General features: G+C 72.3%; 54 protein-coding genes and 2 pseudogenes (1 of these 56 running past the window's edge). 38 read left to right on the top strand and 18 right to left on the bottom strand.

Annotation, left to right across the window (positions count from 1 at the left end; genetic code table 11):
- Positions 1-355 precede the first annotated feature (355 nt).
- The 5 genes and pseudogenes from ACIRJT_RS16850 (at position 356) to ACIRJT_RS16830 (ending at position 5,478) form a co-directional block, all read left to right on the top strand.
- Positions 356-727 carry a DUF6193 family natural product biosynthesis protein gene (locus ACIRJT_RS16850; RefSeq protein WP_403909682.1) on the top strand — a complete coding sequence of 124 codons (372 nt, stop codon included), beginning with the start codon at positions 356-358 and terminating at the stop codon, positions 725-727.
- Positions 728-1,083: 356 nt separating this feature from the next.
- Positions 1,084-3,678, top strand: coding sequence for a DUF262 domain-containing protein (locus ACIRJT_RS16845; protein ID WP_403909679.1), 2,595 nt, complete (start codon positions 1,084-1,086; stop codon positions 3,676-3,678).
- Positions 3,679-3,907: 229 nt separating this feature from the next.
- Positions 3,908-4,500, top strand: a pseudogene (locus ACIRJT_RS16840) (hypothetical protein); the annotation flags it as partial.
- A gap of 230 nt (positions 4,501-4,730) precedes the next feature.
- Positions 4,731-5,270 carry a hypothetical protein gene (locus ACIRJT_RS16835; protein ID WP_403909676.1) on the top strand — a complete coding sequence of 180 codons (540 nt, stop codon included), beginning with the start codon at positions 4,731-4,733 and terminating at the stop codon, positions 5,268-5,270.
- Positions 5,254-5,478, top strand: coding sequence for a hypothetical protein (locus ACIRJT_RS16830; RefSeq protein WP_403909674.1), 225 nt, complete (start codon positions 5,254-5,256; stop codon positions 5,476-5,478). The genes ACIRJT_RS16835 and ACIRJT_RS16830 overlap by 17 nt, the downstream gene beginning before the upstream one ends.
- 64 nt (positions 5,479-5,542) lie before the next feature.
- On the opposite strand, the gene ACIRJT_RS16825 is transcribed toward ACIRJT_RS16830, so the two are convergent.
- On the bottom strand, positions 5,543-6,442 hold the full coding sequence (locus ACIRJT_RS16825) for an aldo/keto reductase (protein ID WP_403909671.1): 900 nt from the start codon (positions 6,440-6,442) through the stop codon (positions 5,543-5,545).
- A 57-nt stretch (positions 6,443-6,499) separates the two neighbouring features.
- Here ACIRJT_RS16825 and ACIRJT_RS16820 point away from each other — a divergent pair, with 57 nt between their 5' ends.
- The 9 genes from ACIRJT_RS16820 to ACIRJT_RS16780 all read left to right on the top strand — a co-directional run bounded on the left by ACIRJT_RS16820 (position 6,500) and on the right by ACIRJT_RS16780 (position 12,810).
- Positions 6,500-7,156, top strand: a complete 657-nt coding sequence (locus tag ACIRJT_RS16820; RefSeq protein ID WP_403909668.1) for a DNA-binding response regulator — start codon at positions 6,500-6,502, stop codon at positions 7,154-7,156.
- 149 nt (positions 7,157-7,305) lie between these two features.
- On the top strand, positions 7,306-7,725 hold the full coding sequence (locus tag ACIRJT_RS16815; protein ID WP_403909665.1) for a hypothetical protein: 420 nt from the start codon (positions 7,306-7,308) through the stop codon (positions 7,723-7,725).
- Between the two features lie 58 nt (positions 7,726-7,783).
- Positions 7,784-8,161, top strand: coding sequence for a DUF6193 family natural product biosynthesis protein (locus tag ACIRJT_RS16810; protein ID WP_403909662.1), 378 nt, complete (start codon positions 7,784-7,786; stop codon positions 8,159-8,161).
- A gap of 117 nt (positions 8,162-8,278) precedes the next feature.
- Entirely contained in the window at positions 8,279-8,878 is a 600-nt protein-coding gene (locus ACIRJT_RS16805) for a hypothetical protein (protein WP_403909659.1), read from the top strand.
- A 6-nt stretch (positions 8,879-8,884) separates the two neighbouring features.
- The gene (locus ACIRJT_RS16800; RefSeq protein WP_403909656.1) at positions 8,885-9,064 is read left to right on the top strand and encodes a hypothetical protein; all 180 of its coding nucleotides are present in this window, start codon (positions 8,885-8,887) and stop codon (positions 9,062-9,064) included.
- 52 nt (positions 9,065-9,116) lie between these two features.
- A complete protein-coding gene (locus ACIRJT_RS16795; RefSeq protein ID WP_403909653.1) occupies positions 9,117-9,680 on the top strand; it encodes a hypothetical protein in 564 nt (187 codons plus the stop codon).
- 87 nt (positions 9,681-9,767) lie between these two features.
- A complete protein-coding gene (locus ACIRJT_RS16790) occupies positions 9,768-10,352 on the top strand; it encodes a TetR/AcrR family transcriptional regulator (protein ID WP_403909651.1) in 585 nt (194 codons plus the stop codon).
- Between the two features lie 113 nt (positions 10,353-10,465).
- Positions 10,466-11,899 (top strand): MFS transporter, encoded by a 1,434-nt coding sequence (locus ACIRJT_RS16785; RefSeq protein ID WP_403909647.1) that lies wholly within the window; start codon positions 10,466-10,468, stop codon positions 11,897-11,899.
- 146 nt (positions 11,900-12,045) lie between these two features.
- The gene (locus ACIRJT_RS16780; protein WP_403909644.1) at positions 12,046-12,810 is read left to right on the top strand and encodes an SDR family NAD(P)-dependent oxidoreductase; all 765 of its coding nucleotides are present in this window, start codon (positions 12,046-12,048) and stop codon (positions 12,808-12,810) included.
- A 119-nt stretch (positions 12,811-12,929) separates the two neighbouring features.
- On the opposite strand, the gene ACIRJT_RS16775 is transcribed toward ACIRJT_RS16780, so the two are convergent.
- Positions 12,930-13,412: a hypothetical protein gene (locus ACIRJT_RS16775; protein WP_403909641.1), complete on the bottom strand. Its 483-nt coding sequence runs from the start codon at positions 13,410-13,412 to the stop codon at positions 12,930-12,932.
- A 156-nt stretch (positions 13,413-13,568) separates the two neighbouring features.
- Between ACIRJT_RS16775 and ACIRJT_RS16770 the strand changes: the two are divergent.
- Positions 13,569-13,910: pseudogene (locus ACIRJT_RS16770) on the top strand (hypothetical protein); the annotation flags it as partial.
- Between the two features lie 89 nt (positions 13,911-13,999).
- Here ACIRJT_RS16770 and ACIRJT_RS16765 read toward each other — a convergent pair.
- Both ACIRJT_RS16765 and ACIRJT_RS16760 read right to left on the bottom strand, forming a co-directional pair.
- Entirely contained in the window at positions 14,000-14,773 is a 774-nt protein-coding gene (locus ACIRJT_RS16765; protein WP_403909638.1) for a polysaccharide deacetylase family protein, read from the bottom strand.
- A 141-nt stretch (positions 14,774-14,914) separates the two neighbouring features.
- A complete protein-coding gene (locus ACIRJT_RS16760) occupies positions 14,915-15,160 on the bottom strand; it encodes a DUF4287 domain-containing protein (protein WP_403909635.1) in 246 nt (81 codons plus the stop codon).
- A gap of 308 nt (positions 15,161-15,468) precedes the next feature.
- On the opposite strand from ACIRJT_RS16760, the gene ACIRJT_RS16755 reads away from it, so the two are divergent.
- Positions 15,469-16,635 carry an NADH:flavin oxidoreductase gene (locus ACIRJT_RS16755; protein WP_403909915.1) on the top strand — a complete coding sequence of 389 codons (1,167 nt, stop codon included), beginning with the start codon at positions 15,469-15,471 and terminating at the stop codon, positions 16,633-16,635.
- 99 nt (positions 16,636-16,734) lie between these two features.
- Here the strand turns inward: ACIRJT_RS16755 and ACIRJT_RS16750 are convergent, their stop codons facing one another.
- The 5 genes from ACIRJT_RS16750 to ACIRJT_RS16730 all read right to left on the bottom strand — a co-directional run bounded on the left by ACIRJT_RS16750 (position 16,735) and on the right by ACIRJT_RS16730 (position 25,012).
- Positions 16,735-17,652 (bottom strand): D-alanyl-D-alanine carboxypeptidase family protein, encoded by a 918-nt coding sequence (locus ACIRJT_RS16750; protein WP_403909912.1) that lies wholly within the window; start codon positions 17,650-17,652, stop codon positions 16,735-16,737.
- 263 nt (positions 17,653-17,915) lie between these two features.
- Positions 17,916-19,172, bottom strand: a complete 1,257-nt coding sequence (locus tag ACIRJT_RS16745; protein ID WP_403909633.1) for a sensor histidine kinase — start codon at positions 19,170-19,172, stop codon at positions 17,916-17,918.
- 17 nt (positions 19,173-19,189) lie between these two features.
- Positions 19,190-19,963: a two-component system response regulator CseB gene (cseB, locus tag ACIRJT_RS16740; protein WP_403909630.1), complete on the bottom strand. Its 774-nt coding sequence runs from the start codon at positions 19,961-19,963 to the stop codon at positions 19,190-19,192.
- 117 nt (positions 19,964-20,080) lie between these two features.
- Entirely contained in the window at positions 20,081-21,079 is a 999-nt protein-coding gene (locus ACIRJT_RS16735; protein ID WP_403909627.1) for an endonuclease/exonuclease/phosphatase family protein, read from the bottom strand.
- 201 nt (positions 21,080-21,280) lie between these two features.
- Entirely contained in the window at positions 21,281-25,012 is a 3,732-nt protein-coding gene (locus ACIRJT_RS16730; protein WP_403909624.1) for an AfsR/SARP family transcriptional regulator, read from the bottom strand.
- A 146-nt stretch (positions 25,013-25,158) separates the two neighbouring features.
- On the opposite strand from ACIRJT_RS16730, the gene ACIRJT_RS16725 reads away from it, so the two are divergent.
- Genes ACIRJT_RS16725 through ACIRJT_RS16715 form a run of 3 tightly spaced genes read left to right on the top strand, consistent with a single transcriptional unit; the run spans position 25,159 to position 28,993 of the window.
- Positions 25,159-26,427: an MFS transporter gene (locus tag ACIRJT_RS16725; protein WP_403909621.1), complete on the top strand. Its 1,269-nt coding sequence runs from the start codon at positions 25,159-25,161 to the stop codon at positions 26,425-26,427.
- Positions 26,424-27,785 (top strand): NtaA/DmoA family FMN-dependent monooxygenase, encoded by a 1,362-nt coding sequence (locus ACIRJT_RS16720; RefSeq protein ID WP_403909618.1) that lies wholly within the window; start codon positions 26,424-26,426, stop codon positions 27,783-27,785. Before ACIRJT_RS16725 ends, ACIRJT_RS16720 begins: the two co-directional genes overlap by 4 nt.
- Positions 27,782-28,993 carry an LLM class flavin-dependent oxidoreductase gene (locus tag ACIRJT_RS16715; protein ID WP_403909614.1) on the top strand — a complete coding sequence of 404 codons (1,212 nt, stop codon included), beginning with the start codon at positions 27,782-27,784 and terminating at the stop codon, positions 28,991-28,993. Before ACIRJT_RS16720 ends, ACIRJT_RS16715 begins: the two co-directional genes overlap by 4 nt.
- Positions 28,994-29,044: 51 nt before the next feature.
- Here ACIRJT_RS16715 and ACIRJT_RS16710 read toward each other — a convergent pair whose 3' ends face one another.
- Positions 29,045-29,989 carry a carbon-nitrogen hydrolase gene (locus ACIRJT_RS16710; RefSeq protein ID WP_403909611.1) on the bottom strand — a complete coding sequence of 315 codons (945 nt, stop codon included), beginning with the start codon at positions 29,987-29,989 and terminating at the stop codon, positions 29,045-29,047.
- A 206-nt stretch (positions 29,990-30,195) separates the two neighbouring features.
- Between ACIRJT_RS16710 and ACIRJT_RS16705 the strand changes: the two genes are divergently transcribed.
- The 15 genes from ACIRJT_RS16705 (at position 30,196) to ACIRJT_RS16635 (ending at position 44,116) form a co-directional block, all read left to right on the top strand.
- Positions 30,196-31,287 carry a LacI family DNA-binding transcriptional regulator gene (locus ACIRJT_RS16705; protein ID WP_403909608.1) on the top strand — a complete coding sequence of 364 codons (1,092 nt, stop codon included), beginning with the start codon at positions 30,196-30,198 and terminating at the stop codon, positions 31,285-31,287.
- Positions 31,288-31,587: 300 nt separating this feature from the next.
- A complete protein-coding gene (locus ACIRJT_RS16700; protein WP_403909605.1) occupies positions 31,588-32,844 on the top strand; it encodes an ATP-binding protein in 1,257 nt (418 codons plus the stop codon).
- Positions 32,841-33,245: a roadblock/LC7 domain-containing protein gene (locus ACIRJT_RS16695; RefSeq protein WP_007452160.1), complete on the top strand. Its 405-nt coding sequence runs from the start codon at positions 32,841-32,843 to the stop codon at positions 33,243-33,245. Before ACIRJT_RS16700 ends, ACIRJT_RS16695 begins: the two co-directional genes overlap by 4 nt.
- Positions 33,242-33,616 carry a DUF742 domain-containing protein gene (locus tag ACIRJT_RS16690; RefSeq protein WP_030578906.1) on the top strand — a complete coding sequence of 125 codons (375 nt, stop codon included), beginning with the start codon at positions 33,242-33,244 and terminating at the stop codon, positions 33,614-33,616. The genes ACIRJT_RS16695 and ACIRJT_RS16690 overlap by 4 nt, the downstream gene beginning before the upstream one ends.
- The gene (locus ACIRJT_RS16685) at positions 33,591-34,181 is read left to right on the top strand and encodes an ATP/GTP-binding protein (protein ID WP_018960846.1); all 591 of its coding nucleotides are present in this window, start codon (positions 33,591-33,593) and stop codon (positions 34,179-34,181) included. The genes ACIRJT_RS16690 and ACIRJT_RS16685 overlap by 26 nt, the downstream gene beginning before the upstream one ends.
- 65 nt (positions 34,182-34,246) lie before the next feature.
- Positions 34,247-35,656: a cytochrome P450 gene (locus ACIRJT_RS16680; protein ID WP_403909601.1), complete on the top strand. Its 1,410-nt coding sequence runs from the start codon at positions 34,247-34,249 to the stop codon at positions 35,654-35,656.
- 270 nt (positions 35,657-35,926) lie between these two features.
- Positions 35,927-37,054 carry a cytochrome P450 gene (locus tag ACIRJT_RS16675; protein ID WP_403909909.1) on the top strand — a complete coding sequence of 376 codons (1,128 nt, stop codon included), beginning with the start codon at positions 35,927-35,929 and terminating at the stop codon, positions 37,052-37,054.
- Entirely contained in the window at positions 37,051-37,878 is an 828-nt protein-coding gene (locus tag ACIRJT_RS16670; RefSeq protein ID WP_403909598.1) for an enoyl-CoA hydratase/isomerase family protein, read from the top strand. The genes ACIRJT_RS16675 and ACIRJT_RS16670 overlap by 4 nt, the downstream gene beginning before the upstream one ends.
- A 24-nt stretch (positions 37,879-37,902) precedes the next feature.
- Positions 37,903-38,886, top strand: a complete 984-nt coding sequence (locus tag ACIRJT_RS16665; RefSeq protein WP_403909595.1) for a TerC family protein — start codon at positions 37,903-37,905, stop codon at positions 38,884-38,886.
- 81 nt (positions 38,887-38,967) lie between these two features.
- Positions 38,968-39,171: a hypothetical protein gene (locus ACIRJT_RS16660; protein WP_403909593.1), complete on the top strand. Its 204-nt coding sequence runs from the start codon at positions 38,968-38,970 to the stop codon at positions 39,169-39,171.
- Positions 39,172-39,303: 132 nt separating this feature from the next.
- Positions 39,304-40,104, top strand: a complete 801-nt coding sequence (locus ACIRJT_RS16655) for a VOC family protein (protein ID WP_403909590.1) — start codon at positions 39,304-39,306, stop codon at positions 40,102-40,104.
- Between the two features lie 197 nt (positions 40,105-40,301).
- Positions 40,302-40,697, top strand: coding sequence for a molybdopterin-binding protein (locus tag ACIRJT_RS16650; protein ID WP_403909587.1), 396 nt, complete (start codon positions 40,302-40,304; stop codon positions 40,695-40,697).
- A 39-nt stretch (positions 40,698-40,736) separates the two neighbouring features.
- Positions 40,737-41,561, top strand: coding sequence for a molybdate ABC transporter substrate-binding protein (gene modA, locus ACIRJT_RS16645; RefSeq protein WP_403909584.1), 825 nt, complete (start codon positions 40,737-40,739; stop codon positions 41,559-41,561).
- A gap of 122 nt (positions 41,562-41,683) precedes the next feature.
- Positions 41,684-43,639 (top strand): ABC transporter permease, encoded by a 1,956-nt coding sequence (locus tag ACIRJT_RS16640; protein ID WP_403909581.1) that lies wholly within the window; start codon positions 41,684-41,686, stop codon positions 43,637-43,639.
- A 111-nt stretch (positions 43,640-43,750) separates the two neighbouring features.
- Positions 43,751-44,116: a PH domain-containing protein gene (locus ACIRJT_RS16635; RefSeq protein WP_007447979.1), complete on the top strand. Its 366-nt coding sequence runs from the start codon at positions 43,751-43,753 to the stop codon at positions 44,114-44,116.
- 18 nt (positions 44,117-44,134) lie between these two features.
- Here ACIRJT_RS16635 and ACIRJT_RS16630 read toward each other — a convergent pair whose 3' ends face one another.
- On the bottom strand, positions 44,135-44,905 hold the full coding sequence (locus ACIRJT_RS16630) for a peptidoglycan recognition protein (RefSeq protein ID WP_403909578.1): 771 nt from the start codon (positions 44,903-44,905) through the stop codon (positions 44,135-44,137).
- 170 nt (positions 44,906-45,075) lie between these two features.
- Here ACIRJT_RS16630 and ACIRJT_RS16625 point away from each other — a divergent pair, with 170 nt between their 5' ends.
- Positions 45,076-46,578, top strand: coding sequence for an APC family permease (locus ACIRJT_RS16625; RefSeq protein ID WP_403909575.1), 1,503 nt, complete (start codon positions 45,076-45,078; stop codon positions 46,576-46,578).
- A 1-nt stretch (position 46,579) separates the two neighbouring features.
- Entirely contained in the window at positions 46,580-47,005 is a 426-nt protein-coding gene (locus ACIRJT_RS16620) for a universal stress protein (protein ID WP_403909572.1), read from the top strand.
- Positions 47,006-47,031: 26 nt separating this feature from the next.
- Here the strand turns inward: ACIRJT_RS16620 and ACIRJT_RS16615 are convergent, their stop codons facing one another.
- Positions 47,032-48,258: a cation:proton antiporter gene (locus ACIRJT_RS16615; protein ID WP_403909569.1), complete on the bottom strand. Its 1,227-nt coding sequence runs from the start codon at positions 48,256-48,258 to the stop codon at positions 47,032-47,034.
- Between the two features lie 37 nt (positions 48,259-48,295).
- On the bottom strand, positions 48,296-49,840 hold the full coding sequence (locus ACIRJT_RS16610) for an alpha/beta hydrolase (RefSeq protein ID WP_403909566.1): 1,545 nt from the start codon (positions 49,838-49,840) through the stop codon (positions 48,296-48,298).
- 246 nt (positions 49,841-50,086) lie between these two features.
- Here ACIRJT_RS16610 and ACIRJT_RS16605 point away from each other — a divergent pair, with 246 nt between their 5' ends.
- Entirely contained in the window at positions 50,087-51,172 is a 1,086-nt protein-coding gene (locus ACIRJT_RS16605; RefSeq protein WP_403909563.1) for an acyltransferase family protein, read from the top strand.
- Positions 51,173-51,217: 45 nt separating this feature from the next.
- On the opposite strand, the gene ACIRJT_RS16600 is transcribed toward ACIRJT_RS16605, so the two are convergent.
- The 5 genes from ACIRJT_RS16600 to ACIRJT_RS16580 form a co-directional block, all read right to left on the bottom strand.
- Positions 51,218-51,430 carry a hypothetical protein gene (locus ACIRJT_RS16600; RefSeq protein WP_403909560.1) on the bottom strand — a complete coding sequence of 71 codons (213 nt, stop codon included), beginning with the start codon at positions 51,428-51,430 and terminating at the stop codon, positions 51,218-51,220.
- Positions 51,431-51,481: 51 nt separating this feature from the next.
- Positions 51,482-51,844 carry an SCO5918 family protein gene (locus tag ACIRJT_RS16595; protein ID WP_056702005.1) on the bottom strand — a complete coding sequence of 121 codons (363 nt, stop codon included), beginning with the start codon at positions 51,842-51,844 and terminating at the stop codon, positions 51,482-51,484.
- A 148-nt stretch (positions 51,845-51,992) separates the two neighbouring features.
- A complete protein-coding gene (locus ACIRJT_RS16590) occupies positions 51,993-53,573 on the bottom strand; it encodes a DEAD/DEAH box helicase (protein ID WP_403909557.1) in 1,581 nt (526 codons plus the stop codon).
- Between the two features lie 245 nt (positions 53,574-53,818).
- Positions 53,819-54,022: a cold-shock protein gene (locus ACIRJT_RS16585; RefSeq protein WP_403909554.1), complete on the bottom strand. Its 204-nt coding sequence runs from the start codon at positions 54,020-54,022 to the stop codon at positions 53,819-53,821.
- A gap of 358 nt (positions 54,023-54,380) precedes the next feature.
- On the bottom strand, positions 54,381-54,728 hold the full coding sequence (locus ACIRJT_RS16580; RefSeq protein WP_359626828.1) for a MerR family transcriptional regulator: 348 nt from the start codon (positions 54,726-54,728) through the stop codon (positions 54,381-54,383).
- 393 nt (positions 54,729-55,121) lie between these two features.
- On the opposite strand from ACIRJT_RS16580, the gene ACIRJT_RS16575 reads away from it, so the two are divergent.
- Positions 55,122-55,609, top strand: the 5' portion of a protein-coding gene (locus tag ACIRJT_RS16575; RefSeq protein ID WP_403909550.1) for a hypothetical protein. 88 nt of this gene lie beyond the right edge of the window; only the first 488 of its 576 coding nucleotides appear in the window; its start codon is at positions 55,122-55,124; its stop codon lies beyond the right edge, outside the window.

Raw genomic sequence — 55,609 nt, 5'->3', positions numbered from 1 at the left:
CGGCCCGTTGGGCCCGGACAGCTCTCCGCGACGGCAAGAGGCCGCGCACATCGAGGGCCGCGTAGCCAAGCCTTTCGCGTGGCTGTCGCGGTCCTCTCGTTGCCCATGAAGGACACTCCGCACCCCACCCCGGCACTGGCCGAGTGACGGGTTGGGGAGGCGGCCTGGGAGTGAGCGTCCTCGCACGCAACACGCGCCTGTACGAGTCGAGCTTGGTGTTCGACGATGACGAACCGATCGGCCGCCCGTGGGAGGAAACGCGGTGGTACTCAGGAGATGGGGAGATCGAGGAAGTCCCGAAGCCGGGCATCCCCGAGATGCAACCACCAGAGCCCCGAAAGTGATGGACTGCCGAATGGCGAACGATGAAGCTCTCACGCGGGCTGCTGGGATCGTCGCGACTGAGTGGAAGTCCGTTCTCGAATCCGAGGACGGACTGATCGATCCCGCCATGCCCCGGGCCGCCTACGCAGACCCTCGCCTGCGGGAACTGTTTCCGACGGTCAGCCACGGCGCCCTGTACCTCAGCCGATGCATTCGCCACCCGCGGCCGCACGACGTGGGCAGCCTGTTCCCGCGCGCCGGGGGCGGGTTCATGGTCGTCCGCCAGTCCGACGGTACGGTTCTCGGGGAGTCCGAGACGGTGGAGGAGGCAGTGGCGTTGATCGCCGCGAACCTTCCCGAAGGCTGCGGCCCAGCCCTCGACGGGTCGGCCGACGATCTGTGACCACGGCAGCAGCCACCCTGGGGGCCCTGCCGTGAGACCTCTGGGTTGGCGCAGCCCGCAGCAGCCCGGGTTCATCGGCGGTGCGTGGAAGCCTGGTTCGCCCGGGACCGCCACCCCGGCTATGCCGGATTCCTCGACTTCCCCGCTTGCCGCTGCTGGAGAACTGCGCGAGCCGCACAGGGACATGGGGACGGTGAATCCTCAGTGCCATGCGCGTTCACCGACCGGACCTCAGTGCCATGCGCGTTCACGACCGGACTACGCGCGGCGAAGCCGCGCACTACGCTCTTGGTGGGGAGACGTCACAGGTCGCGAGGCCGCCGAGCAAGACGTTCACAATCGAGGGGGGCCGCTCCTTGCGTGCGCAAGAGATCACCTTTTTGAAGCTCGTTCAGGGGGAGAAGCAGTTCCAGGTACCTCTCTACCAACGGACCTACAGTTGGACGCGGAAGCAGTTGGAGCGGCTGTGGGACGACCTGATCGACTTGGTCGAGCAGCAGCTCGAAGGAGGCAGTCCCCCCTCGCACTTCCTCGGCTCCGTCGTTCTGGCCCCGGGCCAGTTGCAGGCCGGAGGAGTGCAACGCTGGCTCGTCGTGGACGGGCAGCAGCGGATCACCACCATCATGCTGGCGTTCACCGCGTTGCGCGACCACATCCGGGATTCCGTGGCTGAGGGTTCCGCGCGGACGGCCGACCGTATCCACCGCCAGTACCTCGTCAACGAGTTCCTCGAAGGCGATGAGTACTTCCGGCTGCTTCCCACCCAGGCCGACCGGGCGTCCTACGGAGCCTGCGTCTCCAACAGTCCTCGTTCAGGCGGCGCCGACAACATCGGGGCCTCCTACCGCTTCTTCCGCGGCGTGCTGGCGAGCGGACAGGAGCAACACGGTGCGGAGTGGACGACCGCGGTGGAGATAGCCCTACGGGATCTGCTCTCCATCGTGGAGATCACCGCCGAGCGCGGTGACAACGTGTACCGGATCTTCGAGTCGATCAACAACACCGGCGTAGGCCTGAGCCAGAGCGACCTGCTCAGGAACTATGTGTTCATGCTGCTCCCTGGCCGGGGGGAGCGTGTGTACGAGCAGCTGTGGCTGCCCATGCAGCAGCAATTGGGGCCCAAGAATCTGGAACTCCTCGTCTGGCTCGACCTGGTCGTACGCGGCGAGAGCAAGACGAAGCAGACCGACATCTACCGCGTCCAGCAACAGCGGCTCGAGCCGCTGGCAGGGAACGAGGAGGCGCTGGAGAAGGAGATCGGCGAGCTCGCCCGGCGGGCCGAGCTGCTGCGGCGGATCCTCGATCCCGCTCTGGAGCCGCATGACGAGCTGCGCCAGCAGCTTCGCCACCTCGCCCGCTGGGGCGGACGCATCCACTATCCGATCGCGCTCCATCTGCTCGATCTCGTGGACGCCGGGCGCGCCCAGGCCGACGAGGCGGCGAGGGCCCTCGGATACGTCGAAGGATTCCTCGTCCGCCGCATGCTGTGCCAGGTCAGCACCCAGAGCCTGAACCGGCTCTTCATGTCGATGCCGGGTGACATGGAGACCGACCGGCCGGCCGCGGAGGCGGTGCAACGCTACCTCTCGGGCCGACGCCGCGGCTGGCCCACTGACGCCGAGGTAGCCGACGGAATCCGCAGCAAGCCGTTCTACTGGAACGGGCAGGGACCGCAACGCGCGTACGTCCTGGAGCGGCTGGAGGAGAGTTACGGATCGGCGGAGCCCGTGGACTTCAAGCGGGCCAAGCTCACGGTGGAGCACGTGCTGCCACAGCGGCCGGCCCAGGCATGGATCGACGTCCTCGCCGAGGATTCGGATGACGGCCAGACCCCTCAGGAACTGCACGACCTGTTGGTCCACACCTTGGGAAACCTGACGCTCTCGGCCGAGAACACCAAACTCTCCAACCACCCCTTCGAGCGGAAACAACAGATTCTGGAGGCGAGTTCGCTCCGGATGAACCAGGAGATCGCGGCGACGCGCCGGTGGGGCCGCAAAGAGATCCTGGACCGTGCCGACAACCTGGCCGCGCGTGCCGTCTCCCTGTGGCCCGGCCCCGAGGGGGAGCAACGCGCGGACAGCGAGGAGCGGACGGGGTGGGCCGATCTGCGCGCCGCGCTGATCGCCATGCCCACCGGCACCTGGACCACTTACGGGGACATCGCCGAACTGATCGGCAGCCATCCTGTCCCGGTCGGCAACTTTCTCGCCACGAAGGCCGGCGTGCACGGGGCTTACCGGGTGCTGACCGCCGCCGGACGGGTCTCCGCGTCGTTCCGCTGGTCGAACGACGAATACGGCGGCAACCCCCTCACGCTCCTGCACGCGGAAGGGGTGCCGTTCGACGCCAGCGGGAAGGCGCGCAGTTCCCATCGCCTGACCGCGGAGGACCTCGCTTCGCTCCTGGGCAAGGAGGTGCCCGAGATCGGATCGTCGAGCGGCTCCTCCGACTCGGCGGCCACGGGCAGATCGTTCGATGCTCGTGCCGCGCGCTTCACCGAACTGCTGCGGGCCAATCGGCCGGACGCCGCCGACGCGATCCTCACCGTCCTCCAGTCATGGGAAGGGATCGCTCCTGGCTGCCATCTCGACTACGGCAGGGCGACCGAAACCAGCTGCTTCCTGATGCTGCGCAAGGAGTCCGCGCCCCGCGCCGCCGCCATCTGGCCTTTCACCCTCTACCCCGTATTCGGCACAGTCGAGGTCGTCTTCCAGTACATGCGCTCCCGGCCGCCCTTCGACGACAGCGGACTGCGTCAGGAACTCATGTCCCGTCTGAACGCCGTCCCGGGTATCGAACTGGCGGAGGCAAAGCTCGAATTGCGCCCGTCGTTCCCTCTTGAGGTGTTGGCTAACCGTTCCGAGGAGATCGTCGGGATCATGTCCTGGTTCGTCCAGCAGGTCGTGGCGCACGAACCATCGGACGAGCAGGGGCAAGTCTCCCTCTGACCTCGCACGATCGACCGACGTGTGACGACCGGTAGCGGGGCTGCGCCATCACCTCGGTGCAACGCGGCCCGCATGGCCGCCCCGGTGCCGGCGGCCCTCGCCCACTCGCGTCACCCGTCACGCTCCCCAGCGAACAGGTCGCGAATCTCCGCAAGCTCACGGACAACGTCTCCGGCTACATGGCGGAAGCCGTGGCCCACCGGATCCGGTGCCAGCGCTCCACCGGATCCGGTACCAGCGCTCCACCGGCCCCGCCAAGGGCGCGGACGCCCCCGGCATCGGCTACTTCGTCAGGCTCTGACCGCTGGGCACGGCGCTGGTGGCGGACGGGCTTCGCCGCGTGCTGCTCGTGGACGCGCTCGACAAGGGGGACGTCGACCTGCCCAACGACCTTCTGACGGTCTTCGAGGAGGGTGAGTTCGAGATCCCCGAACTCACCCGGCTGCCGCCCGGCGAGGACGACATCGAGGTCCACAGGGCGCGGGGCGGCGACACCGTGACCGTCCACAGGGGGTAGTGCGCTGCCAGGAGTTCCCGGTCGTGGTCATCACGAGCAACGGCGAGAGGGAGTTCCCTCCCGCCTTCCTGCGCCGCTGCCTGCGGCTGGACCTGCCGGATCCTGACGAGGACCGGCTGCGCGCCATCGGGACGCCAGGGCCCTCTCGCCCTGGTGTTCGGCGGGGGAAGCGGATGCGGACGATCAACCGTCTCCGTGCAGCTCATGACCCGGCGTTGCGCGACGGCGGACTGGTCGACTTCTCCGCTCTCGCCCCCACGACGAGAAAGGCTTTCCGGACGCCCGCCCGCTCCCTCTTCCCCTGAACCAGCTCCCTGACCCGGCTTACGGCTCGACGGCCGGGTCACCGAAGCCGGTCGCCTGCTCCCATTCCGCGGACTCCGCTCCCGGATACGTCGGCGGCTCGGCGCGCTCCTGGCCGCGAACGCCGTCCGGGGTGGGACCCGCGCGCGGGAGGTTAAGTGTTCTCGTGTACCGGCTGATCGAGGACTACGCGAACGAATGAGTGGGGACAGCGATGCGAAGCAATGGCCGCATGAGGGAAATCCTGTGGGCAACGGACGTCACCGATCTGCATGACCAGGACGCCCCGCCCCTGTTCCGTGAAGTCGCCGGGCAGGGATGGTCCGTCACCGCCTCCGGTGGGCGCGTGCTGACCGGCCTCCGTCCGAGGACGCCTGGCGCCTACGCCGACCGGCTCGCGGAGGAGACCACGATCAACGGGAGAGGAATGACCGACTACGACCTCCCGGCCGCACCGCACGAGCGCACGCCACTCCTCGTCCGGAGGTGCCTGGCGTACGTGTCCGCCTGCCTCCGCAAGGCGCAGGAGCAATTCGGCGACACCGAAGTGAAGGCGTATGTCTCCCTTTCCTTCGCGGACACCGAGGAGGCCCTGCTCACCTCGAACATCACCTTCTGCACTCCGCTTCCCGACGTACGCACCTACGTCGCGGACCTTGAGGGCGTCACGGACGCGGCCGTCGCGGAAATCTCGGTGGAGGACTGCTCGGCATGGTCGTCACCCCAGCGCCGAGGGCATTCCCGGAGAGCACAAGATGATCGAGATCGATGACGTCGGCCGAATGACAGCAGGGGACGAATGCGGCAAATTCGTCAGGATCGAAGAACTTCCCGATGATCCGCCCAGCTACTTGATCCTCATCGCCGAGGACCCGGAGTTCCTCGACGGGTGCGGTGACCACTGGGTGGAGAACCGCGAAGACCTGGACAGGTTCTTCACCGAAGCGCGTTGGGAAGTCGAATGGTCCAATCGTCGATGAACGACACGCCTCGTGCGCCCCCATGATCACCGGAGGATCCACGGACCCCGGACCTGACGACGTCTCAAGGAACTACCGCCAGCTCGTCCAGGTCGTCCTTGTTCAAGTGGAGAACGGCCGCAGCGATGTTGTCCTCCACATGAGACACCGAGGAGGTGCCGGGGATCGGGAGGACGACCGGGGACTGGGCCATCATCCAGGCGAGCTTGATCCGGGCGGGAGACACACCGTGCCGGGCCGCGATCCGACCGAGCGGTTCGGCCGGCTCCGGGCGGCCCAGGCTTTCCAGGGAGAAGAACGGCACGAAGGCGATGCCCTGCCGGGTGCAGGCGTCGAGGACCGCCGGGTCGGGGCGGTGGAACAGCCCGTACAGGTTCTGCACGGCCACCACCGGGGCGATCCGCTGCGCCCGGGCGAGCTGATCGGTGGTCGTGTTGCTGAGGCCGAGGTGCTGGATCAGGCCTTCCTCGCGCAGGGCGGCGAGCGCGCCGAACCGCTCGGCGAGTGTCCCGTAATCGTCTCCGCCCGCGTCCCCGTCCGCGTCCTCATCCGGCTGAAGCCGCAGGTAGACCAGGTCGAGACGGTCCCGGCCGAGCTCCCGCAGAGTGCGGTGGACGTCTGCGGCCAGCCGCCGGGGGCCGGCCGGGGCGCCCCAGCCGCCGTCGGGGTTCCGGACCGGGCCGACCTTGGCCGCCAGGACGAGGCCCTCGGTGTAGGGGTGCAGGGTGCGGCGGATCAGTCCGTTCGCCGAGAGCCCGCCGTGGAAGTAGAACCAGGCGGTGTCGATGTGGTTCACCCCCAGCTCGACGGCCCGGCGCAGTACGGCCGCCGAGGTCTCCGGATCGTTCGCGGGGCCGGCGATCTCCCGGGCCGGCAGCCGCATGGCGCCGAAACCCATCCGGGCTACGGGAAGGTTTCCACCGAGGAGGAAGGAAGGGGCGGCTTTCTCACGGATCGTGGTCATGCCTCCTGATCCTCGGTACCGCTCGTACCGGAGTCGAACGGCTGGCAGGTTGGTGCCATGACGAGCATCGTGACGCTGCGGGGCACGAACGAGCTGGTGCGGCGTGCGGGCGCCCTCTTCGACGGCGTGCGGCGGGAGTTCCTCTGCGCCGCCGGGGAGCACGAAACGTGGTCGGCGGCCGCCTCCGGCGCGCGACGGGCCCTCGTACCGGGCCTCGTGGTGCGCAAGTTGTACGGACCGGCCGTCTTCCAGGACGCCGGGGGAGGGGAGTTGCTCGACCGTATCGCCGGTGCCGGCGCGGAGGTCCGGATCTCGCCGGCGTCCCCTGCCCACGAGGTGATCGTCGTCGACCGGCGGCTCGCCGTTCTTGCGGCCCCGCGGCCCACCACCGGTGGACTCCGCACGTACAGCGTCGTCCAGGAGCCGGACGTGGTGGCCGGAGTACGGGCCCTTTTCGAGGCCGCCTGGGAGACCTCGGCGGACCTCGCCACGTACCGTCGCACCCCGTTTCCCCGTCTCGGCGAGGCCGAGCAGACCGTTCTGCGGTCCCTGGCGGCCGGGCACACGGACGTAACGGCGTCCCGCCTTCTCGGGGTGTCGCTGCGAACCTACCGGCGCCGGGTCGCGTCCCTCATGACCGCGCTGGGCGCCCGTTCCCGCTTCCAGGCCGGCCTGCGGGCCCGCGAAGTCCTCGACCGCCGCTCGGACGACTGACGCTGTCCGGCACCCCGAACACAGCGCGCAAGGCGCAGAGCGCAGGGCGCAGGGCGCTCGGCCGAACATCGGGAGGGTTCCCCGGCTCGGAGCGCGAGTTCGGCCCTCGTCGGGCCACGCCCGGGAGCGTGGGCGTTAGGATCCGCCACGTGGACGATGACAGGCTGATCACGGCACGTGTTCGTATCCAGCTCGTACCGGCGGTGCTGGCACTGGCCAATCCGCCCTGGCAGCGTGATGTGTGGCTCGATCCGTCCACGTTCGAGAACCTGGACCACATCTTCCACGTTCTCTTCGACGACTTCTGCGATGCCGAACACCCGGAGCGGTACCTCGGTATCGGCCTGCGCACCGACGAGGAAGTCGCGCTCATGCGGCAGCTCGGCGCCGCGCTCGACACCGCCGGGACAGAGGCCCCGCACGACACCGACGTGGAATACCTGCGCGCCGGCAGTTGGCCCCAGGTCGTGGCCGTCGCCGGTCGCCTCGCGCAGGTCATGATCGCCAATGACCTCCTTGAACTTCTCGCACTGCATGAGGGCCGAGTCGCGGCGCAGGCGGCGCGGTAGAGCCGGGTGCGGCAACGTCCGAACGTCCGAAGAAGCCGACAGCATCGGAGTGACCCAGGTGGACAGTGAGAGCGCGGTGCGCTCCCGGAGCGCTGCTGACATCGTGGCTGCGGAGTGGTCCGCTGTGCTGTCCTACGGGCCCGATCTCATCGATCCGGCTGTGCCCCGGACCGCCTGCGCCCACCCGCCCTTGCGGTGCCTCCACCCCATGGTGAGCCACGGCGTCCTGTATCTGAGCCGGTGCACCCGGTGGCCGTGGACACGTGACGTCGGTACGGTCTATCCGCTGGTCAAAGGCGGCTACCGCGTGCGTCGGGAGTCGGACGGAACCCTCCTCGGCGAGGTCGATACGGTGGAAGCGGCATACGAGTTGGTCGCCGGCCATCTTCCGGACGGCTGCGGGCCCGCGATCGACGGAACCCCTGACGACCTGTGATCCTGGAACACTCCCGCACACCTCGCACGCGGGGGCGGCCTGCCCGACCCTGGGGCCCGGTGCCTGCCCTCCGGAGGAGTGGGAGTTGTTCCGAGGCGTTGTCGGCAGAAGGTTCCCATGGTGATCGGCGCGGCGGGCGGAGCCAGGGGTGTCCTGGACGTTCTCAAGGGCCAGTGGCGGTACAGCGAACTCTGGCTCGCGGTGGGGAACAAGGAAATCGTCCCGGTACCGGCAGGCGCCCACACGGACGGCTCCCTCGCCGGGCGTATCGCCGAGGGGTGCCGGACGGCGGGAGTCGACGCCGTGCTGGTCGTGCGTCCCGATGCCGGGTCGGCGGCTCCGGCCCACCGTCTACCGCCGACCGACCCCCGCCTCCTCACGCTGTCCCCGCCCCTTCTGCTCGTCGCCGCGGGCCTGGAGGGGGCGATGCTCTTTTCCCGGCCCGGCTTCGCACTGGTCGCCGGTACACCGTCGTTCCTCGCGGGGGCCGCGCCGGAGGGAGTGGACCGAGGCCGAGCCCGATTCGCCCGTTACGCACGAGCCGCAGCGGGGCGATGGCCCGGCCTGGAGTCGACAGCCCGGTCGTTTCGTCCCGTACAGGTCGCCTGGAAGCACCCGCGGGACGTCTCCGCGGGCACCGCCACTGCCCAACAGCTGACTTTCATGCGCGATTTCGCGGTAGGGCGGTGTACGGGCAGGGAGTTCGCCATCAAGTAGCTGGACGTGAGACGGCGTTCGCTGCGAGGAGGCGAACGGGTCCGCGATCCCTTGGAGACTCTTCTCGACCGCGTCTTCTCGCTGCTGGAGGACTTCTCCATCGACCCGCGGTTCGAGGGGCCCGACGATCTTTCGGTCGAAGAGCTGAGGAACGCCGTGATCGGGCTGCTGCGTGAGGCGGAATAGGGGCAGGGGTGCTGCCGCCGGTACGAGCAGCCCAAGGAGGGAAGGACCTCACATGATGCACACCCGTGACGACCTGGCGGCCGAACTCCGGCTGCTCCGGGGCCGCCCGAGTACCGGTGCCGCGCCGCCCGTTCTCTCCCTCTTCGCCGTCGACGCGTCCGGGGACGCCGCGGCGTACGAACAGCGTCTGCGGTCGGTGCTCTCAGCAGCCGTACGACTCGGCGTCAGCGCGGATCCCGAGCAGGAGAGCCTGCCGGTCGACGGCGTACCGGACTGGTTCGTCGCCGCGAGCTCCGGGGGCGAGGGGCCAGTCCCGCAGTTCGCACGGGCCGGGCGCGACGGGTACGTGGAGCACACCGGGGGCGGCCGGCCGTGGGAACTGCGGGACTGGCTCCACCGCTTCGGCCCCGACGAGGACTCCCGGGGCTGGGCCTGGTGGGACGCCGTACAGGTCGGACCGTCCCGCGTCCACATCTGGGTGGACAGCTGGGGGGAATCCTTCTTCGGGTGCCAGGATCTGCTCTGGGCCGCCCATGTGGCGGGCGCGGTCCGCGTCGACGGCCCCACGGTCCACCGCTCCGTCGTGTGGGCGGCGGAGCGGGACGCCACGCGCTGAGCGGCTACCGCCCCCTGGCGACGCAAGGCCGCCCACCGCCCGTGGTGATATTTGACCGATCGTTTCACTATCGCCTAGAGTTCGACCGTGGCCAGAACCAAGGAATTCGACCCGGAAGCCGCACTCCAGTCAGCCCTCCAGCTGTTCTGGCAGCGCGGCTACGAGGCGACCTCGATGGCGGATCTCGTCGAGCACCTCGGCATCGGACGTGCCAGCATCTACGCCACCTTCGGCAACAAGCACGAGCTGTACCTGAAGGCGCTGGACCGCTACAGCGAGAGCAGCGACTCGGACCTGCTGCGTGAACTCTCCCAGCCGGGCTCCGCACTGCCCGCCGTGCGTACGGCGGTGCGGCGGTTCGCCGCCGAGGCGAACGCCGACGACCAGCGCGCCAGAGGGTGTTTCATCACCAACACGGCCGCCGAGCTGGGCCCGCACGACCCGGCGGCGGCCCGCCGGGTCGAGGCGAGCTGGGACCACTTCGAGACGCTGCTGCACTCGGCGCTGGCACGGGCCCAGGCGCAGGGCGAGCTGCCCGCGGACCGTGATCCGCGTGCGCTCGCGCGGATGCTCCTGGTGCTGATGCAGGGCCTGCGGGTCGTCGGCAAGGCGACGAAGGAACCCGGCCGGGTACGGGACGCCGCCGAGCAGGCATTGAGCCTGCTCGACTGAACAGAACCACCGCGAACGACGCCTCTGAGCGGCAGCACCGCCGGACAGCACCTCCTGTGGGGGGTGCCTTCATGACCTCATAACAGAACGTTCAGTCAAATATCGGGGGAGAAATGGCCGGCCAGCAGAGCTGGAGCACCAGGACCGAAAGAGCCGCCTTAGCCGCACCCGGTCCCGCACCCGGTCCCGCACCCGGTCCCGCACCCGGTCCCGCACCCGGTCCCGCACCCGGTCCCGCACCCGGTCCCGCCTTCGCGCTGCTCGGCGTCGTCCAGATGTCGCTGCTCTTCACGCTCACCTCGCTCGTCGTGCCGCTGCCCCGGATAGGCGACGCGTTCTCGCTCGGCCGGGCCGACTTGATCCTCCTCAGCTCCGCCTACGGCCTGGCCTTCTCCGGGCTCCTCCTCTTCGGTGGCCGCGTCGCCGACCGTTTCGGCGGGCGTCGCGCCCTCACCGCCGGGCTGCTCGTCTTCACCGCCGCGTCCCTCGCCGCCCTGCTCGCCCCGGGCGCGGGGACCCTGCTCGCCGCCCGCTTCGCGCAGGGCGCCGGCGCCGCCCTCGCCGCGCCCGCGGCCATGTCCGTACTGCGCGCGTCCTTCCCCCGGCCCGGGGCGTACGGGCGGGCGATGGCCACCTGGGGCGGGCTTTCGGTCATCGGCGCCACAGCGGGGCACCTGCTCTCCGGGGTCATCTCGGCGCTCGCGTCCTGGCGTCTCGCCCTGGCCGTCCCGGTCGTGGTGGCCGCCCTCGCCCTCGTCCTCGCCCCGCGGCTGCTGCCGGCGACCCCGGCCGGTACGGGCCGTTCCCTGGATCTGCCGGGTGCGCTGCTCTCGACCGCCGGGATCACCCTGGCCAGCTACGGCCTCGTCCTCACCGAGGCCCGCCCCTGGGGATCGGCGGCCGTCCTCGTTCCGCTGATCGCCGGGGCCGCGATGCTCACCGCCTTCCTGGTCGTCGAGCGCCGCCTGCGCGACCCGCTGCTGCCCCTCGGATTCCTCCGCGACCGTCGCCGGGCCCTCGCGCTCGCCGCCATCGGGCTGACGGCGGCCGGGACCGCCACCACGTTCACCCTTCTCTCGCTCCACCTTCAGCAGGGCCGCGGCTGGTCGACGCTGGCGACCTCCGCCGCCTTCGTTCCCTTCGCGGTGGCGCTGCTCGTCTCCGGCCGCACTGCGGGCCCGCTCATCGCCAGGTACGGGGCGCCCGCCGTGACCACCGCCGGACTGACGGTGGCCTCGACGGGCCTCGCGCTCATCGCGCTCACGGGCCTGACACCGCACCACTCCTACGCCTACGGGCTCCTCCCCGGCCTGCTCCTGCTGCCGGCCGGCGCGGCCGCCGGCTTCGCGGCGGCCTCCGTCCTCGCGACGGACGGGGTGGAGCCGCGACGGACCGGACTCGCGGGCGGCGTCATGAACACCGCGATGGAACTGGGCCCGACGGTCGTCCTCGCCGCCCTGCTCACGCTCGGCTCCGACAGCACCTCACTCGCGGCGACGGCGGTCCTCCTCGCCGTCGCCGCGTTCATCAACCTCCGTACCGAGTAGCCGAGCGAGCACGCTGCCCCGTGGCCGCCACGTAGCCGCGCGAGCACCTTGTCCCTCAGCCGAAGAACAACCGCTTACCTCCTACCGCGCACCTCTTGCCTCTTATCTCTTACCTCTTACCTCTTACCGTCAAGGGAGTCATCGCCATGCCCGCACGCTTCACCGACAAGGCCGTCCTCGTCACGGGGGCGGGATCCGGCATCGGCCGGACCGTCGCACTCGCCTTCGCCGCCGAAGGGGCCTCGGTGGTCGTGGCCGGACGTACCGCCGCACCGCTCGACGAGACGGTCGCCCTGATCCGGAAGGAGGGCGGCTCGGCGGTCGCGATCACCGCGGACGTGACCCGCTCCGAGGACGTCCGGGCGCTGGTCCGCCGCACCGTCGAACACTTCGGGAGCCTCGATGTCGCCGTCAACAACGCGGGCGTCTTCCGCGGCGGCGCTGCCGTAGCCGACCTCTCCGAGGAGGACTGGCGCACCCAGCTCGACATCAACGTCACCGGGGTCTTCCTCGGCCTCCAGGCCGAGATCGCCCGGATGCGCGACCAGCCCACCGGCGGCGCGATCGTCAACATCGCCTCCAACCTCGGCGCGCACACCCGAATCCCGGGCGCGGCCGGCTACATCGCCACCAAGGCGGCCGTCGCCGCCCTGACCCGGGCCGCCGCCCTGGACCACATCGCCGACGGGATACGCGTCAACGCCGTCAGCCCCGGCGCGACCGCCACCGCCATGTCGCTGCATCCGGGCGAGACCGAAGCAGGCCGGGCCGCCCGGATGGAGGACGAGTCGCCGCTGGGGCGGGTCTCCTCCACCGCCGAGGTCGCGGCGGCCGTGCTGTATCTGGCCTCGCCGGACGCCGCTTCCGTGGTCGGCAGCGACCTGGTCATCGACGGCGGCGCCTCCGCCTGATCGCGCTCCCGGGGCGTGCGGCCGCCGGAGAGTGGACGCCCGAGGTCCGGGTACCTGGACGCTCCAGGTCCGGGTTCCCGGGTACCTGGACGCCCCCGGTGCCCGGACGCCCGCAGGCGTCAGCCGTGCATCGCGGAGGTGTACGCGAACAGGGCGATCACGCCGGCGACGCACACGAGGATCACCCATGAGCTGAAACCGGTGTGCCTCCCTCTGCCGTTCCGCCGCGCGGACCTGCGGGTCTTGCGGGACTTCCCGGACCGCCGGGGCCGCCCGGCGTCCTGCCGGTCCAAAGCGGGCCGCGACGCGTCGGCGGCCGCGTCGGCCAGCAGGCGCCGGCAGGTCGCGGCGAGCACGCCCGTACCGGCGGAGAGGGGCACCACGGCCTCCGAACGCGCCGGAGCGGTGGTGCCGCCGTCCAGGATGCGACCCGCGCGTACGAGGATCTCGTCCCGGCCGCCCGCCGGGGCGAGGCTGATCCACCGCCGCACGTGTTCACCACGGATGACCATCCCCCCGGACCGCTCCCGGTACACGGTGTGCTCCCGCCACAACACCGCCGCCAACTCCTGTGCCGTCTCTCTCAGTTGTGCGCCCACCATCCGTCCCCCCACCTCGCGTCGAATCGAACAAGCATCGAACTCTACTGGCGGGCGCGGATCCTTGAGCATCAGCCCCACCTCAGGACGGCCCGGCCCGCGTCCCCCGACCGCTCCGTCGGGCCGTGCTGGGCGAGCAGCGAGCCGAGCAGCGAGGGCATGGCCGCCTTCGGTGACAAGGGGAAGGGAATGACGCTCTACTTCATCAAGATGAAGGTGGCGAACGTCGGCGGCACCGACCTGACGTACGCGTCGCTGAAGCTGGACGGTGTGCTCGAAGGGGGCGCGGGCACGGGCATCGTGCTGATCGGAGACCTCCCGGGCAAGTGCGACAGGGAGAGCACGCCCCGCGAGTTCACCACCGAGGGCGCTCCGTACGAGACCTGCTCGCTCACCGCCACGAAGGGCTCGCCGGTCACGGCCGCGCAGTTCGACGAGGGTGACGCGTACAGCGACAGTCCGGTTCTCTGGGCCAACTGCGTTTCCGCTGAACGCCCTTGATCGGGGCGGGGCGAGCCGGCGAATCCCCCTCACCGCACAAGGGCTCCGTTCACCGCGCAAGGGGTCCGCTCACCGCGCGAGGGCTTCGCTCAGCGCACGGGGTATCCGAAGGAGTAGCCCTGCTCCTTCAGCCAGGGCAGGACCTCGCGCAGAGCGGCCAACGTCTGCGAGCGCTCCCCGCCCGCGTCGTGGAAGAGGACGGTCGAGCCGTTGGAGATCTCGCGCTTGACGGTGGCGACCATGGTGTCCGCGCCGGGGTGCTGGAAGTCCTTGGTGTCGACGTTCCAGCCCAGCGGTCGCATCCCGTGGGACGCGGCGAGCTGCCGGCTGTACGGGGTGAACGCGCCGCCCGGGGCCCGGTAGTACTGGGAGCGGACGCCGCCGGACGCCTTGGTGATCATGCGTTCGGCGTCCAGGATCTGCTGGGACTGGTAGGCCTCGGGCTTGGTGTCCATGGCGGTGTCGTGCGAGACGGTGTGGTTGCACAGCCGGTGGCCGTCCGCCACGACCTGCTTGACCAGGTCCGGGTATGCCTGGGCCTGGGTGCCCACCATGCAGAACGTGGCTTTCACGCCTTCGTCCTTCAGCAGGCGCAGCACCTGCGGTGTCCAGACCGGGTCCGGTCCGTCGTCGATGGTGATGTTGACGCCCCGGGCCCCGCGGTCCGAGGCGTGCGCGATGTCCACCGCCACCTTGTCCACGGGCCGGTCGCGCTCGTCCGGCGAGACGACGCTCCCCGACGACCGCCCCCCGGTGGTGTCGGCCTGCGCGGTCCACACCGAGGTGGCGGCGGCCAGCGCCGTCACGCCGAGCGCCGCCGCGAGGAGCCGGCTGTGCCATGCCCTTCCCTTGTGCTTGCCCATGTCCGCCCGCCCCTTTTGCCGTCTCCACCGATGCCGTGCACCCATCTGGACAGGCGAACGCCCTGGTGGGATGCCTCGGTTACCGATCGCGGACACAGCTGGAGGGAGCCGGCGACAAACGAGGGCCGTCGAGAGACCGGGTCAGTGGGCGGAGACCGGTCCAGCGGCGTCGCCCTCGGGGTGGTCGCCCTCGGCGAGGGTGTGCGCGACCAGGGCGTTGGCGTGGCCGTGGCCCAGTCCGTGTTCGGACTTGAGCCAGGCGACCAGCTCCATGTGCTTGGTCAGCGGGGAGGTGCGGATGAGGCCCTTCCACTCGGAGACCGGGCGGCCGTACTTCTTCTCGATCGAGGGGAAGTAGCTGGCAGGGCCCTTCGCGGCGTCGGTCATGGGATGTCCCGTCTTCTGTGCCCTCCCCGTCCGGAAGGCGTCGGGGATATGACCGGCGGTGGACGGCGAAGTCATCGGCACTCGGGAGTGGTCCAGGTCACACACCCGCCCCCGTGTGCCGCACCGCCGACGATCCAGCCACCGGAGGCCGACTCCGTTCTTTGCTCAGGCTTTGCCCGGATCGGGGGCGGCGCCGGGATGCCCACGCGGCGGGAGCGTGTTGGGGCCGGGTGGACACCCCCGGCTAGCGACAGGAAACCGACGTGACAGACGTGACGGCACACGCTCCGACCGACGTGACGACCGACCTGAGGACCGACGAGACGACCGACCAGGCAGGCACCGCAGCCTCCACGAGCACCGAGGCGTCCGCAGCCCGCGCGGCGCGCGCCCTCTCCCGCCCGTTCACCGTCCGTGGACTCACCAGCCGGAACCGGATCGCGATGGCGCCCATGACCCGGCAGTTCTCCCCGGACGGCGTGCCGGGGCAGGACGTTGCGGACTACTACACCCGGCGGGCCGCCGGTGATGTCGGGCTGATCATCACCGAGGGCACCTACGTCGACCACGCGTCCGCCGGGACCAGCGACCGCGTCCCGCGCTTCCACGGCGAGGCGGCGCTCGCGGGCTGGGCCGACGTGGCGGACTCCGTGCACCGCGCGGGCGGCGCGATCATCCCGCAGCTGTGGCACGTGGGCGTCACCCGCACCGAGGGCGCCGGCCCCGTGCCGGACGCCGAGCCGGTCGGCCCCTCGGGCCTGTCCCTGAGCGGCGAGCCCAAGGGGCGCGCCATGACGCAGCAGGACCTCGACGACGTCATCGCCGCCTTCGCCGACGCGGCGGCCACCGCCGAGCGCATCGGCTTCGACGGCATCGAACTGCACGGCGCCCACGGCTACCTGATCGACCAGTTCCTCTGGTCCGGCAGCAACCGGCGTACCGACGCCTACGGCGGCGACCTGGTCTCCCGGACCCGTTTCGCGGCCGAGATCGTGGCGGCCTGCCGCGCCGCCGTCTCCGACGCCTTCCCTCTCTTCTTCCGGATGTCGCAGTGGAAGGCGGACGCCTACGACGCGAAGCTCGCCCGGACCCCCCAGGAGCTGGACGACCTGCTCACGCCGCTGGCCGAGGCCGGTGTCGACGTCTTCCACGCGTCCACCCGCCGCTACTGGCTGCCGGAGTTCGAGGGCTCCGACCTGAACCTGGCCGGGTGGGTGAGGAAGATCAGCGGCAGGCCGACCCTCACCGTCGGCTCGGTCGGCCTCGACGACGACTTCTTCAGCGCCTTCCAGGGCAACGACTCCAAGGTCACCGGCATCGAGCAGCTGCTGGACCGCCTGGAGCGCGACGAGTTCGACATGGTCGCCGTCGGGCGGGCGCTGATCTCCGACCCCGAATGGGCGGCGAAGACCCTGCACGGGCGCACCGCGGACATCACCCCGTTCACCGCGGAGATGCTGACGACCCTGCACTGACCCGCGAGTCGCCGCCCCGGTGCCGTATGCCCATGCCCGCTTGACCCGGTGCCCTATGCCCGCTTGACCTGGTGCCCTATGCCCGCTTGACCCGGTGCCCTATGCCCTCTTCGCCGCCGCCGGGAGGCCCGCGCGGATCGCGGTGATCAGGGCGCGGCTGGCCTCGTGGGCGGCGGCGCTGCCCTCGGCGGGGGTGGTGCCCGCGCGCTGGTGCAGGACGACCCCGAGGACCAGGCGGGAGACTCCGGCGACCTCCTGCGTGGTGGCCCAGACGAGGTTGCCGCCCGCCGGGGTGGAGGAGCCGGTCTTCAGGCCGATGACCCCGTCGCGCCCGAGCAGCTTGTTGGTGTTGCGGAAGGTCACCCCGGCGCCCGGGGCCGTGACGGAGGCTCTCGCCACGATCCGCCGGAAGGCCGGGTCCTCCATCGCGGCGCGGGCCAGCCGCAGTTGGTCGTCCGCCGTACTCCTCGAACTCGCCTCCATACCGCTCACCCCGGTGTACGTGGTGGCGCGCATGCCGAGTCCGGCGGCGGCCCGGTTCATCTTCGCGACGAACGCCTTCTCGTCGCCCGCGTCCCAACGGGCCAGCAGTCGCGCCACGTTGTTGCCCGACGGGACCATCATCAACTCCAGCAGCCGCCGTTGGGTGTACTCCCGCCCGGCGAGCACCGGGGCGGTCGTCTCGACGGAGGAGTACGACTCGTCGGCCGCACGCCGGTCGGCGACCACGGTCGCGCCGGGGGCGTCGGCCCGCATCGGGTGGCCCTTCAGGATGACGTAGGCCGTCATGACCTTGGTGACGCTGGCGATCGGAACCGGCTTCTGCTCGCCCCGGGTGCCGAGGCTGCCGATCCCCTCGACCGCCACGCTCGCCTGGCCCTCGCGCGGCCAGGGCAGCTGCATCGACCTGGCGAGCGGTGCCACCTTCTCCCCCGGCCCGTCCGCGGGGGCCGGCCCGACCGCGGACCTGCCGCCGCCGGCCGCGTACCACCCGCCCGTACCGGCCACGAGCACCACGGCGGCGGTCAGCGGTACGAGGACCGAGCGGCGGAGTCGGAGGCGGGCGCGAAAGCGGGCGCGAAAGCCGCTCCCGGCGACCGGGGCGGGGGCAGGAGTGAGGGCGGGAACGGCGGGGGTGTCGGGAGTGTCAAGGGTGTCGGGCATGGGCTCCTCCAGGTGACCGGTGCGATTTCCCGTACCTCTGTCACCTTCGAGGAGTCGTCCTTCCGCACCCGTACAGCGCCGTTTCCGCCCCCGCGAGAGTGCGTTTCGGTTCCGTATCAGGCCGGACCCGGGGTCAGGTCGAGGGTCGCGAGCGCTCCACCGCCCGGGGCGTTCGCGAAGGTCAGCCGGGCTCCGAGGACTTCGGACTGGCCCTGGGCGATCGTCAGGCCGAGACCGTGTCCCCGGCCGCGTTCGCTCGCGCCGGTGCGGAAGCGCTGCGGGCCCCGCTCCAGCAGGTCGGGCGGGAAACCCGGCCCGTGGTCGCGCACGGCGATCCGGGCCCCGGTCACGGTCACCTCGACGGGAGCCGCGCCGTGCCGGTGGGCGTTGGTCACGAGGTTGACCACGATCCGCTCCACCCGGCGCGGGTCGGTCTCCACCACCGCGGCGGCCCCGACGTCGACCCGGGTGTCCGTGCCCGTACGCCGCACCACGTCCGTGACCAGTTCGCCCAGCGGCACCGGGTCGAGGCGGGCCCGCTCGACGCCCGCGTCGAGGCGGGAGACCTCCAACAGGTCCTCCACCAGCGCGTTCAGGGCCCGCAGCCGGTCCCGTACGAGACCGGTCGCCTCGTCGTCGTCGGGCAGCAGCCCCGCGGCGGTGACCAGGCCCATGAGCGGGGTACGCAGTTCGTGTGCGACGTCGGCGGTGAAGCGCCGCTCGGTCTCCAGCTTGCGCTGGAGGGCGCCTGCCATGTCGTCGACGGCCGCCGACATCTCGGTGATCTCGTCGCGGGCCCGCCCCGCGGGGCCGATGCGCGCGTCCAGGTCGCCGTCGGCGATACGTCGGGCGGTACGGGCTCCGTGGCGCAGTCGCCGATTGACCGGTTCGGTGGCGAGCGCGGCGAGGGGGACGACGAACAGGAGGGCGACGAGGACGGATTTCACGATGCTGCGGTCCAGGAGCTGGAGGCTCCGGACCTCGGCGCTCATGTCGTCCCGGACGACGAGGATCCGGTCGTCGGCGACGGCCACGGCGCCCCACATCCAGTACCAGTTGGGCGGATCGACGTCGTACCAGGTGGCGTATCCGCCGTCGGTGTCGGGACGGCGTTCGGCGAGGTCGCGCGCCAGCGGCGGAGGCAGCTCGGCCCTGGTCCGTACGTCGATGTCGGCCGGTGCCCTCCCCGTACGGGAGAACTCCCGCTCGGCGGCGATCAGCCGGGTGAGGGTCCGGTCGTGGCCGACGCGCAGCCCGCGCTCCCGGGTCGCGTCGTGGACCAGGAGGCCGACGACGGCCGCGACCGCACAGCAGGCGGCGGCGGCCAGGGCCGCGATCTTCCAGCGCAGCGCGCGGGGGTTGAAGAAGTCCACGGCGTCCGCCCGGCCGCTCAGCCGCGGACGAGTTTGTAGCCGAAGCCGCGGACGGTCTCGATCCGCCCGCTGCCGATCTTCTTCCGCAGCCGCAGTACGCACAGGTCGACGACCCGGGTGTCGCCCTCCCAGCCGTAGTCCCACACGTCGCGCAGCAGCCGTCGGCGGTCGAGCACCGAGCCGGGCGCGGCGGCGAACTCCAGCAGCAGGCGGAGCTCGGTCGGAGTCAGCGACACGGTCTCGCCGGCCCGGCGCACCTCCATGCCGAGCGTGTCGACGCTGAGGTCTCCGAAGACCAGGATGTGATCGGGGCGGCCGGGCTTCCCGGCCGCCCCGGGCCCGTCCGGGCGGAAGGTGGCGCGGCGCAGCAGGGCGCGGATCCGGGCGACCATGACGCCGGTGTCGACGGGCTTGATGACGTAGTCGTCGGCCCCCGCCTCCAGCCCCGCGACCACGTCGAGGGTGTCGCCGCGCGCGGACATCATCAGGACCGGGACGGGGCTCTCCTCGCGGATCCGGTGGCAGAGGCCGATGCCGTCGAGCGCGGGCAGCATCACGTCGAGGATCAACAGGTCGTGCGCGCCCGCCCGGAAGGCCTCCAGGCCGGTGAGCCCGTCGGCGGCCACGTCCACGCGGTAGCCGTAGCGTTCCAGGGCCAGTTGGACGGCGCGGCGGATGGTGGCGTCGTCCTCGACCACGAGCACGCTGACGGGGGCCGGGCCCCGGGCTTCGGACACGCTGCCTACCTGGGCGTTCGAGGTCTTCAAGGTCTTCGAGGTCTTCGAGGTCATGGGTCGCTCGCATCGTAGTCGGGGGAGGGCGCGGGGCCCGGTCGCCGGCCCACCCCGGCGGCGGCGGATTCGTCACCGGGACGTCACCGGCTCACCGTGGCCGCCACCACCGGGACGTCACCGGCTCACCGTGGCCGCCACCGGGAGGTGGTCGCTGCCGGTGGCGGGCAGGGTCCAGGCGGCGCGCGGGGTCATCCCCCGTACCAGTACGTCATCGATGCGGACCACCGGGAACGCGGCGGGCCAGGTGAACCCGAGGCCGTCGCCCGCCTCCCGTTGCACCGAACGCAGCCGCGAGGTCACCGGGGCCAGCGCGCCGTCCTCGTACGTCCCGTTGAAGTCGCCCAGCACCACGACCCGGGGCGCGGGCTCCGCCCGGAGCGCGGCGGCCAACTCGCGGGCCGCCGCGTTGCGGCGGCCCGTCGTGAAACCGGCCGCCGAGACCCGAACCGACGCCAGATGGACCGCGTACACGGCGACGGGCCCGTCCGGGGTCCGGGCGGTGGCGCGCAGGGCGCGGGTCCACGGCATGATCGGCACCACCTCCACCTCCGCCAGCGGGTACCTGCTCCAGATGCCGACCCCGCCGACCACCGCGTGGTGCGGATAGGCGGTGGCCAGTTCGCGGGAGTAGACGGTCGCCGACGCGTCGGACAGCTCTTCGAGCGCCAGCACGTCCGCGCCCGCCCCGGCGAGGACCCGCGCGGTCCCGGCGGGGTCGGTGTTCCCCTCGCCCACGTTGTGGCTGACCACGGTCAGATCGCCGCCGTCCGATCGCTTGTCGGTGAGCGCGCCGCCGAAGAGCGTGGCCCAGACGACGGCGGGCGCGAGCACCGCCGCGATGGCGGTCCGGGACCGGCGTACGACGGCGAGCCCGAACAGGACCGGCACGCCGAGGCCGGCCCAGGGCAGCAGCGTCTGGAAGAGACTGCCCGCGTTGACGCCCGCGCTCGGGATCCACCCGTGCAGCGCCATCGCCGCGGCCCAGACGACCGCTGCGGCGGCGAGCCACGGGCCGGGGCGGCGGGCGGACCGCCCGGTGGGCCCGGAGGGGGCGGGCCCGGGGGCTGGCTCCGCGTCCGTGGGAGACGCTGCGGCCTCCGGTGGGCTCAGCACGGCATTGGTCTCCTGACGTTCGCGTACACCGGGGTCGGGTACACCGGGGATCGGGTACGTCGACAGCCTCCTGGAGCACCGCTTCCGGCTGGTCAGGGGCGTGCTTCGAACACCGCACGGCTCTGTATCGGCTAGGTATCGGCAGGTGCGCGGTGGCGCGGAAGGCTCGGCGGGCTCGGGGGGCTCGGCGGGCTCGGCGGGCTAGGCGGGTTCCGGAAGCTCGGAGGGCTCGGGGCGTGCCAGCAGCGTCCGCACCTCGCGCACCGCGTCCTCGGCGCTCTCCCGGCCGCCCCGGTCGAACGCCTCCGTGAACGCCGGTCCGCCCAGGACGGCCCGGGCCGCCGCCGTGACGCGGTCGACGTCGGCCCGTTCGGCGGGCGGCAGCGGGGCTCCGGCACGGCGTCGGGCCGCGGCGGCGGCGCCGAGGAGGCGGGCGGCGCAGTCGGCTTCCGGCAGGCTCCCCACCAGGGCCGCCGCCCCTGCCAGGCCCTCCAGGGACAGCGCCAGGGCGCGCGGCTCGGCGAGCACACGGGCGACGGCCAGGCCACGCAGGTGGTGCGCGGCGGCCGGGCCCGCCTCGCCCCGGAGTTCGGCGATGAAGCCGAGCTCCGCGCAGAGCAGGTGGTCGCCCGCCCGGGACGAGACGGCGGCGAACCCGTCGCGGATGCGCAGGAGGTGCGCCTCGGCCGCGTCGAGGTCGCCGGAGCGGCGGGCGCCGAGGGCCAGGCCCATCCCGGAGTGGATCTCGCCGTACGTGTAGCCCTGCTCGGCGGCGATCCGCCGCGCCCGCTCGTGCAGGTCACGGGCCCGGTCCCAGTCGCGGGCGAGCAGCGCCAGCCGGCCGAGCCCGGAGAGCCGCGCCGACACCTCCGCCTCAAGGCCCAGCTCGCGCGCCATCCGCAGGCCCTCGTGCTGCCGTCGCCCGGCCTCCTCGTACGCGCCCCTGATCTCGGCGAGCGCGGCGAGCGGTGACACCGTCTGCAATTCACCCCAGCGGTCGCCCAGTTCACGGAAGAGCGCGGCGCTGCGCAATCCGTCGCGATCGAGGCCCGCGAGGTCCCCGCCGACCAGCGCGAGCGTCGACCGCAGGCCGAGTGCGGCCGCGGTGCCCCACGGGTCGTCCGCGGCGGTGAACAGGTCGAGCGCACGGGTGTTCAGCGCCTCGCCCCCGGCCGTGTCACCCGCGCTGAACAGTCCGTACGCGCACAACCACAGCGCACGGGCCCGCCGCACGGGATCGGCGACAGCCTCGGCCGTGACCTCGATCCCGGCCGCGATCCCCGCCGTGATCTCGGTCCCGTCCCCGGTCCCGTCCTCGGCCCCGTCCTCGGCCCCGTCCTCGGCCCCACCGGCACCTCCGGCACCTCCGGCACCTCCGGTCTCTCCGGTGAGCAGGGCGAACGCCCGGTGCAGCAGCACGAGTTCGGCCGTTTCGGCGGACCCCCCGGGTACGGCCGTCAGGACCGCCCGCAGACTCCGCCGCGCCTCGGTGAGGCGGCCTCGCAACAGCCACCACCAAGCCAGCGCCGCAGCCGGCCGCACGACCTCACCCGCCGTCCCCGGGGCCGTCGGCGCACCTGGAGAGGCCGACGCGCCCGGGGAGGCCGACGCGCGGCGCACCGCCTCGTCGAGGGCCGCCCGCAGATTCCCGGCCTCGGCGTCCAGCCGGTCCAGCCAACGGCGTTGCTCCGCGCCGCGCAGCCGGGGTTCGGCGCACCGGGCGAGCGCGAGGTAGTGGCGCAGATGACGGTCGCGTACGGCCGCGAGGCCCTCCGTCGCGTGCAGTTGCTCCGTCGCGTACGCGGCGACGGACTCCAGGAGCCGGTAGCGGGGCCCGTCCGGACCGTTCGCCACGACCACGAGGGACCGGTCGACGAGCCGCCCGACGAGGTCGAGCACGTCCTCCCGGGCGACGCCGTCCCCCGCGCACACGGTCTCGGCCGCGGCGAGATCGCAGCCGTCCCGGTGGACGGCGAGACGGCGCAGGACCACGCGCTCGGGTTCCCCGAGCAGCTCCCAGCTCCAGTCGATCACCGCCCGGAGAGTCTGCTGGCGGGCCGGGGCACCCCGCCGGCCGGTGGTCAGGACCCGGAAGCGGTCGCTCAGCCGCGCCGCCAGCTCCCGTACGCCCAGGGCCCGTACGCGGGTGGCGGCGAGCTCCAGCGCCAGCGGGATGCCGTCGAGGCGGCGGCATATCTCGGCGACGGCCTCACGCTCGGGCCCGTCCGGATCACGGGGGAAGCCGGGGGCCGAGGACGCGGCGCGCTCCACGAACAGCCGGGCGGCCTCGGCGGGCGGGAGCGGCTCGACCAGGAACACCGCCTCACCCGCCAGGCCGAGGGGCTCCTGGCCGGTGGCGAGGACGCGCAGCCCGGGGGCCGTGCGCAGGAGAAGCTCGGCGAGCCCGGCGGCGGCGTCCACGACGTGCTCGCAGTTGTCCAGGACCAGCAGGGTCCGGCGGTCGCGCAGGGCGGCGGCCAGACGGTGCGGCAGGGACAGGGCGCCGGCTCCCACGCCCGGCGCGGCGCTCGCGGCGTCGTCCCGGACGCCCAGGGTGGCGGCGACGATCTGGGCCAGGTCGGCGGGCGTGCCCGTACGGACGCCCGCGAACTCGACGAGCCAGACGCCGTCCCCCGGGCCGCCGTACCTCGGCCCGGGGCCGTGGTCCTCGCCACCCCCGTGGTCCTCGCCGTCCTCGCCGCCTCCCGGGCCGCCGACCACGACACGGTCCCTCTCGGCGGTGGCCGCGGCGACCGCCAGCCGGGTCTTGCCGACCCCGCCAGGTCCGGTGAGGGTCACCAGCCGCTCGCCGGCCAGGAGACGGGAGATCCGGGCCAGCGCCCGACGGCGGCCGACGAGGGCCGTGAGGGGCAACGGAAGGTTCCCCTGAGGCACCTGAGGCACCTGAGGCCCCTGAGGCCCGTGAGGCCCGTGAGGCCCGTGAGGCCCGTGAGCAAGCTGAGGTGTCCAAGGAGTCTGAGGTGTTCGGGGAGCCTCAGGTGTCCGGGGAGCCTCAGGTCTCCGAGGAGTCTGAGGCTCCTGGGGCGCCTGAAGTTCCTGGGGAGCAGGGGAGCCCTGGGAGCGCGGATCCGCGACGAGGCCGGCGCGACCCGTCACGGATACCGGGCGCGAGGCCACGGGACCCGCCCCTCGCACCGCCACCGGCACAGGCACCGACACAGACACCGGCACCGGCATCAGCAGCGGGTCCTGCCGGAGCACCGCCCGGTGCAGGGACGCGAGTTCGGGGCCGGGGTCGACACCCAGCTCCTCGACGAGCCGGCCCCTGAGGTCGTCGTACGACGCGAGCGCCTCGCTCTGGCGCCCCGCCGAGTAGAGCGCCCGCATCTGGACCGCGCGCAGCCGCTCCCGCAGCGGGTGCCGGGCGACGAGATCGGCCAGTTCTCCAGCGAGCAGCACATGATCCCCCGCCTCCCAGCGTGCCTCCGCCTGCTCCTCCAGCACGGACAGCCGCTGTTCCGCGAGGCGCTGGACGGCCTCCCGGGCGAACGGGGCGTCCGCGAAGTCCGCGTACGCGGGGCCCCGCCACAGCCCGAGGGCCTCGGTGAGCAGGGCGGCCCGCGCGTGGGGATCCCGTACGGGGCGGGCCTCGGTCACCAGGGCCCTGAAGCGGTCGGCGTCCACCTCGTCCGTACCGCGCTCCAGCCGCAGCCGGTACCCCGGGGGCTGGCGGACCACGCGGTCGCGGCCGAGCACCCGGCGCAGTTGGGAGACCTTGGCCTGGAGCGCACCCGAGGGATTCCCGGGCGGTGCGTCGCCCCAGAGGTCGTGGATGAGCCGGTCGGCGGCGACCGGGCCGCCGTCGTGGGCGAGGAGGTCCGCCAGCAGGGCCCGGACCTTGCGCTCGGGGACGACCACGTCGTTCCCCTCGCCGTCCCCCACCACCAGTGGCCCGAGCACCCCAAACCGCATACGCGCCACCGTACATGCGGGGAAAGGAGCCGGTCGTCAGCGTTCCCGAAGGTTTCCCGAAGCCCTGCGGCGCACAGTCGTGCCGTCAGTCGGCCACCTCACCGAGCCGCCACCACCCGCCACCCCGGACCCTTGGAGCAGCCCCCATGAGCACCGCACCCGACACGGCCGCCGCCTCCCCGGCGGCACCGGAGCCCCGGAGCGGGGACAGGGCGCAGCAGAAGCTCCCGCTGCTCGCCCTGCTCGCCCTCGCCACCGCCGTCTTCATCACGAGCCTCACCGAGACCCTTCCCGCGGGCCTGCTCCCCGCGATGAGCGCGGATCTCCGGGTGAGCGAGTCCGCGACCGGTCAGACGGTGACGGTCTACGCGATCGGCACCGCCCTCACCGCGATCCCGCTGACGGCGGCCACCGCCGCATGGCGGCGCAAGCGGCTGCTGCTCGCCGCGATGGGCGGCTTCGCCCTCGCCAACACCGTCACCGCTCTGTCGTCCGTCTACGAACTGACGATGGCGGCACGGTTCGTCGCCGGGGTCGCGGCCGGTCTGGCCTGGGCGCTGCTCGCCGGGTACGCGCGGCGAATGGCTCCCCCGCACCTCCAGGGCAAGGCCATCGCCGTCGCCATGGCGGGCATCCCGGTGGCCCTCTCGCTCGGCGTGCCCGCCGGTACGTTCCTCGGCGACGCGCTCGGCTGGCGGGTGGCGTTCCTCTCCATGACCGGGCTCACCGTGCTGCTCCTGCTGTGGATCTCCGCGGCCGTGCCGGACTTCCCCGGGCAGGGCCGCGGCGAGCGGCCGAAGATGCTGCGGACCCTGCGCGTCCCGGGGGTGAGCCCGGTCCTGTTCGTCACGCTGGTCTTCGTCCTCGCCCACACCATCCTGTACGCCTACATCGCCACGTATCTGGAGGACCTCGGCCTGGGCGGCTCCACCGGGCTGATCCTGCTGGTCTTCGGAGCCGCGTCACTCGCGAGCATCTGGATCACCGGCGTCCTGATCCACGACCGGCTGCGCGGCCTGACCATCGCGGGCGCCCTGCTGGTCGCCGTCGCCGCGGCCCTCCTGGCCGTGCTCTCCGACACCACCACCCTGGTCTACGCCGCCGCCGTGCTGTGGGGCCTGGGCTGGGGCGGGATGCCCACCCTGCTCCAGACCGCCGCGGGCGACGCGGGCGGAGCGTCCGCCGACGCGGCCCAGGCGATGCTGGTCACGCTCTGGAACGCCGCGATGGCGGCCGGCGGCATCGTCGGCGGGATCCTCCTCGACACCACCGGCAGCGACTCCTTCCCCTGGGCCGTCCTGCTGCTCCTGCTGCCGGTGATCGCGGTCGTGCTGTACGCCCGTGGCGCGGGCTTCCCCACCCGGCGGAACGTGACCGCGACAGCTACGACCGCCGGCAAGGAGGGGCAGGCATGAGACAGATACACCTCGCCGCACAGCTGCCCGGGATCCACAACGTGACCGTCTGGTCGGACCCCAGGTCGGAGAGCCAGATCGCGATCGACTCCTTCGTCCGGCTCGCGCGGACCGTCGAACGCGGGAAGTTCGACTTCTTCTTCCTCGCCGAAGGGCTGCGGCTGCGCGAGCACAAGGGGCAGGTCTACGACCTGGACATCGCGGGACGCCCGGAGAATCTGACCGTGCTGAGCGCCCTGGCCGCCGTCACCACCCACCTCGGGCTCGCCGCCACGGTCAACGCGACCTATAACGAACCGTACGAGGTGGCGCGCCGGTTCGCGACGCTCGATCACCTCAGCGGCGGGCGGGCCGCCTGGAACGTGGTCACCAGCAACGACGCCTTCACCGGCGAGAACTTCCGCCGGGGCGGCTTCCTGCCCGAGGCCGACCGCTATTCCCGTGCTGCCGAATTCCTGTCCGTGGCTCGCCTGTTGTGGGACAGCTGGGCGGGGGACGACCTGCGCGCCGACGCCGCGTCGGGGGTGTTCGCGCGGGCCGGGGCAGGCCGCTTCGCCCACCACGGGCGGCACTTCGACATCGCGGGCCGGTTCACCACCCCGCCGGGCCCGCAGGGGCGCCCCGTGATCATCCAGTCCGGTGAGTCCGACGCGGGCCGCGAGTTCGCCGCCGCGGAGGCCGAGGTCGTCTTCAGCAAGCACAACCGGCTCGACGCGGCCCGCGACTTCTACCGGGACGTGAAACGGCGCCTCGCCACGTACGGGCGGAGCCCCGACGACCTGTTGATCCTCGCCACCGCCAACGCGGTCGTCGCCGGCACCGACGCGGAGGCGGCGGCGTACGCGGACGAGATCGCCCGCGACCTGGTGAGCCCGCAGACCGCCATCGCCCATCTGGAGGCCGTCTGGGGCCGCGACCTGTCCGCCTACGACCCGGACGGACCGCTGCCCGGCATCGAGCCGCAGGACGACGCCCACTTCCTGCGGGGGCACTCCGTGTTCCGCCGGGACCGGGCCGCGACCGCCCGGCGGTGGCGCGAACTCGCCACGGAACGAGGTCTGTCGATACGGGAGCTGGTCATCGAGGTCGGCGGCCGTCCGACGTTCGTGGGCAGCCCGCGCACGGTCGCGGACGCCATCGACCACTTCGTGCAGACGAAGGGCGCCGACGGTTTCGTCCTCGTCCCCCATCTGACCCCCGGCGGCCTGGACGACGTGGTGGACCGGGTGGTGCCGCTGCTCCAGGAGAAGGGCTCGTTCCGCGCGGACTACACGGGAACGACCCTGCGGGACCACCTCGGCCCGCCCTCCGGTACGACCCGGCGGGCCGTGAACGAGGAGAAGGAGAGCCCCGCATGACCGACAACGCCCCCCTGCGTCTCGCCGTCGCACTCGACGGCGCGGGCTGGCACCCGGCCGCGTGGCGGGCCGCCGGCGCCCGGCCCTCGGAGCTGCTCTCGGCCGCGTACTGGGCCGGGCTGGTCGCCGAGGCCGAGCACGGCCTGCTCGACTACGTCACCTTCGAGGACGCGCTCGGCCTCCAGTCCGCCGCCTTCCACCGGCCCGACGACCGCACCGACCAGGTCCGGGGCAGTGTGGACGCGGTGCTGCTCGCGGCCCACCTCGCGCCTCTCACCACCCGCATCGGGCTGGTCCCGACCACGAACGTCACGCACACCGAGCCGTTCCACGTCGGCATCGGCATCGCCACGCTCGACCACGCGAGCGCGGGCCGTGCGGGCTGGCGCCCGCAGATCTCCTCCCGCGCAGCCGACGCAGGGCACTTCGGCCGACGCCCGACCCCGCAGCTCACCGAGGACGACGTGACCGCGCCGGAGTCGATCGCCGCCCGGCTGAGCCCGCTGTTCTCGGAGGGCGCGGAAGCGGTGGAGGCGGTGCGGCGGCTGTGGGACAGCTGGGAGGACGACGCGGAGATCCGGGACGCGGCCACGGGCCGCTTCCTCGACCGCGACAAGGTGCACCACATCGACTTCCGGGGCACGCACTTCTCCGTCAAGGGCCCCTCGATCACACCGCGCTCACCGCAGGGCGCGCCCCCGGTGGTGAGCCTCGCGCACGCCTCCGTGCCCTACGAGTTCGCGGCGCTCTCCTCGGACGTCGTGCACCTCACGCCGCAGGACCGGGCGGGTGTCTCGGCGGTGCTCGCCGAGGTCGGCGCGGCGGTGGGGCGCACCGGCCGGGACGTAGGGGAGCGGCCGCTCCTGCGGTTCGCGGACCTGCTGGTCCTCCTGGACGAGGAACCGGGCGCGGCCGGGCGCCGCAGGGCGCGTCTGGACGAGTCGGCCGGCGCCCCACTCGCCTCCGACGCCTCGATCTTCACCGGCACGCCCGGCGAACTGGCCGACCTGCTGCTCGACTGGCGTGACGCCGGGCTCGACGGATTCCGGCTCCGCCCCGGCGCCCTGCCGCACGACCTCACGGCGATCACCCGGGGTCTGGTGCCGGAGCTCCAGCGGCGCGGCGCGTTCCGGACGGCGTACGGCGCGACGACGCTCCGCGGCCACCTGGGCCTGGCCCGTCCCGAAAGCCGTTACGCGGGTCGCTGAATCGGGACCGCGCCCGGGTCCGGGTCCGGGTCCGGGTCCGGTGGATCTCGGTCAGCGGGTCCCGGTCAGCGGACCGTACGCGTCCGGGCGGCGGGTGGTCAGGAACGGGAAAAGCTCCAACCAGTCGCGGCGGGCGTCGAGATCGAGATCGGCGACCAGCACGGCGGGCTCGTCACGGGGGGCCTGGGCCAGGACGCGGCCGTACGGGTCCACGATGAAGGAGCTGCCGTAGAAGGTGAGCCCGTTCTCGGCGCCGACGCGGTTCGGCACGATCATGAAGGTGGCGTTGGCGATGGCGTTCCCGGTGATCACCTTCTGCCACAGGGGCTGGGAGTCGAAGCCGGGGAAGCCCGGCTCGGAGCCGATGGCGGTCGGGTAGACGAGGACGTCGGCCCCGGCGAGCGAGTAGGCGCGCGCCAGCTCCGGGAACCACTGGTCCCAGCAGGTCGGCAGGCCGAAGCGGGCCTCGTCGACCGTGACCAGCGGGAAGGCGTCGTCGCCCGCCGGGCCGGGGCGGAACCAGTGGTCCTCGTAATACCCCTCGGTGACCGGGATGTGGGTCTTGCGGGTGCGCTGGGCGAGGGTGCCGTCGGGGGCCACGAGGATCGCGGTGTTGTAGCCGAGGCCGTCGTCCTCGCCACCGGGCGCCGGGGCCTTCTCGTACAGCGAGGCGTGCACGTACACGCCGTACGCCCGGGCGGCCCCCGCGGCGAAGGTGAAGGTGGGGCCGGTCAGCAGCTCCTCCGGTCCGATGGGCCCCGGGTGGTCGGCCCGGCGCACGACGGCGAAGTACGGCGACAGCGTCAGCTCCTGGAGGCAGACCACGCGGGCGTCCTCGGCCGCGGCGAGCCGGATGCCGTCGAGCAGGGCGGCCCGGTGCTCGGCCGGGTCGCGGTGCCAGCGCTGCTGGACCGCCGCCACACGCAGGGGGGCGCGCTCGGCGGGGCGGGTCCGGGTCGGGGACGCGGGCGGGTTGTACGCGGTGATCAGACGCATGGCGGTTCCTGGGGAGGGAGGGGCCGGCGGGGCGGGAACGGGCGGAGCGGCTGGCTACGGGAGTCGGGCACTCGGCTACGGGGAAGTCGGGCACACGACCTGCGCAAGCGTGCCGGAACGTTCCGGCATCCATCGAACCTAACCTTGCCGGAACGTTCCGGCAACCCTTCGGCCCGCCCCTCGACGAACGTCTAGACTTCACCCCCGTGACCTCCCGGACCGTGAACCTGCTCGATGTCGCCCGCGCCGCCGGGGTCTCCAAGAGCACCGCGTCCGACGCGCTCCAGGGCTCGGGGCGGGTCGCGGAAGCCACCCGGGTCCGGGTCCGCGCGGTGGCCGAGGAGCTCGGCTACCGCCCCAACAGCGCCGCCCGGCGGCTGCGCCGCGCCGGCGCCGGAGCCGTCGGGCTGCACCTGCCGGCGACCGCGACCCGGCTGGACTACTACATGAACCTCGCCTTCGGGGCGGTGGAGCGCGCCCAGGAGGACGGGCTCGACGTGGTGCTGCTCGCATCCCGGGGGGCACCGGGCGGGCGGATCGCCTCGCGCGTGGACGGCCTGCTGGTGATCGACCCCGAGGCCGGCGACAGCGCGGTGCCGGCGTTGCTCGACGCGGGCGTCCCGGTGGTGACCGGCGAGCGCTACCTCGGCCCGGCCGCCGGCCCCAGCGCGGCGGTGGTCTGCGACAACGCCGCCTCCCTGACCGCCCTCCTCGACCACGTCGCCGAACGGGGCGCCCGCCACCCCGCACTCCTGGCGCCCGCGGGCTCCTCCGCCTGGGCGACCGCCCTGCGCTCGACGGCCCGGGCCTGGGGGCTGGCCCACGGGGTGGAGGTGGCGCTGCGCACCGTGCCGTTCGCGGCGACCCCGGGCGAGGCCGAGGCGGCCACCCGGGAACTCCTCGCCGCCCACCCCGCCGTGGACGCCGTGATCAGCGCCCCCGACGGCTCCGCCCCGGGCGTCCTGCGCGCCGCGGCGGCCCTCGGCCGCCCGGTCGGCGCGCTCGACGGCGGCGACCCGGGCCGCGCCCTCCACGGCGGCACTCCGCGCCGCGCACCCGACGGCGGCGACCCGGGGGTCCCGCCCGGCGGCGGCCTGCTCGTCGCGTCCTGCGTCGACGGCGCCGCCACCCGGGGCGCGCAGCCGCCCGTCACCGCCGTCGACCTGCGCCCTGCCGCGTACGGCCGCGCCTGCGCCGAGCTGCTCTGCGACATCCTCGCGGACCGCGCGGCGCCCGATACCGTCCGGCTGCACGCCTGGACCCTGGAGACCCGCGCCTCGACGGGGCGGCCGAGCTGACCAACCCCCGCCGGACGGCGACCGGTTGCCGTCCGCCACGTCTTCGCAATGTGAACGTTGTGAGTCGACTGGCAACTGGCGTGGCGGCCTTGACATTTCACGGCGCGGCCGGTGATAAGATCATCTTACTTCCAGTGGGCTGATGGCGTGTGGGGGCATTCCGGGAGGGATGAAATCCTCGGCCCCACCTTCGGAGGGGCACCTCCCGAAGCGGCGCACGGTCGTGGCGAACGAGCCTTGGCTGCGTGCCGCCTGACGGGGTGTCAAGCCGTTTCCGCCATGGCACTTGAAGTGAGTCTCATGACATTTCCACAGGGCCCCGTCATCTGGGCGCTGGTTGTCGTAGCACTGGTCGCCGTGGGTGCCGTTCTGCGGGCTCGCGCGACCAACGTCAAGCTCCGCAGACACCATGCGGAGCTGCGCCAGGAGCGCGACGCGCTCCTGCACCAACGGGACGAGCTCCACGTCGTCCACAACGGTCTGCTCCAGCGTCAGTCCACCGAGCTGGCGGAGGTCCGCAAGGACGCCGAGGAGGAGACCAAGGCCGTCCTCAAGGCCGCCGTCCGCACCCTCCAGGGTCTCGCGGACGAACAGCAGGTCGTGATCGAGAAGGCCCAGCGCAAGTACGGCGACGACCCCGGGATCCTCGCCGACCTGATGGCCATGGACCACGCCAACAGCCAGTTCGGCCGGCGCGCCCAGGGCATCGCCGTGCTCTGCGGCGGCTGGCTCGGCCGGCGCGAGACCGTGGCCTCCGTCTTCGACGTGGCCCGCAGCGCCCAGGGCCGTATCCGGCACTTCGACCGGGTCCGGGTCAACGGCCAGGTGAACTTCTCCGTCGTGAGCCGGGCCGTCGAGCCGGTCGCCGTGGTCCTCGCCGAGCTGCTCGCCAACGCCACGAACTACTCCGCTCCCGGGACCCCGGTCGAGATCAACATCCAGGCCGTGCCGACGGGCGTCTGCCTCATCGTCGACGACGCCGGCCTCGGCATGGGCCAGGAGGAGAAGGACCGCGCGGCGGCTCTCCTCTCCCCCCAGGCCGCGATCAGCGTCTCCAGCCTGGGCATCCCGCCGCAATTCGGGTTCGCCGTCTCCGGGATGCTCGCCGCCCGCTACGGCTTCCGGGTCTCGGTGGACTCCGTTTCCCCCTATGGAGGCGTACGCGCGGTGGTCCTCATCCCCGACGAACTGCTCACCACCGAGGCGCCGCCGGCCGCGGCGCCCGCCGAAGCACCCGCAGCGGCCGTTCCCCCGTCGCCGCAGGTGCAGCAGGTGCGGCAGGCGGACCAGTGGCAGGCCCCGGCTCCGGCGCCCACCCCGCTCTTCCCGCCCGCCCCGCAGCAGCCCGACACCGCCACCCAGCCACTGGCCCAGATCACCACCACCGCCGGGGGGTTGCCGAAACGTCGTCGTAAGAGCCCGGTCTCCGCCGTGCCCTCGGCGGAACCGGAGCCCGTGCGCAGCAACGAGGAGACCGCCTCCCGACTCGGCGCGTTCCAGCGCGGCACCCGGTCCGGACGCGACACGACGACGACGGAAGGACCCGAGTTCCAGTGAACCCCGATCTGTCCTGGGTACTCAACGACCTGCTCCAGGTACCCGGCGCCCGGCACGCGATCCTGGTGTCCGCCGACGGCCTGCTGCTCGCCAACTCCAGCGAGATCGGCCGGGACGACGCGGAGACCGTCGCCGCGGCGATGAGCTCCATGCAGTCCCTCAGCCGGGCCGTCGCCCCCTTCATCGGAACCCGTGAGCCGGGCCGCTGGCGGCAGACGCTCCTGGAGTACGAGGACGGCTGGATCTTCCTGATCGCCGCCGGCACCGGCGCCTACCTGGCCGCCACCGCCGCCGCCGACGTGGACATGGAGGCGATGTCCTTCCGGATGCAGCAGCAGGTCACCGCACTGGGGAAGGCGATGACCACGCCGCCCCGCCAGAACGCGAGCAGCGAGATATGACGGCGCCGGGCGAGGAGCAGCAGGTCAGCAGCGGGTTCGTCCGGTCCTACGTCATCACCGGCGGGCGGGGGCTGCCCGACGCGGAGGACCTCTCCCTCGTCACCCTGGTCACCCTCGCCCCCGACCGCCAGCCGCCGCCGAACCCGAGCCCCGAGGTCAAGGCGATCTGGGAGCTGTGCTCCGGCGGCTATCTGTCGGTGGCCGAGGTCGCGGGCCATCTCGGCCTCCCGGTCGGGGTGGCCCGTCTCCTGCTCCAGGATTTACACCAGCAGGGACACCTGCTGCGCCGGAAGGCGCCGCCGCCGGCCCAGCTCGTTGACAGGAAGATCCTCGAAGAGGTGTTGCATGGACTCCAAGTCCGGTTCGGCTGAGAGCATCTATGTGCCGGACGCGGTGCAGCGTGCGGCGAAGATCCTCGTCGTCGGGCACTTCGCCGTGGGCAAGACGACGCTGATCGGCACACTGTCCGAGATCACTCCGCTGCGCACCGAGGAGCGGATGACCCAGGCCGCGGCCCAGGTCGACGATCTGCGCGGGGCCCCCGACAAGAAGACGACGACGGTCGCCCTGGACTTCGGGCGCCTGACGCTCAGCGACGAGCTGGTGCTGTACCTGTTCGGCACGCCGGGCCAGCAGCGGTTCGTGGAGCTGTGGGAGGACATGGCGCGCGGCTCGCTGGGCGCGCTTCTCCTGGTCGACCCGGCGCGGCTCGCCGACACCTTCCCCGTCATCGACCTGGTCGAGACGTACGGGCTGGAGTACGCGGTCGCCGTCAACAGCTTCGACCCGTACTCGCAGCACGCCGAGAACGAACTGCGCGAGGCGCTCGACCTGCTGCCGGACACCCCGGTCGTCTTCTGCGACGCCCGGGACCAGAACTCCTCCGCACAGGCCCTGATCACCCTGGTCCGCCACCTGCTGGCGCACGCCGCCTGACGCACCCCCAGACGTATCCCGAGCCGGGGCCTACCGGGCCCCGCGATCACACCGAGGAAGCCGACATGGACCCGTCGCCGGGAGCCACCCCGTACAGCGCCCCCGCCGGGTGCCCCATGCACCAGCAGCAGACGTCGCTGTACGGACCGGAGTTCGCCGCCGATCCGCACCGCTTCTACGACGCGGCCCGGGCGCACGGCCCGGCCGCGCCCATCGAGCTGGCCCCCGGGGTGGACGCCACGCTGATCGTGCAGCACGAGGCGGCGCTGCGGGTGCTCCAGAACCCGGCGCTGTTCGCCCGGGACTCGCGGCGCTGGGCCGCGCTGCGCGAGGGCGCCGTCCCCATGGACAGCCCCGTCGTGCCGATGATGGTGTACCGGCCCAACTGCCTTTTCACCGACGGCGCGGAGCACCTGCGGCTGCGCAAGGCGGTCACGGAGTCGCTCGCCCGGCTCAACAGCTCCCGGCTGAGCCGGGACGTCGAGCGGATCGCCGACTACCTGATCGACCAGTTCATCGAGCGCGGCACCGCCGATCTGCTCAACGAGTACGCCAAGCTCCTGCCGCTGCTGCTCTTCAACCAGCTCTTCGGCTGCCCCGGCGACATCGGCGACCGGCTGACCCGCTCGATGTCCGCCATCTTCGACGGCGAGGACGTGCTCCGCGCCAACGCCGAGCTGACCGAGTGCCTGATGGAGCTGGTGGCGATCAAGCGCCGCCAGCCCGGCGAGGACATCACCTCCTGGCTGGTCCAGCACCCGGCGGGGCTGCGGGACGAGGAGCTGAAGGACCAGCTGGTGATGCTGATGGGCGCGGGCGTGGAGCCGGAGCGCAACCTGATCGGCAACGCGCTGCTGCTGATGCTCGCGGGCGACCAGCCGGGCGCGCCCGAGCGGCGCGGTTCGGGGCTGCTCGTCGAGGACGCGCTGGACGACGTCCTGTGGAACAACCCGCCGATCGCGAACTATGCGACGCACTACCCGGTGCGGGACATCGAGCTGGACGGGATCGTGCTGAAGGCGGAGACCCCCGTACTGATCAGCTTCGCCGCCGCGAACAGCGACCCGGGGCTCACCGACGCCCGCCAGACCCTGAGCAAGGGCGCCCACCTGGCCTGGGGTGCGGGCCCGCACGTGTGCCCGGCCAAGTCGCCGGCGACGCTGATCGCGCTGACCGCGATCGAGAAGATCCTCAACACCGTTCCGGACCTCGCGCTGGCCGTGCCCGCCTCGGGTGTGGCCTGGCGGCCGGGCCCGTTCCACCGGGCCCTGGTCGCGCTGCCCGTACGGTTCACCCCGACGGCCGCACGGCGTACGGGGACCGGGGCGCAGCCTCCGGCCCCGACCTCGGCCCAGCTGCCCGACCCGTTCCGGAACGCGTCCTCCGCGCCTTCGGTGACACCCCGTCACGCCCAGGATCAGAGCAAGAAGCAGAAGGGCTGGTGGAGTTCGTTCCTCGACGTGTTCCGCGTATGACCCACGGGCCGACAATTCGCATATGACAACGGGCATTTAGTGACGATTGCATGTGACGGGGGCAACAAAGAAGGATGCTTGGCGCCGATATTTGGAGGGGTAGGTTCAGGGCGGTAACCATGGGCCTAGGTCGAGGAACTCTGCGTGAGCATCACAGGCGGTACAGCCAGGACGCCCGATGGACGGCGCGCGGTCATCGGTCTGCTCCGCAGACTCAATTCCCCGGAAGGACAGGCCGAGCCGTACGGAATACTCGCGGAGCTGCGGGCGATGGGTGACGTCGTCCGCGCTCCGTGGAACGGGTATTTCGTCACCGGTTTCGACGCCTGCAGCCAGGTGCTCCGGGGCCGCAACTGGCTCGCGCCGGACCTCGCCTGGCAGCAGCGGCAGGACGACTCCAAACAGTGGGACGCGATCGCGACCCGGGAGATGACCACCACCCTCGCCCGGCTCAACGCCCCCGAGCACACCTGCCAGCGCCGCTCGCTGGGCAACCTCTTCGACCGCTCCACGATCGAACGCCTCACCCCCGACGTCGAGCGCGACGCCGACCGGCTCCTGGACGAGCTGGCGGAGAAGCTCCGCTGGGGCGAGGCCGACTTCGTCTCCACCGTCAGCGAGCAGCTGCCGGTCATGACCGTCGGCGCCTGGCTGGGGATACCGCCCGAGGACTACCCGGACATCCTGGAGATCACCCACAACCAGGTGTTCGCCCAGGAACTGCTCCCCACCAAGTCGCAGCTCGCCGTCTCCGAGGAGGCGACCCTGCGACTGCGCGCCTACTTCACCGGCCTGGTGGCCCGGCGCCGGGCGGAGCCCCGCCACGACGTGCTGACCGGCTGGATCCACACCTGGGACGCGATGGAGCCGGACCGGGAGCGGGCGGACGAGATCCTCTACCGGCTCACCATGTTCGTCACCATCGCCTCGCTGGAGACCACCGCGACGCTGCTCTCCTCGATGACCTCCCTGCTGACCGAGCCCGGCCGGTGGGCGTGGCTGCGGAAGTACCCGGAACACATCGACGCGGCCGTCGACGAGGTCCTGCGCCATGACCCGCCCATCCACATCAACACCCGGATCGCCGCCGAGGACACCGTCCTGGCCGGGGTCCCGATCAAGAAGGACAGCATGATCCACGTCCTGTACGGCGCGGCCAACCACGATCCGCGGCGCAACCCGGATCCGGGCGCCTTCGACATCCTGCGCGGCGGCAGCCACCTCACCTTCGGCGGCGGGGTGCACTACTGCCTGGGCGCGGCGCTGGCCAAGCTGGAGGCGCGGACGCTGCTGGCGCGGATGCTGGATCGTTTCCCCACCCTGCACACCGTCTCGCGGCCGGTGTACGCCCCCCGGATGGTCTTCAGACGGATCACCTCCCTGGGCGTGGCCCTGTGAAGCTCTCGCTCCCCGAGTTCCTCTCCCCGGGCGGCCGCTCGGAGGACCGCTCGCCGACGGTACGCACCCGGCGCGAGGGGCCCGTCCTGCATGTGGAGCTGCACGCCCCGGACACCGGCAACGCGGTGACCGAGGCGATGCTCGACGAGCTGCTGGACATCGTCGCCGTCCCGGACCCCGAGGTGCGGGTGCTGGTGCTCAGCGGCGCGGGGGCCGACTTCTGCCTGGGCGGGGACCGCACCGAGTTCGGTCGGTGGCTGGAGGAGGACCCCGCCGGCCGGGGCATCCGGATCGCCGGGGAGAAGGCCCGCCGGGTCTGCGAGGCGATCTCCGGCGGTCGGGCGGTGACCATCGCCCGGGTGCAGGGCAAGGCGGTCGGCGCGGGCTTCGCGCTGGCCCTCGCCTGCGATCTGCGGGTCGGCGCGGACACCGCCGCCTTCCGGCTGCCGGAGCTGGCGCTCGGGCTGCCGACCGCCTGGGGCGGGCTGCTGCCCCGGCTGATCCACGAGGTGGGCGCGGCCCGGGTCCGCGAGCTGATCCTCACCGGCCGGGCCTTCGACGCCGCCGAGGCCCGCGAGCTGTCGGTGCTCCAGCGGGTGGTGCCCGAGGCGGAGCTGGACGCCGCGGTCGCCGCCTGGGCGAAGCCGGTGGTCCGTCGCCCGGAGGCCGCGCTGCGGGTCACCAAGGCGCTGCTGAACTCCTACGCCGCCGCCACCCGGTTGGCCGACCCCTCGTTCCTCGACGCGGAGCTGATGGCCTCGGTCGCGGCCGCCACCCGGCGTCCCCCGGCGGGCGGCAACGGAACGGGCGGGTCACACTCGTAAGAACCCGAGTGGGAGGAACCCGGCGTGGACGTACCGGTGTGGCTCTGGATCGTGTTCGCCGTGACCGTCGTCGTCTCGCTGACGGTCGACCTCCTGGCGCACCGCAAGGCGCATGTCATCGGCTTCAAGGAGGCCGGGCTGTGGAGCGCGCTGTGGGTGAGCCTCGCGCTGATCTTCGGTGCGGTCGTCTTCCTGACGCTCGGGAGCACCGCCGGAACGGAGTACACGACCGCCTGGCTGCTGGAGAAGAGCCTCTCGGTCGACAACCTCTTCGTGTTCGCGCTGATCTTCGCGTATTTCAAGGTGCCCCGGGAATATCAGCACCGGGTGCTTTTCTTCGGCGTCATCGGCGCCCTGGTCTTCCGCGCGGTGTTCCTCACCCTCGGTGTCGCGGTGGTCAACCGTTTCACCTTCGTCCTGTTCCTCTTCGCCGCGATCCTCTTCTACAGCAGCTATAAGATCCTCAGCGGCCAGGAGGAGAATTTCGACCCGGGCAAGAGCTTCGCGGTACGGCTGCTGCGGAAAGTGATGCCGGTCCAGGACCACTATTCCGGGACGCACTTCGTCGTCCGCGAGGAGGGGCGGCGGGTCGCCACCCCACTGCTCGCGGTGGTCGCCGCGATCGAGGCGGCCGACCTGATCTTCGCGGTCGACAGCGTGCCCGCGGTGCTCGCGGTCAGCGACGACCTCTTCATCGTCTACACCAGCAACGCCTTCGCGATCCTGGGGCTGCGGGCCCTGTACTTCCTGCTGGCGGGGCTGCTGGACCGGTTCCACTACCTGAGCCACGGACTGGCGGTCATCCTCGCCTTCATCGCGGTCAAGCTCGTCCTCCAGGCCTGCCACAAGATGATCAGCACCTCGATCCCGGAGATTCCGTCGCCGGTGAGCCTCGCGGTGATCATCGTCATTCTGGCGGTTTCGGTGACGTTGAGCATGCGCCGCCCGGCGAAGAGTCCGGGCGGCACGGACACGTCCGGCACCTCCGGCACCGATACGGACAAGTAGGGTCACGGAAAGCAATGCCATTCCCCGGTATCGCAAAGGGAAAGACTTTCCAAAATCTCCGGCCCCGCCTATCGTGAATGAATGGCCAGCAAAGAGCGTGACACCCGACAGCGGGCCGCTTTCATGTGCCCGACCTGCAAACAGCCCGTCCCTTCCGAGATCCACCGCCACAAGTCCCTCGGGATCTTCGTCCCCGTCTGGCGCGCGGGCCCCTGCGAGAACCCCGACTGCGCGGACCACGCCGCCGAGGAGCGGCCCGCCAGACACCGGACCGACTCCTCCTGACCGGGAGCCCCTGCCCTCTCAGCCCGCCGCCCGACGCGCGGACCGGCCCCCCGCTGACTAGCGTTGCCGGTGCGGGCAGGGGGCCCGTACGGGTGGGGCCGAGGACAGGGACTCCAGGGAAGGACCGGCGTCATGGCTGTACAACCCGAGGGCACCCCGTGCTGGGCGGACGCCATGTTCGCCGATGTCGAGGGCGCCAAGAGCTTCTACGGTGACGTGCTCGGCTGGACGTTCGGCGAGAGCGCGTCGGAGTTCGGCGACTACACGCAGGCCTACGCGGGCGGAAAGGCCGCGGCCGCCGTCGTCCCGCCGATGCCGGGCGCGGAGGACCGGTCGGCGTGGTGCCTGTATCTCGCGTCGCCGGACGCGGCGGCCACCGCGGCGAAGGTCCGCGCGAGTGGCGGCGAGGTGCTGATGGAGCCGATGCGGGTCGGCGACTTCGGCACGATGGCACTGGCCCGCGACCCCGGTGGAGCCGTCTTCGGCATCTGGCAGGCCGGCCGCCACGAGGGGTTCGAGACGGAGATGGGCGCGCCCGGCGGGTACTGCTGGGGCGAGGTCTTCACCCGGGACCCGAAGAAGGTGGACACGTTCTACCCGTCGGTCTTCCCCTACACCGTGAGGAAGTTCGACGACGAGTCGATGGACTTCTCCATGTTCGACGTCCGGGGGGAGACGGTCCTCGGCCGGATGGCGATGGACGACGACTTCCCGCCGGAGGCGCCCGCGTATCTGAACGTGTACTTCGCCGTTCCGGACTGCGACGCCGCCGCGGCGAAGGCGACCGAGCGCGGCGGGGTGCTGCGGTTCGGGCCGGTGGACAGCCCGTTCGGCCGGTTCGCGACGCTCAGCGACCCGCAGGGCGCCTGGTTCACCGTGATCGACGTGACCACCACCGAGGGCGAGATGCCGGCGACGAGCCCGGTGACCTGACCCGGGGCCGTCACATGTACGGGCCGCGACCGGAGAACCCGGCGCGGCCCGTACGCGCGCCCTCGACGGGCTCCGTACATGCGGCCCGCACGGTCCCGCGCCCGCACCCGTACGTTCCTCCGAGGCCTCTCGCACATGCGATGGATCATCGTCCAGAGGATGGTAAATGCCAGCCCAAATGGCCTAGCGTGTTGCACATGCAGTCCTACACAATCGGCCAGGCGGCACGACTTCTCGGGGTCAGCCCCGACACCGCACGCCGCTGGGCGGACGCCGGCCGGGTCGCGACCCATCGCGACGAGGCCGGCCGCCGTCTGATCGACGGCCGCGCGCTGGCCGCCTTCTCGATCGAGGTCGGCCAGGGCACGGAAGGCGAGGACGAGGCCGCGTACACCTCGGCCCGCAACGCGTTCCCGGGCATCGTCACCGCGGTGAGACTCGGCGACGTCGCGGCCCAGGTCGACATCCAGGCCGGTCCGCACCGGCTCGTCTCGCTCCTGACCCGGGAGGCGGTGGAGGAGCTGGGGCTGGAGGTCGGCATGCGGGCGACCGCCCGGGTGAAGTCGACCAGCGTGCACATCGACCGCGTCTGAGACCGGCCGACGACGAGCATCCAAGGAGCCCAGACCCTCATGTCCCCGATGATCAACCACCGCCGTGCGATCAGCCCCCGCCGCGCGGCCGCCGCCGTCCTGACCACCGCCCTCCTGATCCCGCTCGCCGCCTGCGGCGACGACTCCGGCTCGGCCGAGGACAAGGGCAGCGGCCCGGCGGCCGCGACGGGCGCCCCGAAGGCCGACCTGACCGTGCTGGCCGCCTCCTCCCTGACGGACGTCTTCAAGGCGGCGGGGGCCACGTACGAGAAGGAGAACCCGGGCACGAAGGTGACGTTCTCCTTCGCCGGCTCCCAGGAACTGGCCGCCCAGGTCAAGCAGGGCGCCCCCGCCGACGCCCTGGTCACCGCCGACACGAAGACGATGGACGGCCTCTCCGGCGACACCGGGAAGCCGACCGTCATCGCCAGGAACCGCCTGGTCATCGCCACCGGCGAGGGCAACCCGGAGAAGGTCGGGGGCCTGAAGGACCTCGCCGACCCGAAGCTGAAGGTCGTCCTGGCCGCCCCCGAGGTGCCGGTGGGCCGCTACAGCGCGCAGATCCTCGACGCGCAGAAGATCGAGGTGAAGCCGGTCTCCCAGGAGCCCAACGTCCGCGCGGTCCTGTCCAAGGTCTCGCTCGGCGAGGCCGACGCCGGGCTCGTCTACAGGACCGACGCCGCGACCGCCACCGACAAGGTCGACGCGATCGACATCCCGGACGAGCAGAACGCCATCGCCTCCTACCCGGCCGCCACGCTGAAGACGTCGAAGCACGGCGAGGCCGCCGAAGCGTTCGTCGCCTGGCTCTCCACGCCCGCCGCGCAGAAGATCCTCCAGGGCGCCGGCTTCCAGCAGCCGTAGCCGCACCCCGCCGGCACCGGTCACCGCACCCCGCCCCGGCAGACCCGTACCGCCCGGCAGACCGTCCCGTCCGACGGGCCTGCCGGGCACCGCACCGCACTCCGAGTCCGACGAGGTCACCCATGAGACGTCCCGGCCGCCGCACCGCAGGGGCCCGCGCACCCCTGCTGCTGACGGTGCCCGCCCTGCTGGCCGTGGCGTTCCTGATGCTGCCGCTCGCCGGAATCCTGGTCCGCACCTCCTGGGGCGAGCTCGGCGCCCACCTCACCGCCGAGGCCACCACCGAGGCGCTGCGCCTCTCGCTGCTGGTCTCCCTGTGGGCGCTCGGGCTCTCCCTGCTGCTCGGGGTGCCCCTGGCCTGGCTGCTGGCCCGGGTGCCGTTCCCCGGCAAGGCGTTCGTGCGCTCGCTGGTACTGCTGCCGATGGTCCTGCCGCCCACGGTCGGCGGCGTCGCCCTCCTGCTGGCGTTCGGGCGGCGCGGGCTGCTCGGCCCCTGGCTGGAGGACACCTTCGGCGTCACGCTCCCCTTCCACACCTCGGGGGCCGTGCTGGCGGCGACGTTCGTCGCCATGCCGTTCCTGGTCATCTCGCTGGAGGGCGCGCTCGGCGGGCTGCGCCCCCGGTACGAGGAGACCGCGGCCTCACTGGGGGCCTCGCCGGTCCGGGTGTTCCTGACCGTGACGCTGCCGATGGTCGCCCCAGGACTGATCGCCGGAGCCGCCCTGACCTGGGCGCGGGCGCTCGGCGAGTTCGGCGCGACCATCACCTTCGCCGGGAACCTCCCCGGCACCACGCAGACCCTGCCGCTCCAGGTCTATCTGCTGCTCCAGGACTCGCCGGAGGCCGCCACCTCGGTCTCCCTGCTGCTCCTGGCCATCGCGATGATCGTCCTGATCGCGCTCCGGGGCCGCTGGACCGGCACCCCGGGCGACCACCGGGGCCCCGTGAGCCGGGCGTCAGCCCACCCGGAGGAACCGGCGGCCACGGTCCCGGACCCGCTCCCGGCCCCCGCCGCCGACCCGCTGACGAAGGTCGTGCCCGAGGCCTGGCCGCTGCACGCCGACGTCACCGGCTTCACGCACCTCACCCTGGACGCCCCGGGCTCCACCACCATCGCGGTGGTCGGCCCCAACGGCGCGGGCAAGACGACGCTCCTGCGTGCCCTCCTCGGCCTCACGCCCCGCGCGCACGCCGCCCTGCGCCTCGGCGACAGCGACGTCACCGGACTCCCCCCGCACCGCCGGGGCGTCGCCTGGGTGCCCCAGGACGGCGCGCTCTTCCCGCACCTGAGCGCCCTGGCCAACACGGCGTACGGGCTCCGCGCCCACGGCGTGCCCCGCGCCGCGGCCCGGCGCGAGGCCCAGGACTGGCTGGACCGCCTCGGGGTGGGCCACCTGGCCCACCGGAAGCCCGCCCAGCTCTCCGGCGGCCAGGCCCAGCGGGTCGCCCTGGCCCGCGCGCTGGCGGCCCGCCCCCGCCTCCTGCTGCTGGACGAACCGCTCGCCGCCCTCGACCAGACCACCCGGGCCCGGGTGCGGCACACCCTGCGCGGGCACCTCGCGGACTTCGGCGGGGTCTGCCTGATCGTCACCCACGACCCGGTCGAGGCGGTCTCGCTGGCCGACCGGGTCCTGGTGCTGGAGGACGGCCGGGTCCTCCAGGACGAGCCGCCCGCCGAGGTCACCCGCCACCCGCGCTCGCCGTGGGTGGCCCGGATGCTGGGCCGCAACGCCTGGCCCGGCACCGCCACCGCCACCGGCCTGGCCCTGGAGGGCGGCGGACACCTCGTGGTCGCCGAGCCCCTCCCGGCGGGCACGGACGCCCTCGCGGTCATCGCGCCGGAAGCCGTCTCCGTACACCGGGAGAGGCCCACCGGCTCCCCCCGCAACGTCTGGCCCGGCACCGTCCGTGAGATCACCTCGGGCGGCAGCCGGCTGCGGCTGCTGATCACCTCCGCCGAGGCCCCGGACCTGGTCGCGGAGATCACCCCGGGGGCCGCCGCCGACCTGGGCATCGCCGACGGAAGCACCGTCTGGACCAGCGTGAAGGCCACCGAGGCGACGGCCGTCCCGCTGTAGGCGGGAGGTGTCGGCCGCGACGGTCCGGGAACCAGAACCCCACCGCACACGTACTCCCGTACGACGCGGCAGAGAAACACGCGACGGAGAACACGGAGAAACGGGGACCTCATGGCACTGTTCGGCAACGCGCACACGATCAATCCGGCCACCGCCCAGCAGGACTACGCGCGGCTTCTCGGGCAGGGCGAGCAGGTGCACGCGGCCTTCCTGCTGATCCGCGACACGATCCTGTTCACGGACCGGCGGCTGATCCTCGTCGACAAGCAGGGCATCACCGGCAAGAAGACGGAGTACCACTCCGTCCCGTACCGCAGCATCACGCACTTCTCCGTGGAGACGGCCGGGACGTTCGACCTCGACGCGGAGCTGAAGATCTGGATCTCGGGCAGCGCGACCCCGCTCCAGAAGACGTTCACCAAGGGCGTCGACATCTACGAGGTGCAGGCGATACTCACCCAGTTCGTCGCCCGGTAGCCCACCCGCGCGGGAGCGTCAGACGTACGGGCGCAGCCGGGCCGCCGCCGAGTGCCCGGGGGCGGCGGCGCGCAGCTTCGCGGCGCGCTCCCGCAGCTCGGGCAGCAGCCCGTAGAGCGCGTCGCCGGGGCAGCGGGTCTCGAAGCTGTCGCGGTGCCCGGAGATGACGTGCAGCCGGGCCACCTGGCCCTCGTCGAAGCGGCTCTCGTCGTTCGTCGAGACCAGGTCGACCCTGCCCAGCGGGTCCGCCCCGGGCCGCAGTTTCCAGGCGGCCAGCTTCACCAGCGCGTCCATCATCGGCTTCGGGACCTCGGCCCCCGCGCCGAAGTTCCCGATCGCCGCGATGCCGACCGTGTCGGTGTTGAACCCCTTGGTGTGCGCGCCGAGCACCGAGCGGCCGACCCCGCCGGCGCGGCCCTCGTAGATGGTGCCGCAGCGGTCGACGAGGAAGTTGTAGCCGATGTCGTCCCAGCCGTCCTGCCGGATGTGGTCGCTCTGGACGGCCCGGATCAGGTCGGGGGCGTCCGCGCAGTCGTAGTCGTTGGGATTGCCGGTGTGATGGACGAACACCGCCCGCGCCGCGCCCGTGTAGTGCGGCCCCTCCCGGACCAGCTCCTCGTCCGCGTCCCATTCCCGGCGGCTGATGACGCCCGGCTGCGGCAGTCCGCGCGGCGGGCGGGGTCCGGAGGCCAGCTCCGCGCCCGGCGCGTGGAACGCCGGGCCGTCCCCGAACACCAGGAGGGCCAGGGGCAGGAGGAGAGCGCCCAGGACGAGTCGGCGGGACCACATGCACTCCACCCTGCGGTCTGACCTCCGGCTTCGCAGAGGAGCGGGCCGTTCGGGTGACGCACCACCGGCTGAGGCGTTTCGTCCGGAATGCGGGTATCGCCGGGGCTTCCTACGATGAGATCCGGACCATCGCCCGCTCCCGGCGGGGATGCCCGGCGGAGCGAGGAACCATGGCCCACGACCATGTGCGGGACGCGTCGGCGGTCGGCCTCAGGCGAGACGCGATCGGGTTCGTCGACGCCCTCGTCATCGGTCTCAACGCGACCTCTCCGGCGTACTCGCTGGCCGCCGTGATCGGCCCGGTCGTCGCCCTGGTGGGGATCTACGCCCCGGGCGTCATGTTCGCCTCGTTCGTGCCGATGCTGCTGATCGCCTCGGCGTTCTACTACCTGAACAAGGTCGACCAGGACTGCGGCACGACGTTCTCCTGGGTGACCCGGGCGATGGGCCCCTGGGCGGGCTGGCTGGGCGGCTGGGCGATCACCATGACCGGTGTCCTGGTGGTGGGCTCGCTGGCCGACGTGGCGGTGAGCTTCACCCTGCTGGCGGTGGGCCTGGACGGCTGGGTCGACAACGACGTCGTACGCCAACTGCTCACCGTCCTCCTGATCATCGTGATGACCGGGCTCTGCGTCATCGGCACCGAGCTGTCGGCGAAGGTGCAGAACGTGCTGATCCTCCTCCAGATCGCGTTCCTGCTGGTCTTCGTCGTGGTGGCGCTCTACCAGGTGTACGCGGGCACGACCGGCTTCGACTCGATCGAACCCTCCCTCGGCTGGCTGAACCCCTTCGGCGCGGGCGGGGCGGCGCTGACCGGCGGGCTGCTGCTCGGGGTGTTCATCTACTGGGGCTGGGAGTCCGCGGTCAACCTCACCGAGGAGACCGAGAACTCGGCGAGCGCCCCGGGCAGGGCGGGCCTCTGGTCCACCGTCGTCCTCCTGGTGACCTATCTGTCGGTCGCCATCGCGGTCGTCGCCTTCGCCGGCACGGCGTTCCTGGCGGAGAACGCGGGCGAGGAGGAGTTCGTCTTCGCCCAGCTCGCCGGGGACGTCCTCGGCGGCTGGGACTGGATCCTGCTGCTGGCGGTGGCCACCTCCGCGATCGCCTCGACCCAGACCACGATCATCCCCGCGTCCCGGACCGCCCTGTCCATGGCCCGCCGGCAGGCACTGCCGCGGCACTTCGGGCACATCAGCCCCCGGTTCCGCACCCCGGACGTCAGTACGTGGTGGGTCGCCGGAATCGCCATCGCCTGGTATCTGGTGGTCAACCAGATCTCCACCAACGCGCTCTTCGACTCGCTCACCGCACTGTCGCTGCTGATCGCCTTCTACTACGCGCTCACCGGGGTGGCCTGCGCCGTCTACTACCGGCGCCACCTCACCGAGAGCGTGCGCAACTTCCTGCTCATCGGCCTCGGCCCGGTGGTCGGCGCCGGGCTGCTGACCTGGCTGCTGGTGCGCTCGGTCATCGACATGTCCGACCCGGCCAACTCCTACAGCGGCACCTCCTGGTTCGGCCTCGGCCCGCCGCTCGTCATCGGCATCGTGATCTCCCTGGTCGGCGTGGTCCTGATGGTGGTGTGGCGGCTGCGCGACGCGGTGTTCTGGCAGGAGCGGCCGGGGGTCGCCGACCCGGACCTGGTGCACGCCCCCGCCCGGAAGGGGCGTTGAGATGTCGGTCGTCCTCGGCTACGACGAGTCCCCCGGCGCGGCCCGCGCCCTGCGCATCGCCATCGAGGTCGCGGCGGCGTACGGGGAGGAGCTGGTGCTGGTCTACGGGGCCGCGGCCCCCGGGCTGCGCGACGGGGCGGAGTACCGCAGCCACCACGAAGCGATCCGGCAGGCCGGCCGCACCGGCCTGGAGCACGCGCTCGCCGCGGCCGAGGAGGCGGGCGTACCGGCGAGCGTGGAGGTACTGGACGAGAGCCCCGCGCAGGCCCTCCTGGAAGCCGCCGAACGGCACGGGGCCCGGGTCATCGTGGTCGGCACCTGGGGCGAGAGCCCGATGCGCGGGGCCCTGCTGGGCTCGACCCCGCACAAGCTGCTGCACATGTCGACGGTCCCGGTCCTGTGCGTACCGACGGAGGACAGACCCTGAGTACCGGCCCCAGGAGGCGCGGGACCTCACCACGCCTCTCCGGTCTCCGCCGTCCGGCCCGGGACGGCCTTGCCCCCGTCGCCCTCCTCCCGTCGCAGCAGCCGGAACGCCACCAGGGGGAACACCAGCACCGACACCATCGCGGCGGCGACCAGCGCGGCGGCCTCGCCCGCCCCGATCACCTTCTCGTCCAGGCCGATCGCGGTGATCGCGACCACCAGCGGCAGACAGGTGGACGCGAACAGCCCGAGCGCGGACCGTGAGGCACGCCCCGTCAGGTCGCGCGGGGCCAGCAGATACGCCGGGACCCCGCGCACCAGCAGGAACAGCAGCAGGAAGACCGGCAGGAGCAGCAGCGGGCGCCCGCCGTCCAGGAGCGCCGCGAGGTCGAAGTCGATACCGGTGACGATGTAGAAGAACGGCACGAGGAAGCCGAAGCCGATCGCCTCGATCCGCTCCAGGATCTCCCCGCTGCGCTCGGGCACCGCCCCCTGGAGGACGAGCCGGGTCAGCATCCCGGCGGCGAACGCGCCGAGCAGGGTGTCCAGGCCGAAGACGTGGGCGAGGCCCAGCATCCCGGCGAGCAGCAGCATCACGAAGCGAACCGCGAACTGGCCGCTGGAGTGCAGGGTCACGGCGATGAGCCGGGCGAACCACGGCGGCCGGGGCCGCATCGCCCAGAACACCGCGCCCACCGTGACGACCGCGAACACGGCCAGCACCGCGCTCGCCGCACCCGGGCTCCTGCCACTGAACAGCAGGGCCATGGCGATGATCGGGCCGAACTCCCCGACCGACCCGAACGCCATCACCACCGACCCGAACCGCCCCTCCAGCCGCCCCGAGTCCCGCAGGATCGGCAGCACCGCGCCCAGCGCCGTACTGGTGAGCGCGGTGCCGATGACCAGGCTCTTCGCCAGGTCCGCCCCGCTGAGCAGCAGGGCGACGCCGAGCCCGGTGGCGAACGAGAGGACCCACGCCCCGCCGGCCCGGCGCAGCGTGTCGCCGCGGACCTCGGCGAACCGGATCTCGTAGCCCGCGAGGAAGATCAGCATCGAGAGCCCGAGGTCGGACAGGGTGTCGATGACCTGGTCGTGGTGGGCCCAGCCGAGCACATCGGGCCCGGCCAGGATCCCGAGGACGATCTCGAAGATGACGACGGGGACCGGCAGCCACCGCCCGGTCGCGTAACCGAGCAGCGGGGCGAGAACCGCCAGGGCCATGATCAGGACGAGGGTCCCGGGGTACTCCATCGCTCGTGTATAGCAAGGAACACCCCGGAATCTACCGTTATGACACCCTGTCGGACGCTGCCCGGTCCGGGCAGTGGGCATCCCGGGCGGGCCGCTTCCCGGTCACCAGGAAGTCGCTGACCACCCGGTCGCCGCAGGCGTTGCCGTTGCCCAGGTACATCCCGTGCCCGCCCTCTCCGACGGTGACCATCCTGGCCCGCTCGCCGAGCGCCGCCCGCATCCTCAGGGCTCCGGCCAGCGGGGTGGCCGGGTCGCGCAGGCTCTGGATCATCAGGATGTTCGAGGGGCCCTCGTCGGTGATCCGGGTGGGCCTCGGCTCCTCGTCGTACTTCCAGAAGGCGCACGGGGTGATGTTCACCGGCATCCCGGCCGTCAGCGGATACCGCGCCCGGTCGGCGGCGACCCGGCCGGCGTACCCGGAGGCCGGCCGGGGCCAGCGCACGTCGTTGCAGACCACCGCCATCGTCAACGCCGCGTCCTCGTCCGGCAGCGCGCCCGCGAGCTCCCGGGGGAGCGCCGGACGGGCCTCCGGATCCTGCGCCGACCGGATCAGCCGGGCCAGCGGGGCGAACGCGGAGTCGCTGTACAGGGCGAGCTGGAGCGCCTGCCGCAGCCGGTTCCCGGTCAGCGGGACGCCGGGCACGTCCGACTCCTTCGGCACCCGGTCCAGCTCCCCGGCCAGCGCGAGGAACAGCGGCTCCACCTCCTCGGCACGCCGGGCAAGCCGGAGCCCCTCGGCGTCCCGGGCGGGGTCCGCCGCCCACGCCGCGAAGTCGGGGAAGCGGTCCGCGGCGCCCGGCGCCATGTTGGAAAGCCAGCCGTACGCCACCCGCGCCGGGTCCGGGTCGCCGGTGCTGTCCAGGACCAGCCGGTCGACGCGGCGCGGGTGCTCCTGCGCGTACACGGCCCCGACGTAACTGCCGTACGAGGAGCCCCAGACGGAGACCTTCCGCTCGCCCAGGGCGGCGCGGAGCCGGTCGATGTCGCGGACCTCGTTCCGGGTGGTGAGGGACCGCAGCTCCGGACCGCCGTCGCGGGCGCAGGCGGCGGCGGTGCGGCGGGCGCGTTCGACGTTCTCCGCGATCGAGCCGTCCGCCGCGGGCCAGGAGCGCAGCGTCACCAACTGCCGGTCCGCCTCCGGGATTCCGCAGCCTGCCCGGGTGGACCGGCCGACCCCGCGCGGGTCCAGGCTGACCAGGTCGTACGCCCCCTCGGTCGCCGCCCGCAGCGCCTCGCCCTTCTGCGCGAGGCGCTGGACCCCCGAGGAGCCGGGGCCGCCGGGGATCACCACCAGCGCCCCGCGCCGGGCCTCGGGCCGGTCGGTGCGCAGCCGGCTGACCGCCACGTCGACGGTGCGCCCGCCGGGGGCGCGGTAGTCCAGGGGAACGCGGAGCGTCGCACACTGCTGCCCGTCGGGAACGGGCGTCCCCGGCATCGGGTCGCAGGCCCCCCAGCTGAGCGGAGGTGCGGCGGGGCCCGTCGGGCGGCTGTGCGCCACGGGCGCGCCGACGGCGGTCAGCGTGCCGGCCGCGGCGGCGGCGGAGACGGTGAGAAGTAAGGCCTTCCGGGTCCAAGTCGTCATGGACGAAGCCTTGTCGAACCGGGGAGCGATGCCCATCCGGGAGCCCGGTGGGCCGGGGTGGGGGCACCCCCAGGCCGACCCCCCGGGCAGGCCCCCGCCCCGTCCGGCTCCCGTTCCCCCGCATCGGCGTACGGACCTGCCGCACCTGGACGCCGAGGGGAGCGCGGAGCCGTCCGAGCGGGTCACCCGGAGGTGATGAGCGCCACAGTGGGCGGACGGAACGCCTCCGCGTTCTAGGGTGTCAGGATGCCCTCCCCCCTGACCTCCGAGCAGCCGCACCCCACCGCCGCTGCCGGCGCCCCGGCGACCGGAAAGCCGCCGTCCGGCGGCCGGGACCACTTCTTCGACAACGCGAAGTACCTGGCGATCGTGCTGGTGGCGATCGGACACGCGTGGGAGCCCCTGCCTCCCGGCCGCCTCGTGGAAGCCGCGTACACCTTCGTCTACACGTTCCACATGCCGGTGTTCATCCTGATAGCGGGCTACTTCTCACGGAACTTCGAGCTGCGGCCGGACCGGGTGTGGAAGCTGGTCACCAGCCTGCTGGTGCCCTATGTCCTGTTCGAGATCCTGTACACGCTGTTCCAACGGGCGGCACGCGACCCGGACTACGCGCTCTCGCTGCTCCAGCCCTACTGGCTGCTGTGGTTCCTGCCCGCCCTGTTCTTCTGGCGGCTGTCCACCCCCCTGTGGCAGTCCGTGCGCTTCCCGGTGCTGGTCTCCGTCGCCGTCGCCGCCCTGGCGACGGTGTCGCCGGCCGCCGACGGAAGCCTGCAGATCCAGCGCATCCTGCAGTTCCTGCCGTTCTACGTACTGGGCCTGCGGCTGCGCCCGGAGCACTTCGCGGCTCTCCGCTCCACCTGGGTGCGGGTCGTCTCGGTGCCGGTGTTCGTGGCGGGGATGCTGCTGGCGTACTGGCTGGTGCCCCGGACCTCGACCTCGTGGTTCTTCCGGAAGAACAGCACCGAGGAGTTGAACGTCGCCGAGTGGACGGGCCCGACCGCCACGGTCCTGCTGTTCGTGGCCGCGATCGTGCTGGGCGCGTGCTTCCTCGCCTGGGTGCCCAAGGGCCGCAGCTGGATGACCACGCTCGGCACCTGCACGCTGTACGGGTATCTGCTCCACGGCTTCGTCGTCCGGGGTCTGCGGTACGGCGGCTTCTACGACGACCCGTTCTTCGACACCACGCTGGGCACGGTCGCCGTCACCCTGGGCGCGGTCGCCGTCATGACCCTGCTGTGCACGCCCCCGGTCCGGCGGCTCCTGCGTCCGCTGCTGGAGCCGCGCATGGAGTGGGCCCGGCAGAAACCACCGGCCGCCCGCGCGTCCTGAGACGCCGAACGGCCGGAAAGGGTCTTGGAAGGGTCCGGGGGAGGGTCAGTCCACGATGATGTTGTGGCCGAGGACCGCGACGTGCTCCAGCACGTCCTCCAGCGGATCGTCGATCTGGCCCGTCGAGATCAGGGCCACCTGCGGGCCGTTGTGAGCGTTGGTGTGCGTCTCGTCGGCGTGCGCGGCGGTGGCGGGCAGCATGGACGCCACCACTGTCACGCCTAACGCGGTCAGCTTCCTCATCATGGCGGCGATCATCGCACGCCCCGCGACGCCCGAAGCCGGCGTCGCGGGGCGGGGAAGCAGGTCTCAGACCCCGTCGGCCCGGGGTGCGGACACCGCTCCGGGAGCCTCGCTCCGCGCCTCCGCCGGAGTCCCCAGGAGCGCGGAGGCCGTCTCCAGCGGGGTACGGGCGGGGGCCGGCGCGGGCACGGCCGACTCGGCGGTACGGCAGGTGAAGCCGAGCTTGGACAGCGCCCGGACCACCTCGGCGGAGCTGAAGTCCCGGCGGTCCTGCCGGGTGATGACCTCACCCACCTGCTTGACGGGGTAGACCCGGCGGCTGATGACCACCGCGTCGCCGGTGACGGGTTCGGGCTTGATGCCCTTCATCGAGTCCTCCACCTCGTTCTTGAACAGATCGAAGGGGAAGCGGGCGATGACACAGCGCATGGTTCCTCAACAGGGGGTCGAGTGCACGGAGACGTGTCGAGTGCACGGAGGGGACGTGGAGGGCCCGGACGAGGGGCCCGGTGCACGCGCCGGCGGAGGGATCGCCGGGCGTACGGGGCGGCCGGCGGCGGACCGCCGGCCGCACGGATCACGCGGCGCGGTTGTTCCGGCGCTGCGCTGCGGCCGCACGGGCCTCGGGCGTCGGCAGGCCGGGACGGCGGCCCCGGGCCGGAGCCGCGCTGCCGCCGCGCTTGGTGCCGCGGCCCATGAACGCGCCGCCGCGGCCGCTGCCGCGCTCCTTGGCCGGGGCGGAGATGACGACCGGGACGCCGGAGGGGGCCTGCGCACCGGTGATCCGGCTCAGCTCGGCCTCGCCGGAGCGGACCTGGGCGATCTGCGGGGTGATCCCGGCGTCCGCCATCAGCCGGGTCATCTCGCGGCGCTGGTTGGGCAGCACCAGCGTGACGACGCTGCCGGACTCCCCGGCGCGGGCGGTACGGCCGCCGCGGTGCAGGTAGTCCTTGTGGTCGCTCGGCGGGTCCACGTTGACGACCAGGTCGAGGTTGTCGACGTGGATGCCGCGCGCCGCGACGTTGGTGGCGACCAGCACCGTGACGTGCCCGGTCTTGAAGCGCTCCAGGGTGCGGGTGCGCTGCGGCTGGGACTTGCCCCCGTGCAGCGCCGCCGCCCGGACCCCGCTGTGCAGCAGGTGGTCGGTGAGCTTGTCCACCGCGTGCTTGGTGTCCAGGAACATGATCACGCGGCCGTCGCGGGCCGCGATCTCCGTCGTGGTGGCGTACTTGTCCGCGCCCTGGACGTACAGGACGTGGTGCTCCATCGTCGTAACGGCGCCGGCGGCCGGGTCGACGGAGTGCACGACCGGGTCCTTCAGGTACGTCCGCACCAGCAGGTCGACGTTGCGGTCCAGGGTGGCCGAGAAGAGCATCCGCTGCCCGTCCGGGTTCACCTGGTCGAGCAGCTCGGTGACCTGCGGCATGAAGCCCATGTCGGCCATCTGGTCGGCCTCGTCGAGGACGGTGATGGTGACCCGGTCCAGTCGGCAGTCGCCGCGCTCGATCAGGTCCTTGAGGCGGCCCGGCGTCGCGACGACGACCTCGGAGCCACCGCGCAGCGCGCTGGCCTGGCGGCCGATGGACATGCCGCCGACCACGGTGGCGATGCGCAGCTTCAGCGACCGGGCGTACGGGGTGAGCGCGTCGGTGACCTGCTGGGCCAGCTCCCGGGTGGGGACGAGGACCAGGGCGAGCGGGCGCTTGGCGTCGGCGCGGCGGCCGGCGGTGCGGGCCAGCAGCGCGAGGCCGAAGGCGAGCGTCTTGCCCGAGCCGGTGCGGCCGCGGCCCAGGACGTCCCGGCCGGCCAGCGAGTTCGGCAGGGTGGCCGCCTGGATCGGGAAGGGCACGGTCATGCCCTCGGCGACCAGCGCCGCCTTCAGCGGTGCGGGCATCTCCAGCTCACCGAAGGTCTCGGCGGCGGGGAGGGCCGGGGTGACGGTCACCGGCAGGGCGAACTCGCCCTTGACGCCGGAGGCGGAGCGGCGGCCGTAGCCACCGGACCGGCCGGATCCGCCGGAGCCGCCGGACCGCTTGGGTCCGCCGCCGAAGCCCGCGGCGCGGCGCTCACCGCCGCCGCCACCGGAGTAGCGGGGCGCGCCGCCGGAGCGGGTGCGGGAAAATCGGTCGTTCGAGCGGGGCGTGCGTTCGCGGTTCATTCAGAACCTTTCCTCGATGGGGCACGTATCGAGGGATTCTTTTTCGGGAAGCGACCGTGAACGGCACCCAGAATCGCAAGAACGAGCCGATGAAATGACAAAAGAAAACGAAGCCCGGCCGCCGGGAAACAGTTCACCGGACGCGGCTTCGTCGGGGGGCGCGCAGAGCGGGCCCCGGAAACGACAACGAGCCGGGGCCCGCACCCCAAGGTGCGGGCCCCAGCTGCGCAGTACTACCTGAGTGATCAGGCGGGGGTGATGTTCTCGGCCTGCGGGCCCTTCTGGCCCTGCGTGACGTCGAAGTTCACCTTCTGGCCCTCCTGCAGCTCACGGAAGCCGGAGGCGCTGATGTTGGAGTAGTGGGCGAAGACGTCGGCGCCGCCGCCGTCCTGCTCGATGAAGCCGAAGCCCTTTTCCGCGTTGAACCACTTCACGGTGCCAGTAGCCATGTCATATCTCCTTAGGGGCAGAGCCCGCGGGCCCACACTGTGCGGACCCCACGTCGCCGCGATGATTACCCCGTCCGGAAGAACACCGGAAATACAAAAGTGTGCCCGCCGACATCCGACCGGCAAGAACACTTGAAGTTTTTGGGAACCACAACTGCAACTGAGATCAACACTAGCACGATGGACCGGGAGAGGAGGGTGCCTAATATCACCGGCCGTGTCGGAACAGACCGGGAAGAGAAAAGCCTCATCGCGCATTGCGCGAAATTCTGTGCTGGCGAATGCAGATATCTCCTCGGGGTCGCGCGAGACCCCGCGCGACCCGCGGCGCGGCCCCCATCGGCGCCGTCGGCGTCCGTCAGCGCTCGGCCGGGCCGCCGGAGCGGGCGGACCGGCCGCGCAGCTCCTCGTTGAGGCGCAGCGCCTCCTCCAGCTGGTCCTCCAGGATGACGATGCGGCAGGCGGCCTCGACGGGCGCGCCGGCGTCGACCAGGTCGCGGGCGCGGGCGGCGATGCGCAACTGGTAGCGGGAGTAGCGGCGGTGGCCGCCCTCGGACCGCAGGGGGGTGATCAGCCGGGCCTCGCCGATCGCCCGGAGGAACCCCGGCGTCGCACCGATCATCTCCGCGGCTCGCCCCATCGTGTAGGCGGGGTAATCGTCGTCGTCGAGCCGGTCGGTGGCGTGCGAGGGGGTCTCCGGGGGCATCTGCACCTCTTCCGTCACGCGCGACCGAAGGAGCCGGGCGCCGTACGCCTGCGGGGTGCGCCTCTGCTGCGTACACCTGGTTCACGTGACTGCACAAGAAATCCTAATCGCCCGGCAAGTTCATGTCTATCGCGGCCGGAACAGATTTGGGCCACCGGGAAGGACGCGGCGGACGCACTCCCGCGGATCACTGACCGACCGGTCAGTTGTCGCCGGGAGGACCGTGGGGCCATAATGCACGCGTAGCCCTTCACGCATCCCCCGTCGTGAAGGGCTACACCCCTGTCCGGAGCCCGCTCCGGGCCCCGCGGGGCACAGGATCATTCACGGGCAGGGGACTCCCCTCGTGGTCCCCTGCCCGTGTTTTTTCGAGTTAACAGTGACGTAGAGTGTTTGCGCAAGCTCAGTTCCGACTCCGAGGTGATCGTGGAGGCCCGGATGACCATGGACGACGGCGACGAACGCGGTCCGCAACCCGTCGAACCCCCCGGTCCGGACGAGCTTCCCCGCCTCGGCTCGCTGCGGGAAAAAGTCGAGTACATGGTCGAGAAGACCTTCCCCGGCCAGAAGATCTCGGGCCGGGTCTTCGCCGAGCTGGTCCGCGACCGCGGCGGCTCGCTGTCGCACAGCTACTTCTCCAACATCCTGGCCGGCAAGGTCACCCAGCCCTCCGAGGACATCCTCAAGGCCCTCGGCCTGGGGTTCGGCGTGGACTGGCGCTTCTTCAAGGAGGAGTCCGAGGTCGTCGACGACGTCGTCGCCGGACTCCAGTTCCTGGCCAAGCGGCGCACCGGGGAGATCAGCGGCCTGGCCGGCCGGGGTCTGGACGACGACGGGCTCCCGCCGGAACTGCTGCGGTTCGCCCTGTCCCTGCTGGAGGA

It is taken from the genome of Streptomyces sp. NPDC102283, assembly GCF_044766265.1.
In the GTDB taxonomy this organism is placed as follows: Bacteria; Actinomycetota; Actinomycetes; order Streptomycetales; family Streptomycetaceae; genus Streptomyces.
The sequence above is the reverse complement of the archived record's forward strand: the minus strand, read 5'-3'. Positions and strand labels throughout refer to the sequence as shown.

Coding starts and splice junctions, on each gene's coding strand:
- ACIRJT_RS16825 (WP_403909671.1), bottom strand. CDS start 6,442: ATGACCACGATCCGTGAGAAAGCCGCCCCTTCCTTCCTCCTCGGTGGA.
- ACIRJT_RS16685 (WP_018960846.1), top strand. CDS start 33,591: ATGGACTCCAAGTCCGGTTCGGCTGAGAGCATCTATGTGCCGGACGCG.
- ACIRJT_RS16610 (WP_403909566.1), bottom strand. CDS start 49,840: ATGACGACTTGGACCCGGAAGGCCTTACTTCTCACCGTCTCCGCCGCC.
- ACIRJT_RS16715 (WP_403909614.1), top strand. CDS start 27,782: ATGACCGACAACGCCCCCCTGCGTCTCGCCGTCGCACTCGACGGCGCG.
- ACIRJT_RS16580 (WP_359626828.1), bottom strand. CDS start 54,728: ATGCCCCCGGAGACCCCCTCGCACGCCACCGACCGGCTCGACGACGAC.
- ACIRJT_RS16830 (WP_403909674.1), top strand. CDS start 5,254: ATGATCGAGATCGATGACGTCGGCCGAATGACAGCAGGGGACGAATGC.
- ACIRJT_RS16585 (WP_403909554.1), bottom strand. CDS start 54,022: ATGGCTACTGGCACCGTGAAGTGGTTCAACGCGGAAAAGGGCTTCGGC.
- ACIRJT_RS16660 (WP_403909593.1), top strand. CDS start 38,968: ATGGCCAGCAAAGAGCGTGACACCCGACAGCGGGCCGCTTTCATGTGC.
- ACIRJT_RS16600 (WP_403909560.1), bottom strand. CDS start 51,430: ATGATCGCCGCCATGATGAGGAAGCTGACCGCGTTAGGCGTGACAGTG.
- ACIRJT_RS16640 (WP_403909581.1), top strand. CDS start 41,684: ATGAGACGTCCCGGCCGCCGCACCGCAGGGGCCCGCGCACCCCTGCTG.
- ACIRJT_RS16775 (WP_403909641.1), bottom strand. CDS start 13,412: ATGGTGGGCGCACAACTGAGAGAGACGGCACAGGAGTTGGCGGCGGTG.
- ACIRJT_RS16850 (WP_403909682.1), top strand. CDS start 356: ATGGCGAACGATGAAGCTCTCACGCGGGCTGCTGGGATCGTCGCGACT.
- ACIRJT_RS16690 (WP_030578906.1), top strand. CDS start 33,242: ATGACGGCGCCGGGCGAGGAGCAGCAGGTCAGCAGCGGGTTCGTCCGG.
- modA (WP_403909584.1), top strand. CDS start 40,737: ATGTCCCCGATGATCAACCACCGCCGTGCGATCAGCCCCCGCCGCGCG.
- ACIRJT_RS16760 (WP_403909635.1), bottom strand. CDS start 15,160: ATGACCGACGCCGCGAAGGGCCCTGCCAGCTACTTCCCCTCGATCGAG.
- ACIRJT_RS16765 (WP_403909638.1), bottom strand. CDS start 14,773: ATGGGCAAGCACAAGGGAAGGGCATGGCACAGCCGGCTCCTCGCGGCG.
- ACIRJT_RS16720 (WP_403909618.1), top strand. CDS start 26,424: ATGAGACAGATACACCTCGCCGCACAGCTGCCCGGGATCCACAACGTG.
- ACIRJT_RS16700 (WP_403909605.1), top strand. CDS start 31,588: ATGACATTTCCACAGGGCCCCGTCATCTGGGCGCTGGTTGTCGTAGCA.
- ACIRJT_RS16725 (WP_403909621.1), top strand. CDS start 25,159: ATGAGCACCGCACCCGACACGGCCGCCGCCTCCCCGGCGGCACCGGAG.
- ACIRJT_RS16590 (WP_403909557.1), bottom strand. CDS start 53,573: ATGAACCGCGAACGCACGCCCCGCTCGAACGACCGATTTTCCCGCACC.
- ACIRJT_RS16805 (WP_403909659.1), top strand. CDS start 8,279: ATGGTGATCGGCGCGGCGGGCGGAGCCAGGGGTGTCCTGGACGTTCTC.
- cseB (WP_403909630.1), bottom strand. CDS start 19,963: ATGACCTCGAAGACCTCGAAGACCTTGAAGACCTCGAACGCCCAGGTA.
- ACIRJT_RS16620 (WP_403909572.1), top strand. CDS start 46,580: ATGTCGGTCGTCCTCGGCTACGACGAGTCCCCCGGCGCGGCCCGCGCC.
- ACIRJT_RS16785 (WP_403909647.1), top strand. CDS start 10,466: ATGGCCGGCCAGCAGAGCTGGAGCACCAGGACCGAAAGAGCCGCCTTA.
- ACIRJT_RS16795 (WP_403909653.1), top strand. CDS start 9,117: ATGATGCACACCCGTGACGACCTGGCGGCCGAACTCCGGCTGCTCCGG.
- ACIRJT_RS16650 (WP_403909587.1), top strand. CDS start 40,302: ATGCAGTCCTACACAATCGGCCAGGCGGCACGACTTCTCGGGGTCAGC.
- ACIRJT_RS16730 (WP_403909624.1), bottom strand. CDS start 25,012: ATGCGGTTTGGGGTGCTCGGGCCACTGGTGGTGGGGGACGGCGAGGGG.
- ACIRJT_RS16615 (WP_403909569.1), bottom strand. CDS start 48,258: ATGGAGTACCCCGGGACCCTCGTCCTGATCATGGCCCTGGCGGTTCTC.
- ACIRJT_RS16630 (WP_403909578.1), bottom strand. CDS start 44,905: ATGTGGTCCCGCCGACTCGTCCTGGGCGCTCTCCTCCTGCCCCTGGCC.
- ACIRJT_RS16780 (WP_403909644.1), top strand. CDS start 12,046: ATGCCCGCACGCTTCACCGACAAGGCCGTCCTCGTCACGGGGGCGGGA.
- ACIRJT_RS16710 (WP_403909611.1), bottom strand. CDS start 29,989: ATGCGTCTGATCACCGCGTACAACCCGCCCGCGTCCCCGACCCGGACC.
- ACIRJT_RS16635 (WP_007447979.1), top strand. CDS start 43,751: ATGGCACTGTTCGGCAACGCGCACACGATCAATCCGGCCACCGCCCAG.
- ACIRJT_RS16680 (WP_403909601.1), top strand. CDS start 34,247: ATGGACCCGTCGCCGGGAGCCACCCCGTACAGCGCCCCCGCCGGGTGC.
- ACIRJT_RS16595 (WP_056702005.1), bottom strand. CDS start 51,844: ATGCGCTGTGTCATCGCCCGCTTCCCCTTCGATCTGTTCAAGAACGAG.
- ACIRJT_RS16675 (WP_403909909.1), top strand. CDS start 35,927: ATGGGTGACGTCGTCCGCGCTCCGTGGAACGGGTATTTCGTCACCGGT.
- ACIRJT_RS16655 (WP_403909590.1), top strand. CDS start 39,304: ATGGCTGTACAACCCGAGGGCACCCCGTGCTGGGCGGACGCCATGTTC.
- ACIRJT_RS16820 (WP_403909668.1), top strand. CDS start 6,500: ATGACGAGCATCGTGACGCTGCGGGGCACGAACGAGCTGGTGCGGCGT.
- ACIRJT_RS16625 (WP_403909575.1), top strand. CDS start 45,076: ATGGCCCACGACCATGTGCGGGACGCGTCGGCGGTCGGCCTCAGGCGA.
- ACIRJT_RS16605 (WP_403909563.1), top strand. CDS start 50,087: ATGCCCTCCCCCCTGACCTCCGAGCAGCCGCACCCCACCGCCGCTGCC.
- ACIRJT_RS16835 (WP_403909676.1), top strand. CDS start 4,731: ATGAGGGAAATCCTGTGGGCAACGGACGTCACCGATCTGCATGACCAG.